Origin of the sequence: Phragmitibacter flavus, from assembly GCF_005780165.1 — a bacterium.
Classification (GTDB): domain Bacteria; phylum Verrucomicrobiota; class Verrucomicrobiia; order Verrucomicrobiales; family Verrucomicrobiaceae; genus Phragmitibacter; species Phragmitibacter flavus.
This window is the reverse complement of the sequence record NZ_VAUV01000022.1, coordinates 1-56,905: the sequence shown is the minus strand read 5'-3', so window position 1 is coordinate 56,905 and position 56,905 is coordinate 1. Positions and strand designations below refer to the sequence as shown.

50 protein-coding genes are annotated in these 56,905 nt (G+C 58.1%); 21 read left to right on the top strand and 29 right to left on the bottom strand.

Going from position 1 to position 56,905, the window contains the following annotated elements:
- Positions 1-154 precede the first annotated feature (154 nt).
- From FEM03_RS22035 to FEM03_RS22010, 6 genes are all read left to right on the top strand, one after another.
- On the top strand, positions 155-1,135 hold the full coding sequence (locus FEM03_RS22035; protein ID WP_138088479.1) for a D-alanyl-D-alanine carboxypeptidase family protein: 981 nt from the start codon (positions 155-157) through the stop codon (positions 1,133-1,135).
- Between the two features lie 66 nt (positions 1,136-1,201).
- Entirely contained in the window at positions 1,202-2,287 is a 1,086-nt protein-coding gene (locus FEM03_RS22030) for a 6-phosphofructokinase (RefSeq protein WP_138088478.1), read from the top strand.
- Between the two features lie 44 nt (positions 2,288-2,331).
- Positions 2,332-2,811 carry an Lrp/AsnC family transcriptional regulator gene (locus FEM03_RS22025; protein ID WP_138088477.1) on the top strand — a complete coding sequence of 160 codons (480 nt, stop codon included), beginning with the start codon at positions 2,332-2,334 and terminating at the stop codon, positions 2,809-2,811.
- The gene (locus FEM03_RS22020) at positions 2,808-3,998 is read left to right on the top strand and encodes an aminotransferase class I/II-fold pyridoxal phosphate-dependent enzyme (protein WP_206171108.1); all 1,191 of its coding nucleotides are present in this window, start codon (positions 2,808-2,810) and stop codon (positions 3,996-3,998) included. Before FEM03_RS22025 ends, FEM03_RS22020 begins: the two co-directional genes overlap by 4 nt.
- Positions 3,999-4,006: 8 nt before the next feature.
- Complete coding sequence (locus FEM03_RS22015; RefSeq protein ID WP_138088476.1) at positions 4,007-4,759, top strand: CAAX prenyl protease-related protein; 753 nt, start codon at positions 4,007-4,009, stop codon at positions 4,757-4,759.
- Between the two features lie 63 nt (positions 4,760-4,822).
- Positions 4,823-6,001, top strand: a complete 1,179-nt coding sequence (locus FEM03_RS22010; protein ID WP_425501976.1) for an SMP-30/gluconolactonase/LRE family protein — start codon at positions 4,823-4,825, stop codon at positions 5,999-6,001.
- 93 nt (positions 6,002-6,094) lie between these two features.
- On the opposite strand, the gene FEM03_RS22005 is transcribed toward FEM03_RS22010, so the two are convergent.
- Together FEM03_RS22005 and FEM03_RS22000 are read right to left on the bottom strand one after the other, a co-directional pair.
- Positions 6,095-6,619, bottom strand: coding sequence for a peroxiredoxin (locus FEM03_RS22005; RefSeq protein ID WP_138088475.1), 525 nt, complete (start codon positions 6,617-6,619; stop codon positions 6,095-6,097).
- Between the two features lie 63 nt (positions 6,620-6,682).
- A complete protein-coding gene (locus tag FEM03_RS22000) occupies positions 6,683-7,207 on the bottom strand; it encodes a peroxiredoxin (RefSeq protein WP_138088474.1) in 525 nt (174 codons plus the stop codon).
- A gap of 116 nt (positions 7,208-7,323) precedes the next feature.
- On the opposite strand from FEM03_RS22000, the gene panB reads away from it, so the two are divergent.
- The gene (panB, locus tag FEM03_RS21995) at positions 7,324-8,061 is read left to right on the top strand and encodes a 3-methyl-2-oxobutanoate hydroxymethyltransferase (protein WP_240772873.1); all 738 of its coding nucleotides are present in this window, start codon (positions 7,324-7,326) and stop codon (positions 8,059-8,061) included.
- Positions 8,062-8,271: 210 nt separating this feature from the next.
- On the opposite strand, the gene FEM03_RS21990 is transcribed toward panB, so the two are convergent.
- Positions 8,272-8,910, bottom strand: a complete 639-nt coding sequence (locus tag FEM03_RS21990; protein ID WP_338089890.1) for a DUF6580 family putative transport protein — start codon at positions 8,908-8,910, stop codon at positions 8,272-8,274.
- A gap of 139 nt (positions 8,911-9,049) precedes the next feature.
- On the opposite strand from FEM03_RS21990, the gene FEM03_RS21985 reads away from it, so the two are divergent.
- The 3 genes from FEM03_RS21985 (at position 9,050) to FEM03_RS21975 (ending at position 11,592) form a co-directional block, all read left to right on the top strand.
- Entirely contained in the window at positions 9,050-9,781 is a 732-nt protein-coding gene (locus FEM03_RS21985; RefSeq protein WP_138088471.1) for a hypothetical protein, read from the top strand.
- A 12-nt stretch (positions 9,782-9,793) separates the two neighbouring features.
- Positions 9,794-10,582, top strand: a complete 789-nt coding sequence (locus tag FEM03_RS21980; protein WP_138088470.1) for a prepilin-type N-terminal cleavage/methylation domain-containing protein — start codon at positions 9,794-9,796, stop codon at positions 10,580-10,582.
- A gap of 119 nt (positions 10,583-10,701) precedes the next feature.
- Positions 10,702-11,592, top strand: a complete 891-nt coding sequence (locus tag FEM03_RS21975; RefSeq protein WP_138088469.1) for an FAD:protein FMN transferase — start codon at positions 10,702-10,704, stop codon at positions 11,590-11,592.
- A gap of 35 nt (positions 11,593-11,627) precedes the next feature.
- On the opposite strand, the gene FEM03_RS21970 is transcribed toward FEM03_RS21975, so the two are convergent.
- The 9 genes from FEM03_RS21970 to FEM03_RS21930 all read right to left on the bottom strand — a co-directional run bounded on the left by FEM03_RS21970 (position 11,628) and on the right by FEM03_RS21930 (position 19,661).
- A complete protein-coding gene (locus FEM03_RS21970; protein WP_166443061.1) occupies positions 11,628-12,344 on the bottom strand; it encodes a DNRLRE domain-containing protein in 717 nt (238 codons plus the stop codon).
- A 56-nt stretch (positions 12,345-12,400) separates the two neighbouring features.
- Positions 12,401-13,471, bottom strand: a complete 1,071-nt coding sequence (locus tag FEM03_RS21965) for a TFIIB-type zinc ribbon-containing protein (protein WP_138088467.1) — start codon at positions 13,469-13,471, stop codon at positions 12,401-12,403.
- A 103-nt stretch (positions 13,472-13,574) separates the two neighbouring features.
- Entirely contained in the window at positions 13,575-14,666 is a 1,092-nt protein-coding gene (locus FEM03_RS21960) for an SPFH and helix-turn-helix domain-containing protein (protein ID WP_138088466.1), read from the bottom strand.
- Between the two features lie 137 nt (positions 14,667-14,803).
- The gene (locus FEM03_RS21955) at positions 14,804-15,742 is read right to left on the bottom strand and encodes an alpha/beta hydrolase (protein ID WP_138088465.1); all 939 of its coding nucleotides are present in this window, start codon (positions 15,740-15,742) and stop codon (positions 14,804-14,806) included.
- 10 nt (positions 15,743-15,752) lie between these two features.
- Complete coding sequence (locus FEM03_RS21950) at positions 15,753-16,574, bottom strand: SMP-30/gluconolactonase/LRE family protein (RefSeq protein ID WP_138088464.1); 822 nt, start codon at positions 16,572-16,574, stop codon at positions 15,753-15,755.
- 113 nt (positions 16,575-16,687) lie between these two features.
- Positions 16,688-17,389 carry a zinc ribbon domain-containing protein gene (locus FEM03_RS21945; RefSeq protein WP_138088463.1) on the bottom strand — a complete coding sequence of 234 codons (702 nt, stop codon included), beginning with the start codon at positions 17,387-17,389 and terminating at the stop codon, positions 16,688-16,690.
- 52 nt (positions 17,390-17,441) lie between these two features.
- Entirely contained in the window at positions 17,442-17,813 is a 372-nt protein-coding gene (locus FEM03_RS21940) for a four helix bundle protein (RefSeq protein WP_138088462.1), read from the bottom strand.
- A 20-nt stretch (positions 17,814-17,833) separates the two neighbouring features.
- On the bottom strand, positions 17,834-18,946 hold the full coding sequence (gene nagZ, locus FEM03_RS21935; protein ID WP_138088461.1) for a beta-N-acetylhexosaminidase: 1,113 nt from the start codon (positions 18,944-18,946) through the stop codon (positions 17,834-17,836).
- A gap of 139 nt (positions 18,947-19,085) precedes the next feature.
- Positions 19,086-19,661 carry a hypothetical protein gene (locus FEM03_RS21930; protein WP_138088460.1) on the bottom strand — a complete coding sequence of 192 codons (576 nt, stop codon included), beginning with the start codon at positions 19,659-19,661 and terminating at the stop codon, positions 19,086-19,088.
- Positions 19,662-19,935: 274 nt separating this feature from the next.
- Here FEM03_RS21930 and FEM03_RS21925 point away from each other — a divergent pair, with 274 nt between their 5' ends.
- Positions 19,936-20,379, top strand: coding sequence for a hypothetical protein (locus tag FEM03_RS21925; RefSeq protein ID WP_138088459.1), 444 nt, complete (start codon positions 19,936-19,938; stop codon positions 20,377-20,379).
- Positions 20,380-20,489: 110 nt separating this feature from the next.
- Here the strand turns inward: FEM03_RS21925 and FEM03_RS21920 are convergent, their stop codons facing one another.
- The 8 genes from FEM03_RS21920 to FEM03_RS21885 form a co-directional block, all read right to left on the bottom strand.
- Positions 20,490-22,448, bottom strand: coding sequence for a phospho-sugar mutase (locus FEM03_RS21920; protein WP_138088458.1), 1,959 nt, complete (start codon positions 22,446-22,448; stop codon positions 20,490-20,492).
- A gap of 99 nt (positions 22,449-22,547) precedes the next feature.
- Positions 22,548-23,300 (bottom strand): hypothetical protein, encoded by a 753-nt coding sequence (locus FEM03_RS21915; protein ID WP_138088457.1) that lies wholly within the window; start codon positions 23,298-23,300, stop codon positions 22,548-22,550.
- Between the two features lie 19 nt (positions 23,301-23,319).
- Positions 23,320-25,314: a hypothetical protein gene (locus FEM03_RS21910; RefSeq protein ID WP_138088456.1), complete on the bottom strand. Its 1,995-nt coding sequence runs from the start codon at positions 25,312-25,314 to the stop codon at positions 23,320-23,322.
- Between the two features lie 39 nt (positions 25,315-25,353).
- On the bottom strand, positions 25,354-26,544 hold the full coding sequence (locus tag FEM03_RS21905; protein ID WP_138088455.1) for a hypothetical protein: 1,191 nt from the start codon (positions 26,542-26,544) through the stop codon (positions 25,354-25,356).
- Positions 26,545-26,615: 71 nt separating this feature from the next.
- Positions 26,616-27,305 (bottom strand): hypothetical protein, encoded by a 690-nt coding sequence (locus FEM03_RS21900; protein ID WP_138088454.1) that lies wholly within the window; start codon positions 27,303-27,305, stop codon positions 26,616-26,618.
- A 24-nt stretch (positions 27,306-27,329) separates the two neighbouring features.
- Entirely contained in the window at positions 27,330-28,286 is a 957-nt protein-coding gene (locus FEM03_RS21895; protein ID WP_138088453.1) for a hypothetical protein, read from the bottom strand.
- Positions 28,287-28,552: 266 nt separating this feature from the next.
- On the bottom strand, positions 28,553-29,128 hold the full coding sequence (locus FEM03_RS21890; RefSeq protein ID WP_138088452.1) for a hypothetical protein: 576 nt from the start codon (positions 29,126-29,128) through the stop codon (positions 28,553-28,555).
- 74 nt (positions 29,129-29,202) lie between these two features.
- Positions 29,203-30,180, bottom strand: a complete 978-nt coding sequence (locus FEM03_RS21885; protein ID WP_138088451.1) for a hypothetical protein — start codon at positions 30,178-30,180, stop codon at positions 29,203-29,205.
- Between the two features lie 174 nt (positions 30,181-30,354).
- On the opposite strand from FEM03_RS21885, the gene FEM03_RS25735 reads away from it, so the two are divergent.
- From FEM03_RS25735 to FEM03_RS21850, 7 genes are all read left to right on the top strand, one after another.
- Entirely contained in the window at positions 30,355-32,979 is a 2,625-nt protein-coding gene (locus tag FEM03_RS25735; RefSeq protein ID WP_166443060.1) for a hypothetical protein, read from the top strand.
- A gap of 206 nt (positions 32,980-33,185) precedes the next feature.
- A complete protein-coding gene (nusA, locus tag FEM03_RS21875) occupies positions 33,186-34,451 on the top strand; it encodes a transcription termination factor NusA (protein WP_138088450.1) in 1,266 nt (421 codons plus the stop codon).
- A gap of 121 nt (positions 34,452-34,572) precedes the next feature.
- Positions 34,573-36,873 carry a translation initiation factor IF-2 gene (infB, locus tag FEM03_RS21870; RefSeq protein WP_138088449.1) on the top strand — a complete coding sequence of 767 codons (2,301 nt, stop codon included), beginning with the start codon at positions 34,573-34,575 and terminating at the stop codon, positions 36,871-36,873.
- Between the two features lie 85 nt (positions 36,874-36,958).
- Positions 36,959-37,375 (top strand): 30S ribosome-binding factor RbfA, encoded by a 417-nt coding sequence (gene rbfA / locus FEM03_RS21865; protein WP_166443059.1) that lies wholly within the window; start codon positions 36,959-36,961, stop codon positions 37,373-37,375.
- An 11-nt stretch (positions 37,376-37,386) separates the two neighbouring features.
- Complete coding sequence (locus tag FEM03_RS21860) at positions 37,387-38,367, top strand: DHH family phosphoesterase (protein WP_206171106.1); 981 nt, start codon at positions 37,387-37,389, stop codon at positions 38,365-38,367.
- On the top strand, positions 38,345-39,073 hold the full coding sequence (gene truB, locus FEM03_RS21855; protein ID WP_138088446.1) for a tRNA pseudouridine(55) synthase TruB: 729 nt from the start codon (positions 38,345-38,347) through the stop codon (positions 39,071-39,073). The genes FEM03_RS21860 and truB overlap by 23 nt, the downstream gene beginning before the upstream one ends.
- 42 nt (positions 39,074-39,115) lie before the next feature.
- Positions 39,116-40,051, top strand: coding sequence for a bifunctional riboflavin kinase/FAD synthetase (locus FEM03_RS21850; protein WP_138088445.1), 936 nt, complete (start codon positions 39,116-39,118; stop codon positions 40,049-40,051).
- 82 nt (positions 40,052-40,133) lie between these two features.
- Here the strand turns inward: FEM03_RS21850 and FEM03_RS21845 are convergent, their stop codons facing one another.
- From FEM03_RS21845 to FEM03_RS21805, 9 genes are all read right to left on the bottom strand, one after another.
- Positions 40,134-41,135, bottom strand: coding sequence for a Gfo/Idh/MocA family protein (locus FEM03_RS21845; protein WP_138088444.1), 1,002 nt, complete (start codon positions 41,133-41,135; stop codon positions 40,134-40,136).
- A gap of 46 nt (positions 41,136-41,181) precedes the next feature.
- Complete coding sequence (locus FEM03_RS21840) at positions 41,182-42,645, bottom strand: Gfo/Idh/MocA family protein (protein WP_138088443.1); 1,464 nt, start codon at positions 42,643-42,645, stop codon at positions 41,182-41,184.
- A 2-nt stretch (positions 42,646-42,647) separates the two neighbouring features.
- Positions 42,648-43,433: a sugar phosphate isomerase/epimerase family protein gene (locus FEM03_RS21835; protein ID WP_138088442.1), complete on the bottom strand. Its 786-nt coding sequence runs from the start codon at positions 43,431-43,433 to the stop codon at positions 42,648-42,650.
- On the bottom strand, positions 43,343-44,572 hold the full coding sequence (locus FEM03_RS21830; RefSeq protein WP_138088441.1) for an N-acetylglucosamine-6-phosphate deacetylase: 1,230 nt from the start codon (positions 44,570-44,572) through the stop codon (positions 43,343-43,345). Before FEM03_RS21830 ends, FEM03_RS21835 begins: the two co-directional genes overlap by 91 nt.
- Before the next feature lie 34 nt (positions 44,573-44,606).
- Positions 44,607-45,404 carry a glucosamine-6-phosphate deaminase gene (locus tag FEM03_RS21825; protein ID WP_138088440.1) on the bottom strand — a complete coding sequence of 266 codons (798 nt, stop codon included), beginning with the start codon at positions 45,402-45,404 and terminating at the stop codon, positions 44,607-44,609.
- A 160-nt stretch (positions 45,405-45,564) separates the two neighbouring features.
- Positions 45,565-49,695 carry a Verru_Chthon cassette protein A gene (gene vccA / locus FEM03_RS21820; protein ID WP_166443058.1) on the bottom strand — a complete coding sequence of 1,377 codons (4,131 nt, stop codon included), beginning with the start codon at positions 49,693-49,695 and terminating at the stop codon, positions 45,565-45,567.
- A 205-nt stretch (positions 49,696-49,900) separates the two neighbouring features.
- A complete protein-coding gene (gene vccD / locus FEM03_RS21815; RefSeq protein WP_138088438.1) occupies positions 49,901-50,560 on the bottom strand; it encodes a Verru_Chthon cassette protein D in 660 nt (219 codons plus the stop codon).
- Between the two features lie 9 nt (positions 50,561-50,569).
- Entirely contained in the window at positions 50,570-51,676 is a 1,107-nt protein-coding gene (gene vccC / locus FEM03_RS21810) for a Verru_Chthon cassette protein C (protein ID WP_138088437.1), read from the bottom strand.
- A gap of 8 nt (positions 51,677-51,684) precedes the next feature.
- The gene (locus tag FEM03_RS21805; protein ID WP_138088436.1) at positions 51,685-52,278 is read right to left on the bottom strand and encodes a hypothetical protein; all 594 of its coding nucleotides are present in this window, start codon (positions 52,276-52,278) and stop codon (positions 51,685-51,687) included.
- Positions 52,279-52,630: 352 nt separating this feature from the next.
- Between FEM03_RS21805 and FEM03_RS21800 the strand changes: the two genes are divergently transcribed.
- The 3 genes from FEM03_RS21800 to mnmA all read left to right on the top strand — a co-directional run bounded on the left by FEM03_RS21800 (position 52,631) and on the right by mnmA (position 56,635).
- Positions 52,631-53,338 (top strand): succinate dehydrogenase cytochrome b subunit, encoded by a 708-nt coding sequence (locus tag FEM03_RS21800; RefSeq protein WP_138088435.1) that lies wholly within the window; start codon positions 52,631-52,633, stop codon positions 53,336-53,338.
- A 44-nt stretch (positions 53,339-53,382) separates the two neighbouring features.
- On the top strand, positions 53,383-55,392 hold the full coding sequence (locus FEM03_RS21795; protein WP_138088434.1) for a fumarate reductase/succinate dehydrogenase flavoprotein subunit: 2,010 nt from the start codon (positions 53,383-53,385) through the stop codon (positions 55,390-55,392).
- Positions 55,393-55,540: 148 nt separating this feature from the next.
- Entirely contained in the window at positions 55,541-56,635 is a 1,095-nt protein-coding gene (gene mnmA, locus FEM03_RS21790; protein ID WP_138088433.1) for a tRNA 2-thiouridine(34) synthase MnmA, read from the top strand.
- The last annotated feature ends 270 nt before the right edge of the window (positions 56,636-56,905 follow it).

Here is a 56,905-nt window from a genome sequence, read left to right as displayed (position 1 = left end):
GGAAATTGAAAAGGAAAAAGTTGGCCTTCTGATTGCGAGAAAGGGTTGGTGTTGAGGAGATGGTCGGCTGGAAGGGGATTTGTTGATGGATCACAATCGCTGAGTAGCAATTCCGGGGTTGCGCCCTGCCACTTGGGCACTATCCTGCCCGTCCATGTTGGAACCCCGCTTTTTGCTCAATTTAGGTATCCGTCGCTGGCTGGCCATTGCGGCGCTGGTTTTGTCTGTTCTGGCCGTCGTTTCCGGCACGTCGCATGCTCAAAGTGTGATTGCTGTGGATGTCTACAACAAGAAGATTCACATGGAGCGGGGGGCTTCCGTGAAGCGCCCGGTGGGTGGTCTTGCGAAAGTGGCGACGGCGTTGGTGGCATTGGACTGGGCGGATGTGACGAAAGTTCCTTTAAACACGCTGGCGACGGTTTCTCCGGCGGCTTTGCAGATTGCGGGAATGAACACCATGGGTTTGCAGCCGGGCGATCAGGTGACGCTGCGTGATTTGTTGTATGCGACGATGATGACGTCGGACAACGTGGCAGCGACCGCCTTGGCGGCTTTTGTCGGGCAGGATATTCTGGGGCGTCGTGGACGTGGCGGTGATCCCATTGCGGCTTTTGTGACGGAGATGAACAAGCTGGCGGCTCGTGAAGGGATGGCTAACACGCGGTTTACCAATCCGCATGGGTTGGAGAACAGCCGGACCATGCCGCTTTCGACGGGGGCGGACATGGCGAAACTGGCGATGTATGCGGTTTCGCGGGCACCGTTCCGATTTTACACGACACAAAAAACGCGCGCCATCACCATTGTCCGCATGGGGCAGCCGCAGCCGATGACGTTGCAGAACACCAATGCCTTGCTGGGGGTGGGTTCGATTGACGGCATGAAAACCGGCAACACGCCGCAATCGGGCGGGTGCATCATTGCGACGGAGGAGCGGCAGGGCACCTTGATGAAAAATGCGCAGGGTCAGCAGGTGCTTTATCGTCACCGCATGGTGGTGGTGGTGCTGGGTTCGGCTGATCCGTTCGGCGAGGCGCGCGGTTTGCTTCAGCAGAGCTGGAATGCGTATGACAACTGGTTGCGCCAGGGGCGTCCGGTGACGAATCGGCAGGAACTGCTGGCCAGCTTCGAATAGATCTTTTCTCCCAAACGACAACACACACTCAAACACATCTCAACACAGAACTTACTCCCAAAACCTATGCGCATCGGTATTCTTAACAGCGGCGGCGATTGTCCAGGACTTAATGCAGTGATTCACGGGGTGGTGGGAGCGGCTACCGAACTGGGCTGGGAGGTGATTGGATTCCGCAATGGATTTGAGGGGCTTCTTCCCAACGGTCCGGGGCACATGAAACTCGATACGGAGAAGACGCTGGGCATTTTGAGCCTCGGTGGAACGATTCTCGGGACCACCAACAAAGGAAATTTTGCCGCCAAAGTGGGCGCGGACAGCACCATTGCCAAAGTGCCCAAGGACATCATCGAGCAGGCGCGCGTGACCATCAAATATCTCGGCATTGAGGCTTTGATCGTGGTGGGCGGCGACGGTTCTTTGACGACCGGTTTGCAGCTTTGCGAAGAAGGAATCCCTGTGGTGGGCGTGCCGAAAACCATCGACAACGATTTGCAGGCCACGGCGATGACCTTCGGTTTTGACTCGGCGGTGGGCATGGTGGTGGAGGGACTGGATCGCCTGCGCACGACGGCGGAAAGTCATCAACGCGTGATGGTCGTAGAAGTGATGGGACGGCATGCTGGCTGGATCGCGCTGCATGGCGGCATCGGCGGTGGCGCGGATGTGGTGTTGATTCCTGAAATTCCTTTTGAGATCGAAAAAGTGGCGGGGCATGTGAATCATGTGTTTGCCAGCGGTCATCGCAGTGTGTTGATCGTGGTGGCCGAAGGCGCGCATCTTGAAGATGGCAAGCTGATGGGCAAGGAAGAAGGTCGTGCCAACCAGCAGATGTTGCTTGGCGGGATCGGGGTGCATGTGGCGCGTCAGGTTGAAGAGATGACCGGACACGAAACGCGTGACGTGCGCTTGGGTCACCTTCAGCGTGGCGGTTCTCCGACGGCTTTGGATCGTATTTTGGGCACCCGGTTTGGGGTGAAGGCGGTTTCGCTGATCAAGGACAAGCAATTTGGCCGGATGGTGAATTACCAGAGCTATCACGTGGGTGATGTGCCGATTGAAGATGCGGTGAACAAACTGCGTTTGGTGCAGCCGGACAGCGAAGTGGTGATGGCGGCGCGCGCGGTGGGCATCAGTTTTGGTGATCGCTGATTCTGCTGGTTTATTGCACGGCTTGAGTTAGGGTGAGCGTTCTTATGGAACGCTTACTCGAATTGCTGAGGGGGAATGCCCGGCTCAGTGTGGAAGAAATTGCGGTCAGTCTTGGACTGACGGCGCTGGAGGTTGCTAAACGGATGACGGAGCTTGAAGCGGCCGGAGTCATCCTTGGTTATCAGGCGGTGGTGGACGGCGAAAAGCTGGGGCCACGTGGGGTGACGGCATTGATCGAGGTGCGGATCACGCCTGAAGCGGGCGGTGGGTTTGACCGGATTGCCAAGCGCATTGCGCAGTATGATCAGGTGCGCAGTTGTTATTTGATGAGTGGTGGGTATGACCTCGCCTTGATGGTGGAGGGAACCGATCTTTATGATGTGGCGCGTTTTGTGGCAGAAAAGTTGAGCACGCTGGATGTGGTGCTTTCGACGGCGACGCTTTTTCAACTGCGCGTGTATAAGCACGACGGTTTTGTGTTGAACACCGATCTCCGTGAAGACCGGCTCCCTGTATCGCCATGAGCCTGCCGCACAAGATGAATCTGGAAAACAAACTTTCGCGGCAGTTGAGCGGGATTCCGCGCTCTGGCATTCGCGATTTCTTTGAACTGGTGATTGGTCGCTCCGATGTGATCTCGCTGGGCGTGGGGGAACCTGACAAGGCGACTCCGTGGCCGATCCGCGAGGCGGCGATTCGTTCATTGGAAAAAGGACAGACGAGCTACACGAGCAATCTGGGGCTTGAATCCCTGCGCGTTGGGATCAGTGGTTATGTCGAAGAGCATTTCGGCGTGAGCTATGATCCGAAGAAGGAGATCCTGGTGACGGTGGGCGTCAGCGAGGCGTTGGATCTGGCGTTTCGTGCGGTGCTGGACCCGGGTGATGAGGTGATTTTCCATCAGCCTTGTTATGTGTCGTATGGTCCGACCATCACGATGGCCTACGGTGTCGGGGTGCCGATCAACACGCGGTTGGAGGACAACTTTACGCTTCGTGCGGAAGATGTGGAGAAGGCGATCACTCCGCGCACCAAGGTGATTGCGTTGAACTTTCCAACCAATCCGACGGGCGCGGTGGAGCCGCCGGAGGAGTTGGAGAAGATCGCGGCGTTGTGTGTGAAGTATGATCTCCTGTGTTTCACCGACGAGATTTACAGTGAGCTTTTGTATGATCAGGCGAAGCACGTGAGCATCGTGAGTTTTCCGGGGATGCGCGAGCGCACGGTGTTGTTGCATGGTTTTTCCAAGGCCTTTGCCATGACGGGATGGAGGTTGGGTTATGCCTGCGCTCCTCCGGTGTTGCTGGAAGCGATGATGAAGATCCATCAATATTGCATGCTGTGTGCTCCGATCACCAGTCAGATTGCGGCGATCGAAGCCTTAAAACTCGGAGCGACGGCCTATGAGCCAATGCGTCAGAGTTATGAAGAGCGGCGCAATTTTGTGGTGAAGCGGCTCAATGAGATGGGTCTGAACTGTTTCAATCCGGGCGGGGCGTTTTACGTCTTTCCCGATGTGAGCTGCACCGGGCTGACGGGGCGTGAGTTTGCCTTACAGCTGCTGGAGGAACACAGTGTGGCCGTGGTGCCAGGCGAGGCTTTTGGGCCGAGCGGGGCGACTTGTGTGCGCTGTTGTTATGCGACGGCTCCCGACCTCCTGGTGAAAGCCATGGATGCGATGGAGATCTTTGTGAAGAAACATCGCAAGTAGGGCAAACGATGGCGTTCTTGCGTCGGTATCTTCCGAGTCCGGCGGTGGCCCATGTGCTGCCGCTGGTCTTGTTCATGTTGATCAGCTCGGTGCTGCCTTTGGTGAAGGTGGAGAACGAGATGCTGCCGTGGTGGCGGTTTGCGCCGGAGCATTGGTTGTATCCGCTGCAGGTGGTGGTGGTGGGTGGATTGTTGATCTGGTTGTGGCCGCGTTTTGAGTTCAGACCGGTGCGCGGACTATGGCTGGCGACCGTGCTGGGGGTGGTGGGGATTGTGTTTTGGCTATTGCCAGCATTTGCGTATCAGAAGTTGGTGGCGGGCGGTGTGGAGGTGCCGGAGTGGGCGTCCTGGTTTGGCTTGGCAGCGAGGGAAGAGGGGTTCACGCCGGAGGTGTTTGAGGGGCAGCCATGGGCGCAGGCGCACACCTTGGTCTGGCGATTTTTGCGCATGGTGGTGATTGTGTCGTTGGTGGAGGAAATTTTGTGGCGCGGGTTTTTGATGAGGTATGTGCAGGCGGACGGTGGCGATTTTCGCAAGGTGCCGTTTGGTCAGCACAGTTGGGCGGCGTATGGGGTGGTGACGGGGTGTTTCATGCTGGCGCACAATCCAGAGGACTGGTTGGGGGCGGCGTTTTTTGGAACGCTGATGTATGTGGTGGCGATTCGAACCAAGAGTCTGGCGGCTTGTGTGTGGATGCACGCGGTGGCGAATTTGCTGCTGGGGATCTACGTGGTGCTGACCAAACAATGGGGCTTTTGGTAATGGACCACTGACGTTTTTTCTCGACTCGGAGGGATGCGCTTTGCATGTTGTGGGCTAATGACTATGAAATCGCGACGTTCTTTTCTGGCTGGGTTTGCCACGGCTGCGGTTGCGGCGGGTTCATCAAATTTGTTTGGCCGGGACTTTGGGCCTGGGGCAGCACCGGTTGGATATCCTGATCCTGATGTGGTGGCGTTGGACCCGAGTTTTCGGAAATATATCGTGGGAAACACGCCTATTCAGCGATTGCACACGGGCTGCTTGTGGGCAGAGGGTCCGGCCTGGAACGGGACGGGGAATTACCTGGTGTGGAGCGACATCCCCAACAATGTCCAGATGCGCTGGCTAGGGGAGGACGGTCATGTGAGTGTGATGCGCAATCCCTCCAACAACAGCAATGGCAACACCTTTGATGGGCAGGGTAGGCAGATAAGTGCCGAGCATTTGACGCGTCGGGTGGTGCGATACGAAATGGACGGCAAGATGACGGTGCTGGCGGACAAGTTTGAAGGGAAGCGATTTAATGCGCCGAATGATGTGGTGGTGCATCCGGATGGCGGCGTGTGGTTTACGGATCCGGGTTATGGCAGCATGGGCGATTATGAGGGGCAAAAGGGGCCGCTCGATTTGAAGCCGGCGGTGTATCGGATTGATCCTGGGAACAAAGCGGTGACCAAGGTGACCGATGTGGAGGAGCGACCCAATGGGTTGTGTTTTTCGCCGGACTACAAGAAGCTGTATGTCGTGGATACGGGGAAGGAATCGAACATCAACGTGTATGACGTGGTGGACAAGGTGAAGGTGAACTTCAAGTCGAGGTTTGCGTCGATGCAATTGCACACGAGGGACAGCTTGCGCGATACCGTTTATCAAAGTGACCCGGAGCGGTATGACAAGATGTCGGCGGTGGAGCGGATGGAGTTTTTTGACAAGCTGGCAGCACCTGCACAGATGAAGGGCAAGGCCGGGGAACTGCAAAAGGCGTCGAGCGGCCGTGGCGGTTCAGACGGTGTGCGTTGTGATGTGGATGGTAACGTGTGGGCGAGCGCTGGCTGGGTGGGGGATGGATACAACGGCGTTCACGTTCTCAACCCGGAAGGTGATCGGATCGGTTTGATCAAGCTGCCGGAGACGGCGGGCAATTTGTGCTTCGGCGGGCCGAAGCGGAACCGGTTGTTTGTGGTGGCCAGCCAGAGTCTCTACAGCGTGTATGTCAACACGCGCGGGGCGCATTGGTGCTGAGCTGGAAATGTAGCAGACGAGGTGACGAGGCTCGTTTGTTGTTGGGGGGCGGGGCCGCTTGGAGGGGAAATTTGAGCCTCCTTACATCGGCTGCTACTTGGAATTTTTGAGGGCGGCGAGGACGTCGGCGGCTTGTTCGGCGGTGCTGGCCTTGGCATCGTGCCAGATGACTTTGCTGTCTTTAACAAGGAACGCCTGGCGGCTGGCCATGCCAACGAGGGGGATCTTTTTCACACCGAAGGCTTTGACGATCTTGCCATCAGGATCGGCGAGAAGGGTGAAGGGCAGGTTATACTTTTCGGCGAACTTTTTCTGGGAGCCCACATTGTCGGTGCTGACGCCAATGACCTGAACGCCTGCTTTGGTGAGGTCGGTGTAGGCGTCGCGAAGCGAGCAGGCCTGGGCGGTGCAGCCGGGGGTGTCGGCCTTAGGATAAAAATAAACGAGGGTGGTGCCTTTCGCGTAGACGTCGCTCAGTTTGACGGTTTTGCCATCCTGATCCTGGGCTTCGATGACGGGTGCGGCGTAGGGTTCGAAAGCCTTGGAGTCGGCGGCTGAGGCGTTGGAGCTGAAGAGGGACATGGTGAGGAGAAGGGGTAGGAGGGAAAGTGTTTTCATTATGGTAGGTGGTATGACTGATTCGTCTCCCACCCCTTCTCCAGATTCACGCTTGGAAACTATTCACTCAAGGGATTGAACTGCCTTGATGATGTCGATGGCCTGATCTTCGGTGCTGGCTTTGGGGTCGTGCCAGACGACTTTGCCGTTTTTGATGATGAAGGCCTGACGGGTGGCCATGCCACGGTCGTTTTTGGTGACGGCGAAGGCGTCGATGACTTTGCCTTCTGGATCAGCGAGCAGGGGATAGGGGAAGTTGTATTTGTCGGAGAATTTTTTCTGGGCTTCGACGGTATCGGCGCTGACGCCGATGACGCTGATGCCGGCTTTGGCAAGGTCGGCGTGGGAGTCACGCATGGCACAAGCCTGTTTGGTGCAGCCTGGGGTGTCGGCTTTCGGGTAGAAGAAAACGGCGACGTAGGGGGTTGCCTGGTAGGTCTCGGCCAGTTTGACGGTTTTGCCGTTCTGGTCGGTGGCTTCGATGGCCGGCGCGTCGACCGGAGGATCGATTTTGACGCCCTGACCGGCGTGGAGGGAGGTGGCGGCGACGATGGACATGGCGGATATGAAGGTGAGGAATTTTTTCATCGTCGCGATGCTAGCGTGAAGTGTTGAAGGTGTCCATAAGGATGGAAGTGGGACGTGGTATTGCGTGACTACGGGATTCCATGTATGCATGCCGGGTGCACGAATTTGCTTCCTCTTTGATTGATCGAAAAGCGCGTGGCGAGAAGCTCGCCATGCTGACCGCGTATGATTATCCGATGGCCCGCTGGCTTGACGAGGCGGGGGTGGATTTGATTTTGGTGGGGGATTCGTTGGGCATGGTGGTGCTGGGAATGCAGGACACGACCGGGGTGACGATGAGCATGATGTTGCACCATGCGGCTGCGGTGCGACGTGGGGTGGAGAAGGCGTCGGTGGTGGTGGATTTGCCGGCGGGGAGCTATCTGACTCCCGATATGGCGGTTCATAATGCCCGTCGTTTGGTGGCGGCCGGAGCGGATGCGGTCAAGCTCGAGGGAGGGATGAAGGTGATTGGTCAGGTGCGCGCGATCGTGGAGGCGGGGATTGCTTATGTGGGGCACATCGGCATGCTGCCGCAGAGTGTGCTGCACGAGGGGGCATACAAGAAGAAGGGCAAAACGGATGAGGATGCGGAGCGGTTGATGGAGGATGCGCTGGTTTTGCAGGAGGCGGGGGCGGCCTGCATTGTTCTGGAGAGCATGGTGCCTGAAGTGGCGGAGAGGATCAGCAAGGCTTTGAAAATTCCGACCATTGGCATCGGGGCGGGTCCAGACTGTGATGGGCAGGTGCTGGTGACGCCAGATTTGGTGGGGGGATTTCCCTGGTTCAAACCGCCCTTTGCGGAATCGCGGGCGAATGTGGCGATGGAGGTGACGCGCGCGGTGCGGGAGTATGTTCGAAAGGCTAAAGGCTAAAGGCTGAAGGCTAAAGGATGAAGGATGAAGGATGAAGGCTCTTTTGACTTGAGAAACGGGTCGGTAGAGAGCAGAACTGGAGAGGCGAACTTTGAAGACCGACGCAACGTCGGTGGTCCGATGAGGCCCGACGTGATGTCGGAAATTCACTGGGAGTGCCGACGTGTCGTCGGCAAAACGGATGCTCAATCAGCAAGACAAACTCCAATCTCAGGCGGCGCGATGGCGACCGAGGCCAAGTAGGGGAAGGCGCTGGAGATTGCGCACGATGGCTTCGGCGTTGTAGACGGAGACGAGCACAAGGGCACCGGTCATGTCGGCGATGAGTGAATTACGGAAAAAACTGAGGGTGCTTGGGTAACCGGGAAGGCCGGTGGTCAGCGCCTGAACCCAGGTGGCTCCGCTTTTTTGGATGTAACCGGGATCGACCCACCAGCTGAGGGTGTTGGTGACCAGATAAAAAAGCCCGCTGCATGCGAGGGTCCCAAGCAGGGTGTCGATGATGCCGACTTTACCCCGGAGCCGCGAACCGGCCCAGGCGGCGAGCGCATAGCAAACGTAGAGGGCAAGGACTTCGAATCGACCGTTGGCGTGCTGCCACATCACGGAACCGAAAACGATCCAGTCGATGGCCAGCAGCAAAATGGCCCAACTCCACCAGGGGAGGTTGCGTGGGAAAACGATGGCACCGGCGAAGGCGAAGGCGACGAGAGGGGAGAAATTGCCCAGAGTGGGAGGGAGAATGCCGTTGTGCGAGAGCACCCGGAGAAGCAGCGCGGCAAGCATCAGGCATAGTGGCAACCAAATGGAGGAGGCCGTCGAGGATGATGGATGCTGAGCAAATTTCATGAGGTTCAAAGAAGCGCCATTCATGCCGATGTGACAAGTCGAAAAATTTGTCTATGTTTGAAATAGACAAGCGGCTTGGCCGGGGTTATGCGGGTCTGGTGTTCCAGTCGGAACCGTTCAATATTTACCAACACCACGAATGTATCGAAAGTTTTTATCTGGTTTGCTGTCCGTTCTTGTTTTTGCCGGTGCCATGGGGGGGAGCCATGCGGCAACGATGGTTCATTATGTGGTGATTCAGGAGCAGAAGGACGGGGTTCTCGGTAAAACGCAGGCGTTCAAAGTTGAATATGACACCGCCATCGTAGCGACATTGGACAACAATCCTGCGGTCCCAGATGACAGTCAGGACCTGCTAAATTTTATCTTCGGTATTCCCGCAAGCAGTTCTGGTCCGGGCTACAGCCACGTCGCGGGAGATGCCACCAACAACGCGAAGTATTTCAACTTCGGCGGCAACTTGGGATTTTCCGTTCGTGGGTTCGTGATTAACGGGGATCCCATCATTTTGGCTCCGGTGGGATTTGACGGGAATTACTGGGCATCGTCGGTGCATCTGGGGGGATATGACTACATCGATTTCGATGACGGTCCATTGAGCGGGAACTACACCGGCACAGGGTGGGAGTATGGCCGGTCAGGTCAAACGGGGCGGTTGTTGGGCAACAACAGCATCGATGCATATGTGTATGGTGACGGAAGCGCCTTCCCGACTCTTACGGTCAGTCAGATTTATGGGTTAAATTACCAGCTGTTTGCCTCTGGAGCCGGATACACGATTTCGTATCTTGTGCCGGAACCGGGTCGGGCGATGTTGCTATTGGCAGGGCTGGTGATGGTGGTGGGGTATGGTCGTCGTAGGGTGATTTGATTGTTTAAATCCATGAAGACAGTCGTTGGCGTTCAGAACAGACTTGAAAGAAACTGCCGCGAGGGTGCCTTCACGCTTGTTGAGCTGCTGGTATCCATCACGATCTTTTTGATCGTTTGCACGCTCGGATTCTCCGGTGTGAAATTCTACAAAGGGCTGGCGAGCAAGTCGGTATGTTCATCGAATCTGCGGCAGCTGGCTGCGGCGACCAACATGTATTGTGCGGATCACATGGGATTTTTCTTCCCGTATGTGACTTATGGTTCCGATGGCTCGAGGACCTGGTATTTTGGGAAAGAGAACAGTCCGCCGGGGACAGCAGAGGGAGATCGGGATTTGGACAAGGAAGCGGGGCCGCTGTATGAATACATTCAGGCTGTGGGGAGCATTGAGATGTGTCCGGGTTTCGACTACGGGAGCGCGGTTTGGAAGGAAAAGTTCAAGGGGGCCAGCTATGGTTATGGCTACAACTGGTGGCTCGGTGGGCGATCGACGGGCAGGGTGTTGATGAACGTGGCGAACATCAAAAGCGGGGCGCGGACCATGCTTTTCGGGGATTGCGCCCAGGCCAACACCTTTCAACCACCTGCGAGTGCTTCCAACCCGATGTTGGAGGAGTTTTACATCATTGACCAAACGGAGCGGACCGTTCACTTCAGGCATGCCAACAAGGCAAACATCCTGTTTGTGGATGGTCACGTGGAGTCGTTTGACGTTTTTCCCGGAACTGAAGTTCGCAAAGTGGAGGGAGAGCTGCTCGGACGCATCACGGCAAAGGGCAGCATGGAGTATCTTAAATGATGCTGCATAACTCGTTCTAGTAGAGTTATTGATCTACTAATGAGAGTAAATCTCATTTTCATGTTGATCTAGATGGGCGGCTAAGGTAGGAGTAGGGGGTAACCTTTTATTCATCCGTCATGAACGCGATCAAGCGCTGCCGTCCTTTGCTGGGAACCTTTGTTGAAATTGAGATCTGCGATGCTGAATTGCCGGAGCGGGTGCTTGGCGATCTGGCAGAGATCGCGTTTGGACGAATTGCCAGGGTGCAGTCGCTCATGAGCTTCAGCGATCCGGCGAGTGAGCTTTCGCGATTGAACGCGTGCGGTCATTTGCATCCATTGTCGATCAATGCGTGGACGCGGGACGTGATTGCCGAGGCGCAGCGGCTGGGCAAGGCGAGCGAGGGGGTTTTTGATATTGCAGTGGCTCCGACCACGGACAGTTGGGGATTGCTTCCGCATCTGCATGTGAGGCAGAAGCATGAGGAGGAGGAGGCGACGTTTAGGGATGTGATTTTGCATCACGATGGCCGGGTAAGTTTTCGCCGACCACTGCGCCTGGATGTGGGTGGATTGGCCAAGGGTTTCGCGATGGACAAGGCGGCGGAGATCTTGGTGGATGCGAATGTGGGCAGTGCAAAAATTTCCGCCGGCGGGGATCTGCGTTATGTGGGGAAATGGCCGAAGTTGCTGTCGTTGCGTGATCCAACGGCCACGGCGAAGTTGGACCGGAGGTTGTCGGCCAAGGTGACGGGACCTGCGGTGGCGACTCGCGCGGCGTATTTTGCCAATCGGTGCCATCACTGGCGCAAGAGCAGCCATATCTTGCATCCGCTGACGCAGAAGCCCATGCGCTCGAACGTGAGTGTCAGTGTGTTTGCCCAGAGCTGTGTGCAGGCAGAGGCGCTGACGAAGGTGGTGCTTCTTGATGAACCGGATTCGTGGAAGGCGCTGCTGAAAAAGGAGCGTGCGACGGCGGTGTTTGTGACGGCGAAGGGCGAAGTGGTGCCGTTCTTGTCAGCGGCGTGAGGGAAGTCGGAATTGCGATCGGCCAGGAGGGTTGGTTACAAGCGCGCGGAAGGGCGGCGGCGGAGGCAGATGATGACCGACAGGCTCAGCAGACCGAGGAGTGAACGGGAAGGTTCGGGAACGGCGGAGAGATTGAGGGTGGGCCGAATGGCCGCGTTGCCGTTTTCTGACGAGGCGAAGCTGATGGACGGACCGGCATCACTTTGGGCGGTGCCGACAATGATCAGCGTGAGCGTGTTGTCGGCCTGCCTATAGTTGTCCCAGTCAGCAAACGAAACGGAGATGGGACTGCCTGAGGCATAGCCGGCAGGCAGGGTGTTGAAGTTGCCGAGAAACGTGGTGGCGGTATTGGAGAGGTCGAAGGTGCCGGTGCCGAGTCCGGGGCTGTTTGCCCAGTTGATGGTGCTTTCCGTCCATGCGGCTCCCCCGGTGTTTAGGGCATAGAGGGCAAAGGAAAAGCTGGTGGGGGGATTGGAGGCGGTAGTGACGGAGGTGAGGGTGAGATCGGCAAAGTTGCCTTCGGCGATGGTGTGGCCGGTGAGGTCAAACTTGAGATAGATGGTGCGGGCGTTTCCCTGGGAGGGTGCGGGGCCTTTGATGGTAAGTGAAGCGTTGCTGTCCTGGATGGCGGTGGGGGTGCCTTTCCAGATGAAGTTGTCTTCGATAAGCGTGACGGCGGCCTCGGTGCGATGCGGCAGCAGCAGCACTGCCAATGCTGCGGCAAGCAGGAGGGGAGATGAGTGCCTGGCCATATCTAAGGGGAACATCTCGGCTGCGCTGCGTCAAGCCTGATGTGAAGTGAGCGGGACTAGTTGTTGGCCAATACGATCAGCGTGAGCAGGATGAGTGCGCCGATGACGACGAGCATGACCTTGATCCAACTGATGGGGTATTCGCCGCCGATTTTGCCGGTGCTACCGTTGACGGTGACCTGATAGCTCTTGGTGCCGTAGTTGTAGGTGAGCAACCAGACGGGAAGCAGGACGTGCTTGAAGGTTTGGGCGCTGTATTCGGCTTTGACCTGGAGGTTGCGCTGGGTGTCGCCGGGAACGGCCTGGGAACACATGGAACGCACGGCGTCGTTCATGCGGGCGCGGGATGCGTTGGCGGAGGCGACGAGATCGATCTGATATTGTTCCACCACCCAGCCGGAGATGTAACCGGGATCATAAGGTGTGAGTTTTTCCGTGGTGGGGAAGGGCTCGATCTGACGCAGGAGTTTTTCGTGAACGCCACGGGAGGCAGGGATGAGAAGGTCGTCAAAAAAATGCTCAAGGCTGCCGCTGGCGCGGGTCCAGCGAACCTGGCGCTGGGATTCGCCTTTGGAGTTACGGGTGTAATAATACGTGCCGGAGTCAGCAGTCCAATCAGCGGCGGCATGGGCGTCGAAGGTCCAGTAGGGGAGATAGATGCCGCGCAGGGTGTCGGTGAGGGCTTTATTTTTGAGGTTGTTGGGGGCGAACCAGTGGCTGCCATACCATTGACGGATCTGTTCGCGCACGGTGGTGTCGGGAACGGTGAAAGGCAGCAGTCCGGTGGGTCGGATGGGGGCCTTGATGTCATCGACACTGATCATCGATGAGGAGCCGCAGAAGTCGCAGCGCTGGGCGACGCGGACATTGTCAAAAACGGAGATGGCCTGACAGCTCTGACATTTGACGGAGGTTTTGGCGGCCTCCCAGCCACGCTGGTCGTCGGGAATGGAGCGCAGAGCGAGCGTGAGGTCGTTTTCCTCGATGAGGCTGCCGTCTTTGCTGAGTTCGGCGGCGGATTCGGTGCCGCAATAAGGGCAGACGAGTTTGTGTTTGGAGGAATTCCAAACCGCCTCGCCTCCGCAGGCGGGGCAGGGGAACTTGTTGAGGGCGGTGACTTCGGACATGGCCCAAAGGGAAGTTTCAAGTGTTCAGTTGGAAGTTTAGGGCCTCCCGTATCGGCCTTGAAGGCTGATCGGGAGACGATAAACTGAAACCTTGAAGCTTTAATCAATGACTGAGGAACTCGTCCAAGGCGGCGCGGGTGATGCGGTATTGACTGCCGATCTTCCGGGCCTTGAGATCACCGGCTTCAACGCTGGCGATGACATCGGCTTCGGTGACGCCAAGGGATTGGGCCACCTGACCGGGAGTGAGGATGTCAATCGCCGGAACACCGCCCGACGCTGCTGCTGCTGGAGCAGGGGCTCCGGGAGCGGCACCTGGAAGTGGAGGAGGAGAACCTCCGCCAGGGGAGAGGTTGGTATTTTTCATCATCTCCTGGGCCATGGCGAATCCAATCGCCATTTCGGCAGGAGCACCGGCTCCGCCCTGACCGCTGGCCATGCCTTCAGCCATCTGGTATTTGACGTAGTCGTTGAGGTTGCCGATGGCGCTCATGCTCGAGCGTTTGTCGATGGCGGCCTCGACTTCAGGCGGCACGCTGGCGTTTTCGAGGATGAAGCTGGGGAACTCAATGCCGTATTTGACCTTCAATACAGGATTGATGATCGGCAGCAGGGCGTCGCCGAGTTCAGTGTAGCGGGTGGCGAGGTCGAGGACGGGGATTTTGGATTGCGCGATGGCTTCGCTGAACACGGAGACAATGCGGGAGCGCATGGTGTCGGCGAATTCGTCGAGGCGGAACTGGTGGTCGGAACCGGCGACTTCCTTGAGGAAAAGCGGGACGTCGACGACGCGGAAATCGAAGGTGCCGAAGGCGCGCACGCGGACGATGCCGAAGTCGGCATCGCGCATCATGATGGGATTGGAGGTGCCCCATTTGTTGCCGGTGAAGAGGCGGGTGTTGACGAAATAGATGTCGGCTTTGAAGGGCGATTCAAATCCGTATTTCCAGCCTTTGAGCGTGGAAAGAATGGGAATGTTGTCGGTGACAAGGCTGTGTTTGCCGGGGCCGAAGGTGTCGCCAAACTGGCCGAGGTAGAGGAACTGGACAGTTTGCGATTCGCGCACGATGAGCTGGGCGCCGCGTTTGATCTCCTTGTCTTCGTCGGGATAGCGGAAGGTGATGGTGTCGCGGGAGTCGTCCTCCCACTGGATGATTTCGAGGAACTGGCCTTTAAGGTAATCGATGATGCCCATGGTGTGCGATGAAGTTGGGGAGTTGATTGAGTGGATCAGGGGTGATTGTCTAAATTGGCTGCCGTTGTGACTGCGGTGGAGGAACTTGGTTCAAATTTTTCCTGACGCAGGTAAATTTTTTGGGTTGAACATTGATGTCAGGCGCCGGGCAGTTTGAGATGAGTGCGGAGGAACTGAAAGATGCGAAGCAGGTGTTGGTCCTGATCCTTGCCAAAGGTGCCATGAGTGGCGTCAGAGATGCGGAGGTAATCGACCATGGCTCCTGCTTCGCGGAGTTTTTTGGCCATGACGTCGGCTTGTTCTACTAACACGAGGGTGTCGGCTTCGCCGTGAAGAAGTTGCAATGGGGGGAGAGGTTTGTCCTTGCGGACGTAATTGATGGGGCTGGCATCGCGGTATTGGTCAGGGACTTGATCAGGGTTTCCGCTGAGAAAGGATTCGAGCATGCTGCGGACGGCGGGTCCTTCTTGTGCGCTTTGTTTGACGCTGCTGGCATAACCGAGGGTGAGATCGTAAGGACCTGCGATGCCAACGGCGGTGCAGATTTGGGAGGAATGAGTAGGATGACCTCCGGTGCCTTCAAATGATTTTTGGTCGGGAGTGACGGCCAGCAAGATGGCGAGATGAGCACCGGCGGACATGCCGATGGCCCCAATGCGGTTCGGGTCGATCTGGTATTGGTCGGCGTTGGCCCGCAGCCATCGAACCGCGCATTTGACGTCTTCAATTTGAGCGGGAAATTTTGCTTGGGGTGCGAGCCGATATTGGATGCTGATGCAAACGACGCCCGCATTGGCAAAGCCAAATAACAAGGGGTGTAGACTGGAGCGGTCACCGCTTATCCAACCGCCGCCGTGGATCACGACAAGCGCAGGAGCTTTGCCGTCGATCTTTTTGGGGCGGGCCAGATCAAGTTTTAGATCATCATCGCCGCCTTTACCGAACACGATGTTCGGCTCAAACAGGATGGTATCCGGTGGCTTGGGTTTGTCAGCGTGGGTTTTTGATAAGACGAACAATCCCGCCAACGCAGAGAGCGCGATGCAGACAAGGAGAAAGCGGCGGCGCTTTGGCATGATTTTCTAACTATCCACCGAACGTATAGGCAGGGACGCCGGTGGCACCGGGGCGGGTGACGTAGAGGTGTTCGCCGGAGGTGATGTAGAGGTCGCCGAGGTCTTCGCCGCCGAAGGCACAGGCGGTGACGTTATCGTCGTTGGGGACGACGATCTCCTGGAGGACGCTGCCGGTTCGGGGATTGATGCAACGGATGGTGCCTGCGCGGCAGAAGGCGATCCAGAGGTTGTCGTCGCTGTCGATGGTCATGCCATCGGGATTGCCGCTGAGAGAGGAGGTGTCGAAGGCGATGCGCTCGTTGGTGATGGTGCCGGTGTCGAGGTCGTAGTCGAAGGCGAGGACGTTTTTCCTTGGGGTGTCGATGTAATAAAACGTTTTGGTATCGCTGGTCCAGGCGAGGCCGTTGGAGTTGGTGACGCCTTTGAGTTTGGTGCTGAAGGTGAGTTCAGGATCGAGGCAGTAGAGGGAGGCGACGGGTTGGCGCGGGCTGTTGAGGTCGATAGTGCCGGCCCAGAAGCGACCGGCGGGATCGCATTTGCCGTCGTTGAAGCGGGTGTGGTCGATGTCGGCTTCCGGATCGCCGATGGGGCGGATTTCGCCGGTGACTTCGTCAAGGAAGGCAAAGCCGCTGGCTCCGGCGATGACGAGGCCGGTGGAGCCGCGGGGAACGACGGTGCCGACGCGTTCGCCGGTGGGCCAGGTTTTGACGTGATTGGTGGAGGGGGTGTAGCGCAGGACCTGGTGGCCTTCGATGTCGACGTAGTAGAGGGATTCTTTGTGCCAGATGGGGCCTTCGCCCCATTGGGTTTTGGGTGTGGGAAGAGGGGACATCTTGAAAGGATAAAGGATAAGGGCTAAAGGCTAAAGGATTTTTGGCGGCTGTGCCGCTGGGTTTTTGGGCAACAGGCAGAATGCCTGTTGGACTCACAGGCTGGAAGCCTATGTTACTGCTGATAGAGGATGCGTCCGCATTGTTCGCAATGGGTGATGCACTGATTGGCCCGGAGGCTTTGGATGGTGCCGGAGACGACGCGGACGTGGCAGCCGCCGCAAATGCCTTCGCTCATCGGGACGACGGCATCACCGCCTTTGCTTTTGATGAGTCGGTCGTAGAGGCTGAGGGTGGTGGGGTCGACGGGTTTGATGAGGTCGAGACGCTGGGTGTTGAGTTCAGTGAGACGGACTTTGATGGCCTCCGCGCGTTCGTGCAGGGCGGTGAGTTCTTCGTCGATGCTTTTTTGGGTGACGGCGAGGGCGGCCTGGGCGGCGTGGAGGTCGGGTTTGATGGTGTCGAGTTGTTCCATCAGCTCAAGTTCCTGGTCCTCGAGATTGCTGACGTCTTTTTCATAACGTTCCACTTCGTGGGCGAGGGCACGGAACTCTTCGTTTTTGCGGGTGGCGAACTGCTGGTCCTTGATGCGGGTGATGCTGGTGCGGCGGGTTTGCACGTCGAGTTCAACGGACTTGATTTTGAGTTCGACGACGCGCATGCGATCGTGGGCGGCGTTGACGGCGGCGGTTTCGTTCTCGAGGCGGCTTTTGGCATAGAGTTCGAGACGGGGAATGTCTTTGAGGTCTTTGCTGAGGGAGCGGATGCGCTGGTCGCAATCTTGAAGAACGAGGAGGTCACGGACGAGAGGAAACATAGAGAAAGGATAAAGGATAAAGGCTAAAGAATAAGCCTGAAACGGGTAGGAACTAGCGGCTGTTTTTGCGGTTGCGGACGATGGTGGTGAAAATGGCGATGAGTTCGGTGCTCTCGGAATGGAGAGGCGTGATGATGGTGGGTTTGGCCTGGCTGGATTCCAGGAGCAGCTCCAACCAATAGCGCGTTTCTTCGAGTTCTTGTAGGGCTACTTCGAGTTTGCTGACGAATTCGGCATCAGAACGGGAGCGGGAAGCTTCGCGATAATGCGATCCGACGGAGGTGCCGGAACGAAGGATTTGGCGGCCAAGGACTCTGGCAACTTCGGTGGGAGGAAGAGAGGTGTAACCGTCGATGATGTCGAGCGCGAAGCGTTTGGTGCGGGCACCAAGGTTGTCTGCGGGTAGGTCTTCTTTGTCCTTCATCTTTTCGCTTTCGGCTCTATTCAGTATAGCTCGACGGGGGAGCGTTTGCCGTCTTCGACGCTGAGTTGGCTGGCGAGAGTTTCGCCGAGGGTGTCGACGCGGAGTTGCCAGATGGCTTCGTTGATGGCTTTGAATTTCTCGAGGGTGAAGTGGTCGGGTTTGGGGAGTTTCTTTTTGAACTTCTCCATGCGGATGAGGGCGTCGTGGACGGTGGGGTTGGGGAGGGCTTCGAGATGGATTTTGGCTTGCTCAACCATTTCGAGGCGGTGACAGATCATGACCATGTCGTTGCCGGCTTTGATGGCACCTTGGATGGCCTGTTCAAACGTGACTTCGTTGAGGATGGCTCCCATGTCGAGGTCGTCGGTGATGGCGAGGCCATCGAATCCGAGTTGATCGCGCAAAAGTTTTTGCACGATGTTGTGCGAGAGGGAGGCGGGGAGGCGCTCGTTTTCGGGATCGTAAGCCTGATAATTGGCATGGCAGGTCATGACGGAGTCGAGCTCGGGCATGAGGGCGGTGTAGGGGACGAGCTCGGTTTCGAGGAGCTGTTCTTTGGACTTGGTGATGATGGGGAGGAACTCATGAGGGTCGCATTCGGCGGGTCCATAGCCGGGGAAGTGTTTGGCGCAGCTGAGGGTGCCTGCTTTGCGCATGGCGCGGTTGAAGATGCCGGCGTTGGTGATGACTTGCTGGGCGTCGGTGCCGTAGGTGCGGCCTTTGAGGGAGTTGTCGGCCTGATCGTCGTAGCTGATGTCGAGGACGGGGCAGAGGTCGAGGTTGATGCCGAAGAGGCGCAGGATCTGACCGGTGAGTTTGCCGTGCCGGTCGATGAGGGCGGGATCGTTTTTGTCGCGCAGTTGCTGGGCATTGGGGGGTTCGTGACCAATGTAACGAAGGCGGGAGACGCGTCCGCCTTCCTGGTCGATGGTGATGATGGGTTCGACGAGAGAGAGATCGCGCAAGTCGTCGCAGAGTTTGCGGAGCTGCTGGGGGCTTTCGAGGTTGCGACTAAAGAGGATGAAACCGCCGGGTTGAAGTTTTTTGAGGCGGGCGGCGGTGGCGCTGTCGAGTTCGGTCGAAGGAATGCCGGTGAGAAGGAGTTGGCCGATTCGTGAGTCGTGGATGGACATTGGGGGGAGAGTAGAAGGGAAAAGGCGAAAGTGAAAAGGGAAAAGTGCGGGCGGCTGTGATGAGGGCACAAAAAACGGCGGGTGAATGAACACTCGCCGTTTTGCAGGGATTTGGGGTTTGGTTTTGGTTTTGGGGTGGCTAGTTGCCAAAGATGCGGCCGAGGACACCGGGAAGACGTGGACGGTCGTCTTTTTTGCGGTCGTCGTGGCGATGATCATGATCATGATCGTGACGATCGTGTCCGCGGCGGGGGCTGGCAGCGGCGTAAATGCGATCGCGTTCTTGATCGACTTGTTTAACAAGGGAGCGAACGGTGTAGAAGTCGTTGCGGACGCGTTCGCTCAAGCGGACGTTGGATAAGGCGTCGCTCAATGAGGAGTAGGAGCGGCGAAGCATGGCGACGTCTTCCTGGGCACGGCGGGAGCCACGTTCGGCATCGACATTGACGCGCAAGGAGTGGGCGCTGGACTCGAGGTTCTTGGCGGCCTGGAGGAAGCGCATCTCGGAACGAGAGGAGGTGTGCTTGTGGCGATGGCTCGAGAGGCTGCGCTCATAGGACTCAACGAGCTGATGGGCGGCGGCGTCGAGACGGACCACGGAGGACGGGGTGCGATCTCCGGGACGGGCCTCTGCGCTGACAAGGCTGACGGCTTGAACAAGAAGGGCACCGATGGCGCCGCGGAAGAAGAGACTGGATACTGACATGGATTTCATGATGGGATGCATTGTTATATGCGGTTGATGAGATGACCGTGGTCGGGGTTTTATTCAAACGACGGAAGTTTTTCTTGCAGGTGCGATAGTAAGGTTAGGTGCAGAGGGGGATGAAGTCGAGGTGTTTGGACTCCGGCCTAAGTGGTGTCTCGCCTCAGGGCTTGCGATCGCAGTCAGAAAGGGGGGGCTGGAATGCGGTTTCCTCTCGGGGAAGAGACTTTTTATCTGGGAGGAGGAAGTTCGGAGTGGTAGATTAGCGGTTGGAGAAAATCTTATGAAGAACAACTGCAATCGATGGGTCGTTTTTGGTTTGCTCGCGATAGGAATGTTGGTCGGGATGGGGGCGGGATATTTTGTGGGAAAGGGGGACCGGGTGGTTGAGGGAACGGTGAGTTTGGTTTCGCAACGCGAGCAGCAGATACGGGAAGAATTGGAGCTGGCGAAGTTGGAGTTGGTTAATGCCAATACTTGGATCAAAGCGCAGAATCAGGAACGGGAAAAGCGGGAGTTGCAGTGGGAGAGGATGAGGAACAGCGGGGGGATTTCAGTAGCCAAGCTTTCGGCCATCAAGTTGCACTTTAATGATTTGCAACGGGAGGTGGCTGAGGGGCGGTTTAAGGGGCTGGCGCTGACCCCGGCCTATCAAGAATTGCGGGTAATTTTTGATCACCCGGATTTTGACAATCTGGTGCGGCTGAATGATTTGACGATGGAGTAGTGGGAATCTATGAGGCCGAGTTATCGGTTCCCGGCGCGACGTGAGAATGTTGCGAGGGGCGTTTGGGCGTCCCTCGAATTGAATTGGAGCCTCCTTACGTCGGCTGCTACTTATGACAATCTTGCGGTGATGTCTTGTTCGATGGCGGACCAGAGGGCTTTGAGGCTGGCGGGGACTTTCTGTTTGGCGGCGGCGAGTTCCTCGGTGGTGAAGGGATCGCCGGATTGGGGGATCTGTTTGCCGTAGAGGTAATATTTGATTTTGGGTTCGGTGCCACTAGGACGAACGGCGAAGGCGCGACCGTCTTCGAGATAAACCCAGAGCATTTTTTCGGCAGGGATCGGGTCGCCTTCTTCGTCGAGATGTCCGCCTTTGCTGTAGTCTTTGACTTCGATGACCGGGCTGCCGTCGAATGTCGAAGGTGGGCTGTTGACGTAGGAGTCGGCGAGTTTTTGGATTTGAGCGGCACCCTGGGCACCTTCGAAGGTTTTGCTATGGCCGGTTTCGAGGAAATAACCGTAGGTGGCGTAGATTTCGTCGAGGAGTTCGATAAGTGATTTGCCCTCGGAGGCGGCGTAGGCGGCGACTTCGGCGAACATAACCACGGCGCCGTTGCCATCCTTGTCGCGGGTGAAGTCGGTGCCGAGGTAACCGTAGCTTTCTTCACCGCCGAAGACGAAGAACTGGCTGTGTTTCAGGCGGGCATCGCGAGTCTCGGCGTCGCTGAGGGTGCGGTATTTGGCGCGGATGTCGGCGGGAAGGGCCTGCTCGTATTTTTCGAGTTTGGCGCTGATGTATTTGAAGCCTGTGAGGGTGTTGACGACGTTGATGTCGTAGGCTTCGGCGATGGTGGACTGAAGTTCGGTGGTGACGAGGGTCTTGATGAAGACGGCGTGTTTTTTATTGGCGGCGTTGAGGATGCCGAGGTCGAAGAAGGTTTTGATGCGATACCAGCCGATCAAGGCACCGATCTGGTTGCCAGTGAGGAGTTGAATTTCGCCTTTGGGATTGCGGACACCGACGCCCATGCGGTCGCAATCCGGATCGGTGCCGATGATGATGTCCGCGCCTTCCTTGTCGGCAAGGGCGACGGCCATGGCGAGGGTGGGGGCGTTTTCAGGATTGGGCGAAGCGACGGTGGGGAAGCGTCCGTCCTGGATGTCCTGCTCAGGGACGGTGAGGAAGTTGAAGCCGAGTTTTTTCAGGATGCGTGGAACGAGAACGCCGCCGGTGCCGTGGAGCGCGGTGAAGACGATCTTGAGGTTTTTGGCTTTTTCGAGGAGCTGAGGTTGCAGCATGAGGGTCTCGACGCGCTTGAGGTAGATTTCGTCGGCTTCGGCACCGAGGATGGTGAGCTGGCCTTGTTCATCGGCGGGAAGCGGGGTGTAGGTCTCGCTGGTGATGGCGTTGACTTCAGTGATGATGCCGGTGGCGTGCGGTTCGATGATGCCGGCGCCGTCGGCGAAGTTGACTTTGTAGCCGTTGTCGTGGGCAGGATTGTGCGAGGCGGTGAGCATCACACCGGCGGTGGCGTGGAGGTCGCGCACGGCAAAGGACATTTGCGGGGTGGCGCGGGGTCCGTCGAAAAGGAAGACGTCGCAGCCGAGTTCGGTGGCGATTTTGGCGAAGCGGTTGGTGAACTCGGTGGCGAAGTGGCGGGTGTCGTGGGCGAGGACGAGTTTGGGTTTGCCGGGGAGGCTGGATTTTTTCTGGTAGTTGTGGCAGTAGGCGACGAGGCCCTGGGTGGCGCGCGAAATGTTGTATTCGTTCATCGCGTTGGTGCCGACGCAGGCGAATTCAGGGCGCTGGGAGGGGTCGCCGCTGCCGAGCTCGGCTTTGGTGGCGATTTTGCCGATGGTGCGTCCGCGCAGGCCGCCGGTGCCAAATTTGAGGCTGGTGAAGAAGCGGTCGTTCAGTTCGGTCCATTCACCGGCTTCGGCGAGTTCGGTGATGCTGGCGAGGTAGACGGGATTGCTGCTGCCGGCGAGCAGGGCCTGGATATTTTTGAGGGAGGCTTCGAGCAGCTTGCCTTCGGTGACGGCTTGGGAAAGTTGGGTATCCAGGGACATGGTATATAGGTTGCGGTGGAGCGCGATTGTAGGAAGGGCGGTGGAGGATTGCAACCGCTATGCTTGGGGATGTTGGTTGTGCGAGCCTGGGAGAAGATTTCAGGTGGTAGGCTGGCGATCGCGGGAGGAGATCAGAGTTTGGCGCTGCGGGTGGCGAGAGAGGCGAGGAGGGGGGGCAAGAGTGCTGATTTGGTGGATGGCGTGATCAGTGGCGCGGCAATTCTGGGTGTAGATGAGGACGGTTTGGTTGATCTTGATTGTGCCGAAGGTTTTGGCGGCGATGGCGTGTGGAATGCTGCTGTCCTGGGTGCTGGTGAGTTCGCGCAGGGTGGCGATGAGGGTTTGGCGAGTCGTGGTGTCGAGAAGTTGCTGGGCTCGGGCGGGCTGTTTGCAGAAGACTTCGGAGGATTGGTCGAATGCGTCGTCACCGGTTTGGACCTGAGGTTCCGCAGGTCGGCGAGCTTGCGTCCAAAGAGGGATTTTGGGATGAATGCGGAGGATGTGGGGGGCTGGCGTGGGGAGGGTGAAGGTGAAGTGAACTCGGTGTGGGTTTGAAATGTTGTGGCGCTTGCGGGTGCTGAAGTGGCTGAGAAGGTGGGACGGCAGGCCGTGGAGTTCTCCTTCAGCGACGACCACGCCAGATTCAACGATGGAGGTGATGTTGCGCCATTGGGGGGCGCGGGCCGGGCTAAAGGTGGGGTGGAGGCCGAGTTTTTCGGCGGCGGTGGCGTCTTGCTGGAGGGCGAGTTTGCGTCTTTTGTTGCTGGCGAGGATATGGAAGGCGATGCCAATGATGACGGCGCTGATGATGAGAAGGGCCTGGGGAGTGAGGTAGTAGTTAAAGATGTGCATGATGGGGAATGCGCGGGAGCTATGGGGCGATGAGTTTTGCCCAGTTTTCGACTAGGGATTCGATGATTGGTATGCCGGACTCGGGATTGTCGAAGGTGACAGAGGGGAGGTTGGTGAAGGCGTGGAAGAAGTTGAATTGTGGTTCGTCGCGGAGTTTAACCTCGGGCCAGATTCTGCGGTCGTCGGATAGGGTGCCTTGATTGTGGCGGGTGAGGAGGAAGTCTTTGGTGTTGCGGAAGATGATCCAGGAGGTGGATTCGCCGGTTTTTGGGCTGCCGTCTTTGTCGAGCATTTCTACGAGGAAGGTGTTGGGGGATTTTGAGGCCCAAGTGCGGGAGGTGAAGCGCCAGCCGCTGTAGTCTTTTTCGAGGTAGGTGAATTCGATCCCGGAGACGAGGTGACCTTCGCGAAACAGGGCAAGTGTGGCGGCGGGTCTGTCTTTGAGAGGGATGAGAAAGGATTCCATTTCGGCGATTTGATCCATGGGGCGGCTGAACAGGTAGTGGCCGAGGGTTTCCTCCTGGGCTTCGTTTGGTGCAATGGTCGCAATTTCTGGAGTGGGTTCGAAACGGACTTCTGTGATGACGGGTTTGGTATTGAAGCTGCCGAGGTTGGGGTCGTTGACGACGAGAGGTTTTCCGCGTTCGTCGAGCAGCAGGGTCTCTCCATGGAGCTGGAGTTCGAAGATGGTGGGTTCGCCTGGTTGGGGTTGTTTTTTTCGCCAGAGGGTGATGAAGGGGGGCACGGCGCTGTTGCCGATGGGGGTATCGCCATATTCGCCGCAGCGGCGGACGACTCGGCCTTCCTGGTGGAGGTGACCGAGGGGTTCGAATTCGCTCTTGAGCCGGCCGGCGAGGGCGGGGTCGTTCATTTTGACAAAGTGGAGGAGCAGGTCGGCGCGCTCCGATTTGTCTGCGCTGAAGTCGGGGCTGGCGGGTTGGGTGGAGGCCTGGTCGTCGGCGTAGGCGGCGTTTTCGAGCACTTGATAGAGGTCGTATTTGCGGCCTTCGTGGCCTTTTTCGGCGCGGATGGCGGTGAGTTTCCAGGGGCGTTCGCCGCCGACGTCTTCGACGCCGAGCCAGATTTCGCGGGGTTCACCGAGGTTTTTGAAGGTGACGACGACGAGTCCGGGGCGGCGTCCGCTGGGGGTTTCACTGACTTCGGCGGGGTGGATTTTGAAGTCGGTGATGTCGTAGTCCTGGCCGTCGATGAGGGGGTCGAAGCCGATGGCGAGTTCGGGTTTTTCGTCGATTGCCTCAAAGTAGGATTGGACGGCGTTGGCGAGTGGGCCATCGAGGTGGAGGTAACCGGTGGGGGCGTCGGGGAGGGCAGCTGAACTGACGGGCGGGGGGATGACGGGGTTGCCGTCGCCGGTGTAGGGGGTGAAGATGGCGGCGGCGAGTTTTTCGGGGGTTTGGAAGTGGTCGGCATAGGCGCCGTCGACATCGGTGTCGGGGGCAGGGGTATCCTGGTCAGCTGGGGCGTCCTTTTGCATGGGGGGGCTGTCCTTTTGCATGGTGTCGGTGTCGGTTTTTGGGCCGCTGATCCAGTTCATGATTTGGTCTGGTGGGGAGTCGATTTCGGCGTAGGGGTCGGCCCAGTAGTGGTCTCTGTTGACGGCGTTGACGATGGGGTCGGGGGTGAGGCTGGTTCGGGTGGCGCGCCAGTTGACGGTGCCTTCGGCCGGAAATTTTTCGTAGGCCCAGGCTCCGCTGAAGCTGTCTTTGGTTTCTGAGAGGATGAATTGGATGAAGCCCCATTTGCCGTCGTTGCGTTGGAAGGTGCCGCGCAGGACGCCGGGGAGGTCTTCGCGGGTGCGGGCTTCGAAGTGTCCGCGATTGCTGTAGTCGCCGTAGACGCGGTCGCCTTCCTGGGTGAGGCGGAGCTGGCCGTAGGTGGAGTTCCAGTTGCCGGTCCAGGGGGTGGATGGGTCATGGTCCTGGTCCTGGGCGCTGAGGAAGGGGGTGAGGAGGCAGAGCAGGGCGGGGATGAAGAGGAGTCGGGATGGTTTCATGGGATGGAGGGGAGATGGGTGGGTGGGTGAATTTATGAGTTAATGGCCAGGGTAGGAGAATGAGGCGGCGGCGTGGACGAACCATTCGACGCCAGAGTCGCCGCGGCTGGGTTTCCAGACCATGGTTTTGAAGTCGCCGGAGCTTTTCATGGGATCTTTTTGGAACAGCCAGACGACTTCGGCGCGGCCACGGGCTTCTTCTTTTTTGCGGGCATTGACTTCGAAAAGAAATCCGGAGAGCTGGACGCGAAGCTGGTTGTCCGGGTGGTTGAGCTCATCGAGCGGGACGTTGAAGCGAACCTCCAGGGCGGGGTCGAACAGGTTGTTCCAGAAATAGTCGAGGACGGCGTCGTTTTTGCGTTCCCATTCAGCCATGCTGCGGACGATGGCAGGGGGCGGGTTGGTTTTTTGAGGGTCGGCCCCACCAACGTATTTTTTGCGTGTATCTCTGGCGAAGGCTTTGTGGGGATTGTGGGCATCGCGTTTCCAGATCATTTCTGGAACTCCATTCATTTCCAGGAGCCGGGTGCGGTTGCCGTTTTTGTCGACAAGTGAGGCGTTGGTGTAGAAGCTACCGCTGAGGTCGTGTGAGACCCATACGCCGAGGTTTCCCAAGCCGCGGGAAAATTTGCCCTGGATGCCGTAGAGGCGGACGCGGACGACGGCATTTTCGAGGGGTTTGGGTTTGGGGCGGGGGTTGCGGTCGTCGACGAGGGGGTTGGGCATGGGGGTGGGTTTGGGGGGATCGGGACGGGGTGGGGTGTCGCTGGAACTGACCCATTTGGCGATGTCTTCGGGGAAGCGGTTTTCGTAGGGTTTGGCCCAGTAGAGTTTTTTGCCGACGGCGTTGACGATGGGGCCGGGTATGTCGGTGGTTTTTTCGCCGGTCCACTTCTCGGCATTGGCGTCCGGCACGGTATTGTAGTTCCATGCGCCAGAAAAGTGCCGTTGGTTCCTGGCAAGATTGAACTGGAAGAGGCCCCATTGGCCGTCTTTGCGTTGGAAGGTGCCGCGCAGGATGTTGGGGTTGGTGGCGGCGGTGCGGGCTTCGATGTAACCGGCGTCATGGTAGTCACCGTAGACGCGGCGTCCGTCCTGGATGAGGCGGAGCTGGCCATATTTGGTTGTCCAGGTGCCGTTCCAGGGGGTGGGATTGTCGGTTGTTTGGCCGGGGAGCAGGGAGGGGAGGAGGCAGATGCCGGCGAGGAGGATGACCGCGAGTGATTTCATGGTGATGGTGGTTTTGATGTCAATGGCTGCGGTTGAACAGCTTAGGCCAAGGTGGTTCATGAGGCCGGTCGTTAGAGTTTTTTGATGAGCTGGGCCATGAGCATTGAGGCGGCCTGGAGGTGGTTGGCGATTTTGGCGTTGGGGGTGCCGCGCAAGGTGTAGCGGAGGCGGTCGGGTTCGAGCGTGAGGCGGCCCATGAGGAGGCTGGCGGTGGCGTGACCGACGGCGTTGTTGGGGGCGCTGGGGAGGAGTGAGCGGCGGAGGTCGATGAGTTGCTGGCGGAAGGGGGCGTCAATGAGGTTGAGGGCAGTCTCAGGGTTGTTGCTGCTGAGGAGGAATGCCTGGTCAAAGGTGGTGTCGTTGGTGGGAACAACGGGGTCGGTGGGGGCGGGCTCGCGATAGAGGGTGGCGTTGAGAATGGGGGAAATGGTGAGGGTGAGGGGGGAGGGATGGGGTAGGGCGAGGGCAAGGTGGGTTTTGGCCTGGCCGATGGTGTTGCGTTCGCGGCCGACGTTGACGCCGACGCGGCGGTTTGTTACGGAGACGAACACGGTGGCGGGGAGGCCGTGGAGATGGCCGGTCATGAGCGGGACCTCGTCGGGCCTGTTGGGGTCGGGGGGGGCGGTGATTTTTTCGTCGAGCTGCAAGCCGAGGATGTCGGCGGCCTGCTGACGGCCTTTGCCAAAAGCTTTGATGAGCATGGGGGTGGCAATGGAGGCGAGGGCGATGAGGCCGATGATGAGGATCTGGTCGATGGGCATGGGTATTTTTTGGTGTTTTTCGAATCAGTTCAGGGGGATGATGCGTTTGTCGGTGTGGGGGGCGGGGAGCGGGTTTGGGGGGGTGAGGGGTTGGCCGTTGATGGTGATGGCCAGCTGGTAGGTGCCGGGGGTGTGTTTGTTTTTGTTGGTTATGAGGAGGATGAGGGCGTCTTCGGCTTCGGCGGTGTAGGTGATCTGGGCGGGTTCGCCGGGGATTTGGGGGCTGTGGCGTGGACCTTTGCTGCCGGTCCATTGGTTCTTTCTGGTCATGATCTCCGGGATTGCGTCGACGCTGCTGAGGGTGGCTTGCAGGGTGTCGCCAGCCTTGAGTTTGACGAGGTAGTTGTCGCAATAATACTCGGCAGCGTAGAGGTAATCGCCTTGGGCGAAAGTGCCGCTGAGGGTGGTGGAGCCGGTGGTGTTGTTGTGGTTTGGTGATGGACCGGCGGGGGGCTGGTGGGGCATGTTGGGTTCGGTATTGGTTGAGGACTGATCTTGGTCGGGGGTGCGGCCGGGGGGTTTGGGGTCGTGGCGGGAGGGTTGGCGTGGTTTTCCGGCAGGGGTGTTGGGGGGAGTGGTGTTGTCGTTGATTTCAATGCGGGTGAGCCGTTCCCGGATGTGCAGGGGGCGGTTGTCGGACGGGGGTTCGGGGGGGTCGCCTATGAAGGTGTTGCCGTCGTTGTCTTCGAGATGCCAGTTGGTGTGGAGGATGACGTTGAAGACGGTGGGTCCGCTGGCCTGATTGGCGCGGGCTTTGAAGGTGTAGGGGCCGACGCGTGCGCCGCCAACGGTGCCGTAGTGGCGGCCGAGGCGGTTGCTGGTGCCGTTTTGTTCGAATCCGAGGGTGTCGAGGATGGCAATGAAGCGGGGGTTGGATTTTAGCACGCCTTCGATGTCGGGTAGGGTGACGGATCCGGCGTGGGCGGCGGTGGCGAAAGTGAAGAGCAGGGCGCTGAGTGTGGCCAGGGCGGTGTTTTTCATGGCTGGGGAAGGATAAGAGTGGGATTTGTCTCGCTCTCCGTGGTTTTGGGGGGCGCTGAGTTGCATTCAGGTGTTATTTCGGAGGGGTGGATTTTGAAGTCGATGAGATTGACAGGGGGTGCGGGCGGTGGCGGGGATGATGGTGGCGGCGAGGAGAGAGAGGCTGGTGAGTCATCGCATGGCTGCGCGGGCAGAGGTTGTTTCGGCGGGCGGGCGTAGGGCAGAGTGAGTCACTCCACGATCGGTGTGTTCATCAGTGAACGGTTTCAGTTTTTTGAAGGAAAGGTTTTGCGGAGATGATCGGCCAGCGGGATGGCGATTTTGGCGGCGTCGGAGCGCCATTTGCCGCCGATTTCGGGATTGGTGATGGCGGCGGCCAGTTGGTGGAAGGGTAATGAGGTGTGATTGGCAAGGACGAAGGCGAGGTCGTTGCGTGAGATGACGGTGAGGGTGGGTTCTCCGTTGTGACCCCAGAAGGCGCCTTGTTCGAGGTCACGTTCAAAACCCGGGGTGGCGCGATTTTTTCCCACCATTTGAGTGTAGGTGCCGACCTGCCCGGGGTGGGTGATGATGCTGAGGACCCAGGTGCGTTTTTCGCCGTCTGGCATGGTGCAGGTGAGGTGGGTGACTTCGGGTTGATGGATGGTGGTCTTGAAGTCGGTGGCACCCAGGTGCCGGGTGAGCAGTTTTTCCAGGTGGCTTTGGTTGGAGGAGGTTTTGGAGGGGCTGCTGCTGTCAGGGCCACTGGAGGCGCTGGCGGTTGTGGCGGTGCGGTCGGGTTTCTCGCCACATGAGGGGAGAAGGAGGGTGGCGGCAGCCATGAGGAGAGGAAGATGCTTCATGGGATGGATGAATTGGGGGGCGGATGCTGTGGGTGCTTGGATGAGGAATGTTGGTGGGGAAAGGGGGCTATGGCTCACAAGGAAGGAGGGTTTTTTTTGGTGTAGGGCATGATAAAAATGCCACGGACGGGTTTGATGGTGCCGCTGGTGTTGGAGGTTGGGTCGGTCCATTTTTGGAGGACTTTTGCGAGGGTGACGTTGGCGTTTCTGCCCGTCACTTTGCGGGTCTGGATGAGGGTGCGGACTCCGAGGGGCAGATCTTTGAAGACGACGCTGCGGGTTTTGATTTCGAAATAGATGTTGTCGTGATTGGGATAGTTCGGATCGTATAGCCAGACGTGGGAGGTGGTGGCGTTGATGCGGGTCACCTTGTGGGCGACGACCTGGTGGTTGTCCCAGGGTTTGCCCTCTCTGTCGACGTTGACCATGCCGATCACGACGGGGTTTTGTGGCGTGGTTTTGCTGAGGATGTTGGGGAGTTCCTCGGTGCCTGTCATGTATTCGACGGCCTCGTCCTGATATTCCATGCGGAACCTGAACTTGGAGGTTTCGGCATAGCCGGTGCCAAAGGAGTCGAGCTGGCGGGCGAAGATGTATTTAAACAAGGGGGTTTCGGGGGCGGGGACCGCTGTGTCTGTGGGTATGGGACGTTTGGCGTGAAAGAAGTCGAGGGCAACGAAGGACATCCCGCCACAGAGGCCATAGCCTCTTGCGAAGGCGATCTCGTCCGGCACGAGTTTCAGCAGTTTATCGTCGAATTTTTCGCGCCAGCGGTCCATGTTCAATTTGTCGGCGAAGTGGCTGGTGTTGAATGAGTTGATAAAATTCAAGCCGTGGATGCTTGGGATAAAGGTGTTGTATTGGGTTGGCTGGGTGTTGGGGGAGCCGGTGGGGGCGGATGATCCGGAGCTTGACCCGGTGGAGGGGATGGTATCGTTTTTGCCGGCATTTTTTGAGTGACTCAAGGACGGGCTGGAAAGCCAGGTGATTGCGGCGATGAGGAATGAAACCCGGCGGAGGGTGGAGTCTTGAGGATGAGTTTTGGTGGACATGTGGTGATGGTTGACTGGTTGATGGTATTGTTGGCGAAATGAGCCGGGAGGTTTGTGAGGTGTCGGCAGACTTGGGAAGGCTAGTTTTTTTCCCCATGGTGTCTTCCGTGATTGTTTTCCGGGGCAGTTCACTTGTGCTTGATCGAGGGTCTTGTTTGTTCATAGTGAGCGCTAATGGAGGGGGCGCAGCTCGAGTTGGAGTTTTTGCAGGACGCGAGGGGATGGACCCTTGAGCGTGTGAGGTTCCGACCTCGATCAGGGGCGGGGGTGCAGGAATGTTTCCGCGGGGATCGTTTTGCCCGGGCGGGGAGGTCGTTTGCGTGGACGAAGTCGTTGAAAGCGTTGTGTTTGTTGCTGGCGCGCTATGTATTGAATGCGGAGGAAGGGAGTTGGATTGAGGGGGACGAGTCGAGTCCGGCGCAGACCTTGTTTTATTTATGGGAGCATCCGGAGCGAAGTTCGGCGGCGGCCCCGTTTACGGAGGAGGATGGGTTGTGCCATTTGAAGAGTCTGTTGGAGGTGGTGAATGCGGGTCGGAGTGAGCGGGGCAAGGTGAAGCGGCGGGTGTGTGTGGCGGGGGAGCGTTTGCCGGCGGGGGCGGTGAGGTTGCGTTTTTTGGATGGGGATGTGTTGGGGGTTGACGCGTTGCGTGGGATGGTGGCGGAGTGGTCGGGGTTGTGGCCGAAGTGGCAGGCGGGGGATGCTGGGGGGATGGCGGCTCCGGAGTTGGAGTTGGGGCATTTTCCGATGACGGGTGGTTTGTTTGTGGGGAGGGAGGAGGAGTTGAAATTGTTGGATGCGGAGCTGGATCGGGGGCCGGTGTTGCAGGTGGTGGGGGTTGGGGGTGGGGGGAAGACGGTGTTGTTGGGGCATTGGCTGGAGCGGCGGCTGCGGGAGGGCAGGCTGAGGTATGAGCGGGTTTTTGGGTGGTCGTTTGCAGAGCAGAGTCATGCGCAGGACCAGACGATGTCGGCGGACGCGTGTTTTGAGGCGTTGATGAATTTTTGTGGGGTGGAGATGCCGGATGGGAGTGCGTTTCAGCGTGGGGTGATGGCGGCGCGGGCGGCGGCGATGCGGTCGACTTTGGTGTTGTTGGATGGGTTGGAGGGCTTGCAGCAGGCGCGTGGGGCGGGGATGGGGGAGCCGCATGATCCGGCGGTGCGGGGTTTTTTGCATGAGGCGGTGCGGTGTTCGACATTGAATTGTGTGTTGGTCTCGCGGTTGGCTTTGCCGGATTTGGGTGGGGTGAGGACGTTGAAGTTGGGGCCGCTGGATGCTGAGGCGGGGGGGGTGTTGTTGAACCGGATGGGGGGGAGCGGGGGGGGGCGGGAGATGGCGGGGGTGGTGCGGGGGGGGGGCGGACACCCGCTGACGTTGCGGTTGCTGGGGGGGTATTTGCATCGGGCTTATGGGGGGAGGGCCGGGGCGGCGGTGGAGAATGATGCGTTGCTGGCCATTGCGGATGTGCCGGGGGTGGATCATGCGAGGAGGGTGATGGAGGGGTATGAGGAGCAGATGCAGGGGATGATGGGCGGGGTGATGTTGTGGTTGTTGAGTGTTTTTGATCATGGGGTGAGTTTTGATGGGTTTTGTGATTTCATTTTTGACGGGCCGAAGCTGCCGGGGATCACGGATGGGATTGGGTCGTCGGCGATGGTTCGTGGGGCGTTGGGGGAGTTGAACGAGGCGGGGTTGATCAGTTGGGGGGAGTTGATTCAGTGTCATGCGTTGGTGGCAGAGCATTTTGGCGAGAGTTTTCGAAGACGGCAGCCGGAGGCTTACCGGCAGGCGCATTTGTGGATGTATGAGAAGATCCGTGGGGATCAGTCGATTCCGGAGCATCCGGTGAGGCGTGAAGAGTATGAGGCGTTGTTGAGGGCGTTTCGTCATGCGCGGGAGGCGGGACGGCTGGCGGAGTGCTGGCAGGAGTTGGCGTGGCGGCGGATCATGCGTGGGGGGAGGGAGTATCACATGACGGGGCATTTGGGGGAGTTTCACCTTTGTCTGCGGGCCTGGGCGTCGTTTTGGGAGGTGCCGTGGGAGAGGTTGCATCCGGATTTACCGACGGAGGCGCATCCGATTGCGCAGGCTTCGGCGGGTTTTGGGTTGTCGATGATCAACCGGGTTGAGGAAGGGGAACGAGTGTTGCGACGGGCGTTGAGCCGGTCGTTACGACGTGCGCGACCGCAGCATGCGATGCAGGCGGCGGCGGTTTTGGGTTACGTTTGCATGGCGCAGGGTCGGTATGCCGAGGCGCGGCGAATTTTGACGCCGGTGGCGAATGTGGCGCGTTGGGTGGGGAGTTTCACGGATGCACCGCCGCATGTGTTGCTGGCACCGGTGTGTCATCTGGCTTATTGCGTGTTTGCGGAGGGGAGACGGGAGCGGGCCAGGCGTTTGTTTGACTACGCGATCCGCAATTATGGTGGGCTGGATGGGTGGGTGTTGCCGCCGTTGTTGCTGGTGACCTACTGGCGTTTTTTGGTGGAGAGCGGGGAGTTGGAGGAATATCGACTGGGACGGGAGGCGGTGGTGGAGCGGTTGGAGCGGATTCCGTTGGTGCAGCAGTTGGGGTTGTTGGAGGCGTTGGAGGCGCGAGAGGCGCTGGAAGAATGGCGTCGGGGCGGAGGGAGGGAGGTGCTTAAGAGGGCCTCGGCGGCGAGTTTGAGGGCGTGTGAAGTAGTGAAGGCAAATGGTTTCATGTTGCAGGCGGACCTGCACGAGGCGTTACGGCTGGAGGTGATGCGGGCGCATGAACGGGAGGGGCGCCGGGTGGCGGCGGGGCAAAAGATTTATTAGCAAATATTACCTCCCGGTCAGGCAAGTGTTCAGCGACTGGAATCGTCGCTAGTTTCTTCTGAAAGGAGAAATTGCTTGCGGCTGGCGCTGGCTGTCTTAGGTTAAGCGTTCCTTTACTGGGCGAATGACTTGAGACCGAATCTCCTGGCTTGAGAGTGGGACTTGTCCCGCTCTTTTTCGTTCCAGTGAGGCAGCCCTACAAGGTTATGATTAGCGAACTAAAAGCCCTTTTTGAATATTACGAGAAGGAGAAAGGCATCGACCGTGAGAAAATGGTCGACGCCCTCCAGAGTGCATTGCTGGCGGCATCGAAGCGCAGCATCGGCCCGGCGCGTGAATTGCGTATCGAAATTGATCCTGAAAAAGGGGCGATCAAGGCCTATGCAAAACTTCTTGCAGTCGAAGGCAAACCGCAAAATCCGTTTGAGGAGCTTTCCATCAAAAATGCCCGCAAGCTGAAGCCAGATGCGCAAATTGGCGACGAGATTGACATCGAAGTCACGCCCAAAGATTTTGGTCGTATTGCGGCCCAGACGGCCAAGCAAACCTGGATGCAGCGTCTGCGTGAGGCTGAAAAAGCCAATCTTTACGAAGAATTTAAGGATCGCACCGGCGATGTGGTGAACGGCACGATTCGCCGTTTCGACAAGTCGGATGTGGTGGTGGACCTCGGCAAATTTGAAGGCGTGATGACCTCGCGTGAGCGGGTGCCGACCGAAGACTACACCTCGGGCGACCGCATGCGTTTTTACGTCAAAGCGGTGGAGAAAAGCACTTCGCGTGGTCCGGAGATCATCCTGTCCCGGAGTCATCCGAACTTTGTTCGCCGTCTGTTTGAGTTTGAAGTAAGCGAAATCTCCGACCGCACGGTGGAGATTGTCAGCATCGCCCGTGAAGCGGGTTACCGGACCAAGGTCGCGGTGAACAGCGCCGACGACAAAGTCGATCCGGTGGGTGCCTGCGTGGGCCTGCGTGGAGCGCGGGTGAAGAACATTGTCCGTGAGCTCAACAACGAGAAGGTCGACATCATCCGCTGGAGCAAAGACGTTTCGGAGTTCACCAAGGAAGCGCTAAAGCCCATCAAAATTCTCTCCATTCATGTGGATGAAGAGCACAAGCGCGTGCATTTGACGGTGAGCGAAGAGGAATTGTCCAAGGCCATCGGTCGTAAAGGCCAAAATGCCCGGCTGACCTCGCGGTTGATTGGTTATGATTTGGTGATCGAGAAAGATGAGCATGCGGTCAAAGTGTTCGAAGGACACGTGGACGTCGCAGTGCATCAGCTTGCAAAATCCCTGGATGTGAGCGAAGATGTCGCCCGCAAATTGGTGGACAACGGTATTCCCGACCTGTCGGTGCTGGCCACTGCTGATGCGGAAGACCTGGCTGAGATGCTTGATGGTGATCTGGAGCTTGCTCGTGCGATCGTCGACAAGGTGGCTGCCAAAACGTCGGGGTCGGCGGCGGTTTAATAGACCGTCGGCGGTTTCCAGTCGTCGCTATTCACCTGATTTATTCTTCTCTTTCACACGTTTTATCCACCCCTAGTCCCTCTCATTAATTATTTCTGCTCTGAACCCGTCGTCCTATTACATGGCTACCAAAACCTCGACTCCCAAAACTACCAAACGCAGCCCCTCAGCCTCCCCAGAGGACGGTCAGGCGGCCTCGCGTCAACAGAAGGGAGCCAAGGCCGGTGAAACACTTTCGTTGATTGATGACGACAAGACTGCCAAGCCGAAACGCCGCAATGGCGATTTGAAGCCAGCCTCCAATTTTGCGCCACTTGGAGCATCGAAACCCAAGGTGGATCCTTCGAAACCAGTGGCCCCTATTGAGCCTCCCAAAAAGACGCTCGATGAGGAAAAAGCCAGTGCACTTTCCCTTTTTGAGGAGACGGAGCGTCGCCAGGAAGGTCGTAAAAAGCCGCGTGCGGTGGGACAGATTACTGCTCCGATCGGCAGCGTGCTGACTCCGATTTCGTTGCTGCGTCAGGAAGAAGAGCCAACACCTCCGCCAGCACCTGTGCCTGCTCCGGTGGTGGCCGATGCGACTGAAGTGGCATCCGCTGATGGCACCGTTCAGGCCGAAGAGGAAGTCGACAGCAAGATCATCCATCTCAAGCCACCGATCATCGTCAAGGAACTGTCTGAGAAGATGGGCTTGAAGGTGTTTTTGGTGATCAAAGATCTGATTGAGTTCAAGGTGTTCGCGAAGACCGACACGGCCATCGAGCCCGAGATCGCCGCAAAAATTTGCGAGAAACACGGTTTCATCTTTGAGAAAGAGAAGCGCGAAAAAGGCGCGGGCGTTCACAAGGTTGAAGAGAAGTATGAAGAGCCGCCACCGCCGCCGAAGCCTGAAACGGTTGAAGAGCAGGACACCTTTGAGCTGCGTGCGCCGATCATCACTTTCATGGGTCACGTTGACCATGGCAAAACTTCGCTTCTGGATGCAGTTCGCAAGACTTCGGTCGTGAAGGGCGAAGCGGGTGGCATCACCCAGCACATTGGTGCTTACAGCATTACTTTCCAAGGCCGTCCGGTAACTTTCATTGATACTCCAGGTCACGCCGCGTTCTCTGAGATGCGTGCCCGTGGTGCGAGTGTGACGGACATCGTGGTGTTGGTGGTTGCGGCCGATGACGGTTTCAAACCGCAGACGGTGGAAGCTTTGAACCACGCGAAAGCGGCGGGAGTGACGATCATGTGCGCCATCAACAAGAGCGATCTGCCAGGTGCGAATCCGATGCGAATCAAGCAGCAGCTGCAGGACGCAGGTTTGATGCCGGTCGAGTGGGGTGGCGAGACGGAAGTGCTTGAGGTCTCTGCGACCAAGGGCATCGGGATGGAAAACTTTTTGGAGACGATGTCTCTGCAAGCGGAAGTGCTTGATCTGCGTGCGGATCCGAAGGCACCGATGCGTGCGACGGTGATTGAATCACGCATGGATCCGGGTCGTGGACCAACCGCCACAGTGATCGTGCAAAACGGCACGCTCAAAGTGGGCGAGCCTTTCATCTGCGGTCCTTACTGGGGCAAGGTAAAAAATCTGATCAATGACTTCGGTCAGTCGATCAAAGAAGTGAAACCTGGCATGCCTGCAGAGGTGGTCGGTTTCAGTGGTCTGCCTCGTGTTGGCGATGAAGTCGTCGAGATGGAAAACGAGCGTGCCGCCAAGCGTTTGAGCGAGGAGAGGCAGGAGGAGATTCGTCAGACGAAGCTTCTTGCTCCAAGTCGCAGTCGTTTGGAAGCATTGTTTGCTGGCATTTCCGATGGTGAGAAAAAGGCGCTTAAAATTGTCCTTAAAACGGATGTGCAGGGTTCGCTGGAAGCGATCACCAAAGAGTTGCTCAACATCAAGAGCGAGAAGGCGAAGGTGCAAATTCTGCACAGCGCGGCAGGTCCGATTTCTGAAGGCGACATTCTTTTGGCAAGTGCTTCGGATGCGATCGTCATTGGTTTCAACGTGAAGGTCGAAAACAACGCGGTGGCCACGGCCAAGCGTGAAGGCGTTCAGGTGAAACTTTACAGCATCATCTACGAATTGTTCGACCAGGTGAAAGAGGCCATGCTTGGTCTGCTTGATCCGTTGACGCGCGAGAAGGTGCTGGGTCATGCACGGGTGAAGGTGGTGTTCAAGCTTACCCGCGGTCGTGTGGCTGGTTGTGCGGTGACGGATGGTCGTATTGATCGCAAGGCGAGAGCCCGTGTGATCCGCGATGGTCAGCCGGTGTTCGATGGTCACATGGATACCCTGCGTCGTTTCCACGAGGAAGTGCCTGAGGTCCGCAATGGCCTGGAGTGCGGTATCCGCGTTGCCAATTATCACGAGTATCAGGAAGAAGACATCATCGAGTGTTACGAGCTCGAGAAGATGGCGCAGACGCTGTAAGTAGTGGATGGAGCGGCAAGGTTTGGGGTTCACATTTTATGGACCCGGGCTGAGCCGACTCTGTGAACTTGAATTTAAAACATCCATGAATCACCGCCTTCTTCGGGTCAAAGAACTTATCCGCCGTGAGTTGGGAACCATCATGGAAAGGCATGTGACTTTTCCAGGTGCCTTGGTGACGATTCACGATGTGGACATCACGCCCGATTTGAAGCAGTGCTTCATTTTTGTGGGGGTGCTGGGTGGCGAGGGTGATCCGCGCGAAGCGGTTTACAAATTGAACGACATGCGCGTGACCTTGCAGCGCGAGTTGTTCAAGCGGGTGATTCTCAAAAACTCACCGACCTTGCATTTCAAGTATGACAACTCGATTGAGCGTGGGGTGAAGATTTTGCATGCGATTGAGAACCTTCCTGAGCCGTTGCCCGAGGGTGAGTATGACGACAGCCGGGTGATGGACGACGACGATGATGTCGAGAAAGGTGATGACAAAAAAAGCTGATGTCGATGGCGATGAACGACAGCTTTGATCATATCGGCGAAGTTTTGCGCAATGCCGAAACCATCGCGATTGCGGGTCATGTGCGGCCCGATGGAGACGCGATTGGGTCCATCGTGGCCTTGGGGCATAGTCTGATGCTGGCGGGCAAGAAGGTGAGGATTTTGAGCGAAGACAAGGTGCCGCTCAATCTGGCGTTTTTGCCGGAGGTCGGATTGGTGGAGCAGCCGCCGGAATCCATTGAGAATCTTGATGTGGCGGTGGCTTTGGACACGGCGGTGAAGGATCGGTTGGGCGACAACGTGAACCGGGTTTTCGCAGGCGCGAAGGTGTTGGTGAACATGGATCATCACGGCACCAATCCGCGATACGGGCATTTGAATTACATCGAGATGACGTCGCCGGCGACGGGGCAGATCATCTTTGATTTTTTGAAGTCACAGGGGTTGCCGATGGATGCGGTGGTGCGGGATCATTTGTATACGGCGATCAGCACGGATACGGGATCGTTTCAGTTCAGCAGCACGACGGCGCACACGCACCGGATCATTGCCGAAATGATGGAGGCGGGGAGCCAGTTTTGGGAGCTTTGCCAAAAGCTTTACAACACGTTTCCGCTGCGGCGTTTGTTGTTGCAGAAGGCGTTGTTGAACGAGATGAAATTGAGCGCTGGTAATCGCATCGCGAGTTGGGCGATGTCGCATGAGTTGCAGTCGGAGATCGGAACGCAGCCAGGCGATACCGAAGGTTTGATCGACATGTTGCGGGGAATTGATGGGGTGATCAGTCCGGTGATTTTTGAGGAGATGGCGGATGGTCGGGTGCGCGTCAGTGTGCGCAGCAAGGATGAACGACTGGATGTGTCGAAGGTTTGTTTGGTGTTTGGTGGCGGGGGACATCGCATGGCGTCAGGAGCGCGAATGGCGGGTCCATTGGCGGTGGCGGAACAGAGATTTTTAGAAGCACTTGAAGATGAAATTAAACGAATCGGTTGATGGTGTGTTGTTGGTGGACAAGTCCCCCGGAATGACTTCGCATGATGTGGTGGCGGTGGCACGACGCTGCCTGAACACGAAAAAAATTGGTCATTGTGGGACACTGGATCCGATGGCGACCGGCATGTTGATTTTGGTGATCGGCAAAGCGACGCGCATGTCGGATTTGTTGATGAGCGAAGACAAGGAATACATCGGCACGGCGACTTTGGGCACGGCGACTTCGACTCAGGACAAAGAAGGTGAAGTGATTGAGGAGCATCCGGTGCCGGCGTTTACGGATGAGCAGATCAAGGAGGTCTTTGATGGTTTCCGTGGGGATTTTTATCAACTGCCGCCGATGGTTTCGGCGATCAAGAAAGACGGGGTGCCGCTGTATAAGCTGGCGCGTCAGGGCAAGGTGGTGGAGCGTGAGCCGAGGTTGGTGCATGTGTTTGATCACGAGATCACCAGGATTGAGCTGCCGGAGATTGATTTCAGGGTAGTTTGCACCAAAGGATTTTATGTGCGCACCTATGCGCATGACATTGGTCAGAAGCTTGGCTGTGCGGCGCATTTGAGTTCTTTGCGCCGGACGCGTTCGGGCAGTTTCAAGCTGGAGCCAGGAAAGTTCGCGACTTTTGAGATGTTGAAGGAGGGACGTCGTGAGGAAGTGGAGGCGGCGATGCTGTCGTTGTATGATGTTTCGAAGTTGCGTGGAGCTTGAAGGGGCTTGATGAAGTGCGGGTGATGGTTTTTGATTCCTGCCATGCAAGTGCTTTCGTCCATTGAAGAGTTGTCACGGATTCATGGTCCGGTGGCCTTGGCGATTGGGGTATTTGACGGGGTGCATCGGGGGCATCGGGAGGTGATTGGTGCGGCGCTGGAACATGCGGAGCAGCATCATGGCACGGGGGTGGTGATGACTTTTGATCCGCATCCGATGCGGGTGTTGCGTCCGAATGATGCGCCGGGATTGTTATGCAGCACGCGGCACAAGCTGATGTTGCTGGAGCGGATCGGCGTCGGCTGTGTGGTGGTGTGTCCGTTCGACGAAGCAATGTCGCGCACCGATGCGGGGCAGTTTGTTGAGCGATTGGTGAAGGCGTGCCAGCCTTTGGGTTTTGTGTCGGTGGGTTATTCGTGGAGTTTTGGCAAAGGCGGGGCGGGGAATATTCATCGACTGATGGAACTGGGCAGCGAGCACGATTTTGGGGTTTATGGGGTGCCTGAAGTGAAGGTGGATGGTGCGGTGGTGAGCAGCACGAGGATTCGGGAAGCGGTGAAGGCGGGTGATTTTGCGGGGGCGAAGCGATTGCTGGGACGGGATTACTCGGTGTTGGGGGAGGTGGTGCATGGTCGGCAGTTGGGACGGCAATTGGGATTTCCAACGGCCAATGTGGCGGTGGAGAATGAGCAGTTACCACCGACCGGCGTTTATGCGGTTCGTGCGTGGATGGACGGGATCGAGTATGCGGGGGTGGCGAACTTGGGGAATCGTCCGACAGTGGGTGGCGTGGATCGTAGTCTGGAGGTCCATCTGCTGGATGTCAGCGGGGATTATTACGGGAAGCTGATGGAGGTGGCGTTTGTGGAGAAGCTGCGGGATGAGCAGAAGTTTAGTGGAGTGGAGGAGTTGAAGGAGCAGATTGGTCGTGATGTGCTGCGCGGTCGGGAGATTGCTGCGAGTGACGATGATAAATAACAAAGCACCGACGGATGCCGGTGCTTTGTTACCCTTGAATAGACAACACTGAACTGAACTGATGATGCACTGAAAGTCGGAGCTATTTGGCCAATGATACTGTGGCTTTTTCGATGACGCTTTGGAGGGTGACTTCGGCGCCATTCTGACGTTTGCTTTCGTCGGCGGCTTCCATGAAGGCGTAGATTTCGATGGTTTCTTCGTCGGAGACGGGGGACTTGCGGGTTTTGAAGAATTTGACGATTTCGACGAGAAGGGGATCATAGGTGTCAAAGCCGCCGACAGGGGCTTCGCCATTGACGCTGGTGGCTTTTCCGCCGTAACCTTTGCGGTCGCTGGTGTTGGATTCCATGAAAGTCCCGGTGCGGTGGTCGGGCCAGGTGCCGGTGACCTGGATGAGTCCGTCGGGGGTGGTGCCGCGTTTGACGGACAGACAGCCGGGACCCATGGTGGTGACGAGGGATTCGACCCCATGGATGCCATACCAGAAGAGGTCGGGATGGGTGGGTTCGATTTTTGCGGGGCTGTGGGTGAAGGCGGTTTTCGGAAGGCCGATGGAACCGTTTCGGACGAGTTGGGTGTTTTTGCCGTAGCGCAGGGATGAGGAGGAGAAGATGGGAACGCCAGCTTGTTTGGCTTCGGCGTAGATGGTGAGGACATCGGCGAGGGAACCGCCGACGGGTTTGTCGATGAAGACGGGCTTGCCTGCTTTGAGGACGGGGCGGATTTGTTCAAGATGGACGCGGCCGTCGTTGCTTTCTAGGAAGATGACATCGACAAGCGGGAGAAGGGCTTCGATGGAGTCGACGATGGTCACGCCCATGGCTTTGAGTTTCTCGGTGTATTCGGGAACGCGTTCGATGCTGGAGGGAATGTCTTTGCTGCCTTGGGGATAGGCGGCGATGACTTTGACGCCGGCGAATTTCGGGGCGTCTTCGGGTTTCTTGGGGCCTTGGTTGAGGGTGGTGGTGAAGGCCACGGCGTGGGAGGTGTCGAGGCCGATGATGCCGGCGCGGATGGGATCGGCGGCGGATAGGGGTAACGAAGTGAAGAAGAGGAGGAGGATGGCGAGGAAGCGTGGCATGATAAGTTGGGTCGGAGTTAGAGGAGGTTTTTTTATTGGGGTTGAGTTAGACCTGAGTAAGTTCGAAGCCTTTGCGGTAGGTGTCGGATTCGGCGATGGAGTTGGCTTCGGGGGCGAACTCGCCTTCGAATTTTAGGGTGTCGGGATTGAACGTGAGCCAGGGGCCGAGGATGGGCGGGGTGGTGGCGAGGTTGATTTGGTTGGCTTCAAGGTTGGCGGTGAAGTCGTTGAAGGTTTCGAGGATGAGGGTGTCGTTGGTGATGCGTTCGCGGATTTGGTCGACGGGAATTTGTTTGCCGACGCGATAGCTGATGTTGGCCATGTGGGCGAGGGCGGCGGCCTGGAAGCCGTGGTTGATGTGGAGATTTTCGTGAACGCGTTTGCCGGTCTGAATCGAGGAGATGAAGTGGTTCATGTGATCGGCTCCGTCGTTGATGGGGAATTTGACGCCGTTCCATTTGCCCTGGTTGTCGTAGGCTTTGGATTCGGCGATGTAACCGCCTTCACAATGATAGATGTTGCCGATGCGAACGCCTTTGTAGGCGGGTTCCCAGCCTTTTTGCCAGTTCATGTCTGCGCGCGGAAGGCCGCGATTGTCAAAGAGGATGGGCGGTGTGTCGTTGCCGTAATCGTAGAGGGCGAACTGGTTGTTGGGGGTCTCGCCGTTGTCGGTGTATCCCCAGCGGTGGCCGAAGCTCATGACGCGGAGGGGAAGGGTGGCGGGGTTGCCGATGGCGCGGCGGGCGACGTCGAGTTGATGGGGGCCGTTGTTGCCGATGTCGCCGTTGCCATAAGCCCATTGCCAGTGCCAGTCGTAGTGGAATTGCTCGCGCATGATGGGGACGATTTCGCGTGGTCCGGACCAGAGATCGTAGTCGACGGTGGTGGGTGGCTTTTGGGCGGAGGTGACCTGGCCGATGCTTTGACGGGCGCGGAAGTTCATGGCGCGGGAGAGGACGGTTTTGCCGAGGGCACCGGTTTTGAGATATTCTTCGGCGGCGTCCCAACCGGGATCAGACCGACGTTGCATGCCGTGTTGAAGGATGAGTTTGCCTTCGACTTTTTTGCCTGCGGCGACGAGCAGGGCTCCTTCGTGGATGTTGTGGCAGACGGGTTTTTCCACGTAGACATGCTTGCCTGCGGCGAGGGCGGCGAGAGCGATCACGGTGTGGGTGTGGTTCGGAGTGGCAATGACGACAGCATCGATGTCGGGATCTTCAACGAGCTTGCGGTAATCGGCGTAGGTCTTGACGGTGAGGTTGAGTTTTTTGAGCTGCTCAACGTGTTTGTCGATGACGTCGGTATCGACATCGCAGAGGGCCGCGAGGCGAACGCCTTTGATTTTGAGAAGGGATTTGATGTGGCCAGCGCCTTTGGAATTGAAACCGATCACGGCGATGCGGATGTCGCTGTTGGCTCCGGCGGCGCGGGACCAGGTGGGAAGGGCGAGGGCGGTGCCGGCGAAGAGGGAGTTGCGCAGGAGGTGGCGGCGGGAGAGTGATGATGGCATGATTAGTGTTGGGCGATGGATTGGAGTTGGCGTGGCTGGGCGGCTGTGGATTTTTCTTTGGTGGAGCTGTGGCTGATCCAGTGGGGATAGTGGATTTCGTGAAGGGCGGAAATGATGGCGTCGTCTTGGGGTGGGTGAGGTGACGAGGAGCCGAGGTGGAGGTGGGCGAGCCAGCCGCGGCTGTCGCGAATGATGTCGGTGAGGGGTTTGCCTTCGTCGTGCATGCTGGGGAGGTCGAGATGGAGTCGGCAGGCGGGGTGGTCGACTTGCTCGCAGAAGGCGATGGTTTCGGCGGCGGTGTTGAGGAAGTGGGTTTGAGAACGGGGCATCGGTTGGATGGCGATAGTGATGCCGTGTTGGTGGGCGATGTCGGCGGATTGATGGACGAGTTCGGCGGCGCGTTGGATGGAGTCGTTGCGGTTCCAGCGGGGGCTGATGTGACGAGCGTTGGGGCTATCGAGAATGAGGATCTGGCCGTCGAGGGCACCGCAGATTCGGATGAGGTGTTGGAGGAATTTGTCGGTGTCGCGGCGTAGAAGGGGATCGGGGGTGAGGAGGTTGAACCAGGCGGGTTGGGAGAGGATTTGATGGAAGGCGATGATTTCGAGTCCGAACGTTCGGGCGGTGCGGATGAGGCTGGCGGCCTGCACGAGGGTGAGTTCGCGAGGGTCGGGAAGGATATCAGAAGGGGCGATTTCTACTCCATGAGCGCCGCTGGCTGCGGCTTTTTCACAGAGCGTTTGGAAGGACGCGCCATTCCAAGATGGGAGGCGATGGGCGATACGCATGGGACGGGTGTGTATTCGTTGACGGAGGCGTGTCGGAGGAGTTGAAAGCCGGAGGGAAAACCAGGTTGGAGGTCGGAGGTGAGCCCCATGATTTTGGCGGGGTTGGTGGAGAGGAAGTCCCAGCATTCGCGCCAGGGTCGGTCGAGCATCTGGCTGCCGCGGCGAATGGCTTCAATGGGGGTGAGGGAGGAGCCGGCGAAGCCTCCGGTGGTGGGATGGCGGACGATGCCATCGGTGCCGACAGTGACGGAAGTTTTGCCGATGGTGTAGGTGCCGGGTTCGGCGCTGGCGGCGGCCATGGCATCGGTGGTCCACCAGACGAGCGGGTCGGGGAGAAGTCGGTGCATGATACGGAAGAGCTGGGGGGAGACGTGGATGCCGTCGGCGATGATGCCGGTGTGGAGCCTGGGTTTGTCGAGGACGCGCCAGAGGAGATTGTCGTGTCGATCAAGGAGTTGGGGACAACCGTTGCCGAGGTGGGTGAAGGCGCTGGCTCCGGCCTGGTGGGCGGCTTCGAGCTGGTCGCGGGTGGCGTTGGTGTGGCCGAAGCTGACGATGAATCCGTTGCGAACGGCTTCGCGAATGGTGTCGAGGGAGCCGCTGCGTTCAGGGGCGAGGGTGAGGAGGAGGGGATCGTTGCCGACGAGGTTTTTGAGGTCGCGGATGTCTTGCGGATTGGCATCGCGGGCGCATTCGGGACAGTGGGCACCGATGTAGCCGGGTTCGGCGGAGATGAAGGGGCCTTCGATGTGCCAGCCGGGGATGGCAGCGTGGAGTTCGGGGTCGGCGTGGATGATTTCGCGAAAGCGGCGCAGGCGGTGGAGGAGGCTGGGCCACTCGGTGGTGATAAGCGTGAGGAGGAAGCGATGACAGCCGTCGCTGCGCAGGGTGCGCACGACGTGAAGGAGGGCTTCGCGGGAGAGGGCGTGGTCGTTTTGAAAGTCGATACCCGCGTAGCCGTTGACCTGGAGGTCGAAGAGGCCGGGGGCGATCCATTGGTCGTCACAGGCCTCTTCGTAGCCGGGGGTGACCAGGGTGAGTTGATGGTTTTCCCAACGCACGTGGAGGGGTTCGCCGGTTCGGTAGTGCCGGGCGGTGGTGAATCCGCTGGCGGCGATGGGCTGAAGGTTGAGTCGCATGGAAGGCGGGAGGCGAAAGGATGGGGGAAAAAGATCACATGGCGGTGGGGAGCAGGCTGGCGGATTCTTCGTCGAGGAAGAGGATGCAGTGGGGTTGGGTGCGGAGATAGGAACCGGGGCAGGCGGTGGAGATGGGGCCGGTGAGGGTGTCGAGAACGGCCTGGGCTTTGCGCTTTTCGGGGACGATGGCGAGCATGTGTTTGGCCGCACAGAGGGCGGGGATGGTAAGGGTGAGGGCGTAGGGGGGGACGGCGTCGAGATGGGGGAAGTGGCCCTCGCCGACTTGTTGCATGCGGCAGGGTTCGTCGAGTTTGACGATTTTGATGGGATGCGGGTCGTTGAAGTCGGCGACGGGAGGGTCGTTGAAGGCGAGGTGGCCATTTTCGCCGATGCCGAGGCAGCAGAGGTCGGGGGCGTGTTCGGCGAGAAGTTCGGCGTAGGTTTGCATGGCGTCGAGGGGTTCGAGGGCGTCGCCTTCGAGGTAGTGGAAGGCACGCGGCTTAAGGCGCGGTTCGACGTTTTTCATCATGTAATGGCGGAAACTGGCGGGATGGGTGTGGGGGAGTCCGAGGTATTCGTCCATGTGGAACATGGTGACTTTTGACCAATCGATGTTCCAGCGGGTGCCTTGACCGCTGATCAGGGCGTCGAGAAAGGCGACCTGGGAGTTGGCGGTGGCGAAGATGACGGAGGCCTTGCCGTTTTCGTCGATGGCGGACTGGAGGATGTCGGCGGCGGCCTGGGCGGCGGTGGAGGCGAGGTCCTCGACGGTGGGGTGGATTTGAACGGTGAGGTCGTCGACTTGAAATTGGGTGGCTGCGATGGTGGTCATGGTGGGAAGAGTGTTGGTCAAGGGTAGCAAGAAGGGCGTTGGGATGCGTCTGTTTATGAGTCAGATGTAGCTCTTTTTAGGACTTGAATTTGGGGTGTGGGCATAGGGGATCCGGGCACGCCGAGGGCATGAGTTTCTTGCAATGAAATGTCCGGTTTTTTTACCGACCGAAGTTTCGCAGGTGGCGGATTCGCCAGGTGTAGAGGGTGTCGAGGGACCTGGCGGTGTTGAGGGTGCCGGTGTTGGCTTTGCCAAGGTAGTCGTAGTCGGGGGTGCTGAGGGCGGGATCGTTGGGATCGATGGCGCGTTCGATGAGGGCGTCCCCCTGGGATTCGCCGGTGATGTTGTCTTTTTCGGGATCGTAGGTGAGCGGGTCGCTGGTGCGGGCTTTGCGGACGGTTTGGACGAGGTAGTGGACGCGGAAGGTGTTGGAGCGGGTGGTGAGGCGGGGGTAGAGGTTGGCGTAGGGGCGTTCGAGGGTGTTGTCGCCGCTGAGTTTGTGGTCGTCCCAGAAGTCGGTCATGTCGGAACGGATGCCGCTGAGGTCTTCGGAGGAAATGTTCTGGCCTTCGGGCACGAGGAATTGTTCGCAGATTTCGCCGGGGGTTTTGAAGAATTGTCCGGCATCGAAGCGATCTTCCCACTGGATGAGGGTTTTTTCGATGTCGAGGTAGTGACGCCAACCGTTGTTGGAAGTGGCGGAGGCGTAGTCTTTGTAGGTGCTGCCGGCACTGGTGGGGATGGCGAGGAGACGTTCGCTTTTCATCACGGCGTGGAGGCCGGTGGCGCGTTTGATGTGGGTGAAGGGGACGATGCGGTAGTTCATGTTGATCTTGCCGGCGGTGGAGAAGGGTTCGCTGACGGCATAGGGTTGCAACACGGGCATCCAAAACCAGTCGAGAATGGCGTGGTCGGGCGGTGCGCCGGACAGGGTGCCGGTGATGGCGTTGCCTTTTTCGCCAAGGTGACCGACGGGCGAGAGGTTGGGGCGGAAGAGGTAGGTGGTCCAAGGTAGGCCGGTGTGGACTCCGGAGGAGATGCTGCCGAACATGACGGCGGAGGGGATGAGCTGGTTGGGGGCGACGGTTTGATTGAGTTGTTCAGGGCGGACGCCGTCCCAGGGTTTGGCGGTAAAGTAGGGGGGGATGGTGCCTTCCCATTGTTGGGCAACGTCATCGGGTTTGTTCCAGTAAGCGCCATCGGGGGCGATGCCGGTGCCGTTGTCCCAGTCGCGGGTTTCGGAGGGGTCGACGCTGTAGGGGTAGGAGGAGGGTTTGCCGGGGAAGTATTGAGCGGAGGCGGGATCGCGGACGAAGTCAGGCTGATTTTTCGCGGCGTAGGTGACGCCGTTTGCCAGTCCGCGAGACGGACGCGCGGAGGGGGTTTCCCATTCGCCACCGGATTTGGTGAAGGAATGAATTTGAAGGGTGTCTTGTGCGGTGATCAGTTCGGAGGCGGGCAGTTCGGCGGGATTCCAACTGGGATGAGGTGCGAAAAGCCGATGTTTTTCGGGAAGGCTGCTGGGTTGACCGATGACGGGTCTCTCATTCTCGCGGAGGGAGGAGAGGCGGTAGTCGCCGTGGCGAACAGTCCAGGTTCTGACCACGTCGTTGGGGTCGATGATTTCGGGGAGACGTGCACGGGCGGCACTGGCATCGATTAAGCGTTGCCGCCAGGTGGGCTTGCGGGCGACGGGAGCTTTGGGCACGGGCACGACCATGTTGGGGGGAATGGTGATGACGTGAAGAATGCGGGAGTGATTGGGACCGTGGTTGACGTAGCCGCTGTAGAGTTCGAGCGGGCTGGTGGATTTTAGGGTGACGTGGGTGTCGCTGCTGGGGACGAGGTAGAATCCGCGGCTGTATTGGGAGGCGTGGGTGGAGGTGGAGCTGGTCTCGCCGAATTGGGTCATGTAGAAATTGTTGACGCCCACGTTTTTGACATTGGTTTCGTAGCCGCCGCTGATGATGGCGTCGGTGGGCGGGTCGATGTAGTGGTAGCGTCCGCTGGAGCCGCCCCATCCGACCCACCATTTGGCTCCCTGGGATTGTTTGCTGGCGATGGTGCTTGGCATGTTGATGCCGGTGAGGTAGGCCAGGCTGGGGACGGAATGCTGCCAGCGACCCCAGCGTTGCCATTCGTTGAGGGAGGTGAGGCCTTTCGTCTGTTCAATGGCCGGAGTGGTTTTGGTGATGTCTCCTCCTGGAAGACGGCCATTGGGGCTTTGGCTGGTGATGATGGTGAGGCCGGATTTTGCGTTGGTGGTCGGCGAGGTGCGATACTGGAGGCCGTCAATCCACGTGCCGACGGCGGGGGCGATCATGGAGTAACCCTGGCTGGGGCAGAAGCCTTCGAAAACGGTGCCGACCTGGATGGCTTTGTAGCCGGGTGGAAGTTTGAGGCTGGTGACTAGGGCATCATTAAATTTGGTGCCGTCGGTGCGGTTTTCGGCGGCGAGGCTGAGGACGAGTCCGAATTCGGAGATGGTGTAGATGCGGTTGAGGGCGTTGAGGCGGATGTCGGGGTCGGCGCGAAGTTGATCGCCGATGGAAGGAGGGACCATGGTGTCGGCGACGTTGATGATTTGTCCGTGGGCTTCGGAGGGGCCGTAGGTGTCTTTGCCCCAGATGCCCATGTCGTAGGGGGAGACTTTGGTGCCGGCGGTGGAGAGGGTGGTGTCGTGGATGTTGGTCTGGCGGACGTATTCCAACATGGAGATGATTCCGGCGGCGGTATTGGATGAACCGAATTTATCGGTCATGGACGCAGGGTATCCCTGAAGATTGTTGGCGCTGAGGGCGACGAGGTAGTCGCCGAGGTCGGCGTTGCCTTTGAGGTTTTTGTTCCAGTCTTGGGCGACGGCGGAGTTGAGGCCGTATTCGCTGAGGGCGCTGGTGGGGCTGGAGTAGCGGCGGTAGCTGTAGGTTTTGCCGCCGAGGGTGGTGGAGAACATGGCGACCCGGTCGAAGGAGGTGTAGTAGCTCGAGGTTTTGTTGGGATCGCCACTGATGGGCCAAAGGGACATGCGCGGGGTGCCGAGGGAGGTGGTTTCGGGGGCGCGGCTTTCGGCGGTGAGAAAGAAGCGCAGTCGGGCAATTTGTTTCGGGTTGCTGGCGAAGAGGGGTTGGGTGGGGCGCACGTCAGGGGTGGCGGAACTGGCGCTTGGGGCCTGGAAGAGGAATTCGTCGACGCTGGCGTAAAGGCGGTCGCTGTCGTAGGCGATGGGGGTGGCGTTGGCACCGAGAATTCCGGCGGCGGGGGCTTTTGGATCGTTGATGGAGCGGAAATTGACGCGGGGAACCATGTCGTAGATCTGCTTGAGCTTGATGGCATGCTCCGGCGTGCCAGGGAGGAGACGTTGGCCGGGGAAGAAGACGCTGCTAAGGCTGGTGGAGGCGGGGTGGCCGCCGAAGCGCTGGACTTCATTGCGGGCGGGAGGTTGTTTGGCGTATTCGACGTCTTCGGGAGTGGCGGCGCGAGGGGTGTCCCAGTGGATGCCTTCGCTGGCGGTGTTGATGTTGACTTTGCTGGTTTCGTCGTCGGTCCAGAAGGCGATGCGGCCGGCGATGGGGTTGTCGGGGGATGGGGTGGAGCCGACTCCCTGCCCTTGGAAGGGGATGAAGTTTTTGGTGGTGGGATCGAGCACGCCGTAGGTGCCGTTGGCGAGGATGTAGATCCAGCGGACGGGCATGGGGAGGCGTTGATCTTCGGGAGTGGTGCCGGGCGGACGGACGCCGCTGATGGTAGCGTCGCTGACGGCGAGTTTGTCGGAGTAGCGAAAACCTTCGGGGGTTTGGCTGACCGGATAGACCGGATTGATGGAGTCCATGGCGCGGGGGTCGATAATGGGAAAGGAGAGGTCGCCGTTTTCGCGAATGGTGGGTTCGTTGAGGTTGGCGTAGACTTGGGGCATGGCGTTCCAGGTGCCGGGAACGTCGGATTCGAGATTTTGCGCGGCGGCGGTAAGTCCATCGGCGGCGGTGGTCATTTCTCCGGCGCTGTAGAGTTTGTATATGTTGGAGGCGGTGCCGCTGTTGGCGGCGTAGGTGCGAATGGCTCCAGGTTGGGAGATCCAGAGGGCGTTGGCTTCGGTGGTGCCTTGACGAAGCTGGCCAATGGCGATGTTGAGGGCGGTGTCGCGCAGGCTGCCGACGTCCTGGGCGGCGGCTTGGGCGGTGGAGGATTTGTATTGGAGCGTCGAGAGGCTGAAGAACATGACCACGATGATGGTGATCAGCGAGATGATGAATAGAACGGGGAGCAGGGCCATTCCGGAAGGGTGATGTTTCATGGGCATGGGTAGTGAGAGATGGGGTGTGATCGTCCTCGTCCTCCTACTCGAACTCGTCCTCGGATGGGCATGCTGAGCGGGGAGGAGGAGTAAGAGTAAAAGTAGGAGATTGAAGAATCGGGCGCTGTCGGGGCTTGGGAATTTTGGGTGCTTGAGAGTCGCTGTTGTCGAGGACGAGTTCGAGTAGGAGGACGAGGACGATTTTTTATCGGCGGTAGACGCGGGTGCGGGCGGTGCGGGGGTCGAGCTGGATGGTGGCGTAATCGGCGGGGAGGGTGGCGGCTTTGATGTCCTGCTCGCGAACTAGGGTGAGGGTCCAGTCGGTGTCGCTGGGCAGCGAGCAACGTCCGTCGGGAAGGAAACTGAAGGCGGTGTATTTTCTGCTACTGCCAGCGGAATCGGTCATGGTGCCGGTGTTGAGACTGGCGTGATTGGAAAGCAGAGTGGAGTAGGTGCTGGCAGGGTGGAAAACGAAGCCGGTGGGGAGGGTCTCGATGGAGTCGATGGCTTTGAACTGGGGTTCGAAGCTGCCGGACACAGGGGTGGCGTAATTGGCGGCAGCGGGATCGACGATGGATTCGGCGGAGCCGATTTGAAGGCCGTTCCAGATGGGGTTGCCAAACTCGTCTTCGCCTTCGATGAGGCGCACCATGACGCTGCGATTGGTGGTCATGGCGGATTGGCGGGCGGCTTCGAGCTGGGTTTTGACGTTTTGAATGGCCTGCCGGAAGTTCATGGAGTTGACCACGCCTTGGGAAACGCTGGCAGTGACAGATAGGAGCAGGGCCATGATGGTCACGACAATGAGGACCTCAATGAGGGTGAAGGCGCGGCTCCGGTGACGTGAACTGGTAGAGTGGTTCATGAGATCGGGTCAGGGGTTGGAGGTCCATTTGGCGTTGCGCAGCCGGATGGTGGTGGTGAAGACGCGGTAGCGAAGTTTGCGCTCGGTGAGGGTGGCTTCGAGGGTCGTGAGGTCTTCGTTGAGGCGGGTGGCGTCGGTGAAGAGGTTGCCAGGGTAGAGGTTGGGCATGCTGCTGCCGTGTTCGTCGGCGAGACGTTGGGCGGAGGCTTCGTCGATGGCGACCAGGGTAATTTGCAGCAGTGGCGGGAGTTTGTGGCGGGTGCGTTGCATCAAATTGGTGCTGGCGGCGTTGTGTTGATAGGCGCGGGTGTCGTAGAAGTAGTCGGGGGCGAGGTCGGTTTCTTTTTCGTAAACGCTGGCATCGGGTGAGGCGAGAAGGGGGCTGATGACGAGGGCAACGACGTTTTCGGCAAGGGTATGGGAGTGGTTGGCGGTGACGGCGGTGCGGAACCAGGCGTAGAGGTCGGTGGCGGAGTTTTTGGTGTTAAGTTTGGCAGCGTAGGTGCGGAGCTCTTCTGCGGGGACTTGCAATTCTTTGAGTCGGTAGCGGTAGCGTTTTGGGGAGGTGCTGGCGTCGTTGAGGAAAGTGGCGCGATGGTTGTCGTCGTCGCCAAACTCGAGGAAGTAACCCCAACTGTTGAGCAAGGTGCCGAGTTCCTGCCAGGCGGGGGTGTCGGTGAGGCCGTAGGTTCCATGGAAGAAGGCGGCGTGGGTGGGGTGGTCTCCTGAGGAGAGGAGGGCGCGGCTGCCGCTGCTGGAGGGACCGGTGACGAAGTGGAGGTCGGACTCCAGATCATACTTCGTCGGAACGGCGCTGGTATCGGGGGGAGACCCTGGGTATTGGTAGTCGTAGTAAGGGTTGATTTCGCAGGTGGAGAGTCGGCGCGTCATGCTGTCGAAAGCGGCCTGGGATTCTTGGAACTGGCTGAAGCGGGCTTCGGCGATGCGAAGCTGGTTGAGGACGGCGTTGACCATCTCGCCCATGGCGACAAGGACGATGGAGAAGATGCCGACGCTGACGAGCAGCTCCACCAGGGTGAAGGCCTGGCGGGATTTTTTGGCATCCAGAGATGGGCCAGATCCCGCGAATGAAGATGATGGGAGGGGAAACTTCATTTTTGGTATTAGATGTCTTTGCCGGTTTTGGTGACGAGACCATGGCCGACTCTGACGGTGGTGGGAGTGGCCTTGCCTGCTTCGAGAGCGCTCAGGGTGTCGGCCAGCAACTTGATGCTGCGTTCGCCGTTGGCGGGGGAGACGACGGTGGTGACTTTGCGCTGGGTTGCGTTGTTGGCGTTGGCGTTGTGTGTGGCAAGGTTAACGCCGGGGGTGGAGATGTAGACCTGGGCCATGAAGGCGGCGGCGCGGTCGAGGGTGGAATCGGGCATGGCCAATCCCTGATCATCGAAATACATGGTGCGACCGTTCCAGCCGTCCAGATCCTGCCAGTCGGCTTGCTGGAGTTCGCCCATGAGCTGGTTGGTAATGCGGGAGCCGATGGTGTTGACACCGGCCTTCAGGCTGGTTTCCATGCCCATGGTGAGAAGGCCGACGAGCGGCACGAGAACGGAAACGAGAAGGCCGACGGTGATGACCATTTCGACCAGGGTGGAGCCAGAGCGCCAGTGATTGGCACGGCGGATGGGTGCGACAGGGTTGGAGGCTGGGGTTGCCAATGGTTTGGCCCAAAGGCTGGCGGAGGATGTCGGGTATTTCATGATGGTTAGCAGATAAGTTCATCTGCCAACTAAGCTTGAGCCGTGCCGAATGAGGCTTGGCATTGAGCTGCAAAGTGGCCGTATCTTGATCTTTTTCAGCACTTGGGAGATGCGTGAACAGTAGTTTTCTCATTTCCTTATGAGCGTCTTCGATGCTGAGCAATCGCATGCGATGCTCGTCGGAGGGGGCGGGCGTCTGCCCTCCCCTGGCGATAAACGAGACGTTTATGCCCGAGTTTTTGTTGCGAACGTATCTCGATAAACAGTTTGTGTCGGCTTTTCTTGCACCGTTGTGTCGTATCGACATTGTAGCGGGGTTTCCTGCCAAGATCTTTGAGATATTTCACCACCCATGAGCGCCCTTTATTCGTCAATCTTCGCCTTTTTACGCTCCTCTCTCGGAAGAAAAATGATCATTGCCGTGACCGGTCTTGGCCTGGCGTTTTTTGTGCTGGGGCACATGGCTGGGAATTTGTTGATCTTCCTGGGGCCTGAGGCATTGAACGCTTACGGACACAAGCTGAAGAGCATGGGGCCGTTGTTGTGGGTGGCGCGGATAGGATTGTTGGTGATGGTGGGTTTGCACATTTATTTCACGATCAAGTTGACGCAGGAGAATCGGGTGGCACGTGGGGATTCGGGATATGCGGTGAAGAAGCCGCGCCGGTCGACTTTGGCTTCACGGACGATGATTGTGAGCGGTCTGATCTTGCTGGCGTTCATCGTGTTTCACGTTCTACAGTTCACGGTGCATGCGGGGAATGAATATGGCACGGCGGCGTATGCCAATTACGATCTGGCGGGAACGAAGGTGCATGACGTGTATGCGATGGTGGTGCACGGGTTTTCCAGCTGGCTGGTTTCGGGGTTTTACATCTTGTCGATGGCGCTTTTGTGCCTGCACTTGAGCCACGGGGTTTCAAGTGTGTTCCAGTCGCTTGGTCTGACGACGCAACGCACCTGGCCGCTGTTCAAGGCGGTGGGTATTGGTTATGCGATGCTGATTTTTGTTGGCAATATTTCAATCCCTCTGTCGGTGCTGTTTGGCATCGTGAAGTAAAGTGACGCAACGGTTTTTCTGATCAAATTTTTCTTTTTATCGCGATGTCCGATCCTACCCTAAATGCCCGCATTCCATCTGGTCCGCTTGCGCAAAAATGGTCCAAGCACAAGCAGGACTCAAAGTTGATCAACCCGGCCAACAAGCGCAAATTTACGGTGCTGGTGGTGGGCAGTGGACTGGCGGGTGCGTCAGCGGCGGCGACATTGTCGGAACTGGGTTACAAGGTGAAGTGTTTCTGTTTCCATGACAGTCCGCGTCGGGCACACAGCATTGCCGCACAGGGTGGGATCAATGCAGCCAAAAATTATCAGAACGACGGCGATAGCGTTTACCGTTTGTTTTATGACACCATCAAGGGCGGTGACTTCCGGGCTCGTGAGGCGAATGTTTATCGACTCGCGGAGGTGAGTGCGAACATCATTGACCAGTGTGTAGCGCAAGGCGTGCCGCTGGCGCGTGAGTATGGGGGGTTGCTGGCAAACCGTTCATTTGGTGGCGCCCAGGTGAGCCGGACCTTTTATGCCCGTGGACAAACCGGACAGCAGTTGTTGTTGGGAGCGTATTCGGCGTTGAGCAAGGAGATCGCGAGGGGCAATGTGCAGATGTATAATCGCACGGAGATGCTGGAGTTGGTGCTGGTCGATGGACATGCCAAGGGCATTGTGGTTCGCAATTTGGTGACGGGTGAAGTGACCAGTCATTCCGGGGATGCGGTCATTTTGGCGACGGGCGGATACGGCAATGCGTTTTTCCTTTCGACGAACGCGATGACCTGCAACGTGACGGCGGCGTGGCGTGCGCACAAGAAGGGGGCCTATTTTGCCAATCCTTGTTATACGCAGATTCATCCGACGTGCATTCCGGTCAGTGGCGATTACCAGAGCAAGCTGACGTTGATGTCGGAGTCGTTGCGAAATGATGGTCGCGTTTGGGTGCCGATGAATGCGGCGGATTGTGACAAGCGGGCCAGCGATATTCCGGAGGAGGCGAGGGACTACTTTTTGGAACGCAAATACCCGAGCTTCGGCAACCTGGCACCGCGTGATATTTCAAGTCGTTCGGCCAAGGAGGCCTGTGATGAGGGGCGTGGGGTGGGTCCGGGCAAGCTGGGGGTTTACCTCGATTTTGCGGATGCCATTTTGCGTTACGGCAAGGACAAGGCGGGTGGCAGGGAGCTTTCCAATGAGGAGCTTTACAAGTTGGGTCAGCCGGTGGTGGCGGAGAAGTATGGCAACTTGTTTGAGATGTATGAGCGCATCACGGGCGAGAACGCCTATGAGCAGCCGATGCGGATTTATCCGGCGGTGCATTACACGATGGGCGGTCTATGGGTTGACTACAACTTGATGAGCAATGTGCCGGGCCTGCATGTGTTGGGAGAGGCGAATTTTTCAGATCATGGCGCCAACCGTCTGGGCGCAAGTGCGCTGATGCAGGGGCTCGCGGATGGGTATTTTGTGATCCCGTATACGATTGCGAATTATTTAGCGTCGCAGAAGCCGGGTTCGGTCACCACCAGTCATCCGGCGTTCGCGCAGGCAGTGGAAGAGGTGAGTGCGCGCACCCATCGTTTCCTGAACATCAAAGGCAAACGTAGTGTGGACAGTTTGCATCGGGAGCTTGGTCTGTTGCTCTGGGAGAAATGCGGGATGGCCCGGAGCAGGGAAGGGCTGATGGAGGCGCTCAAACGCATTCCTGAACTGCGTGAGGAGTTTTGGAACAACTTGCATATTCCGGGAAGCAACGCGCAGTTTAACCAGGAGTTGGAAAAAGCCGGACGGGTGGCGGACTTCATGGAGTTCGGCGAATTGATGTGTCGCGATGCTCTGGAGCGTGAGGAGAGCTGCGGCGGGCATTTCCGGGTGGAGCATCAATACACCAGAGAAGATGAGGATGCCAAACGGGGTCAGGCGGGCGAAGCGTTGCGGAACGACGAGAAGTTCGCTTATGTGGCGGCCTGGGGCTACAGCGGTGATGTTTCCAAGCCGGAATTGCACAAAGAGCCTCTTGAGTATGAAGAGGTGCACCTGGCAGTGAGGAGCTATGTTTGATGAGGTGCGGCGAATGGCCGCAGCTGGATATGGGAATTTCTTTGCCCTCGGGTTAGCGATGAGCTTCTCGAGGGCGTATGTTATCCACTCAGGGCTGCGTGATCTTGGTTTGAAAGGCGAAGACAGCCACTGAAGTTTCTTTGATGCCATGTCTCGAATTTTAGCAGCGATGTCCGGTGGGGTTGATAGCAGCCTCGCTACAGCACTTTTGGTGCGTGAAGGCCACGAGGTGGTGGGGGCCTACATGAAGAACTGGATCAACGAGGAGAACGTGATCGGCCACTGCCCATGGCAGGAGGACATTGAAGATGCGCGGGCGGTGGCGGACCAGTTGGGCGTGGAGTTTCGGGTGGTCAATTTGATGCGCGACTATCGTGAGAAGGTGGTGAAGTATCTGTTGGAGGGGTATCAGCAAGGGATCACGCCCAATCCAGATGTGATGTGCAATCGCGAGATGAAGTTCGGGGTGTTGTGGGAGTGGGCGAAGGAGAAGGGATTCGATGGGATCGCCACGGGGCACTACGCGCGGAGTGAAATGGTGAATGGCGAGCCCTCAGTGTTTAGGGGCGTCGATGGCAACAAGGACCAGAGCTATTTTCTGGCGATGCTGCGGCCTGAGCAGGTGAAGATTGCGAGCTTTCCAATTGGTCATCTGCCGAAGCCTGAGGTGCGTGAGCAGGCTGCCATGCTGGGATTGAAGACCGCGGCGAAAAAGGACAGTCAGGGGATATGCTTCATTGGCGAGGTTCGCATGGAGGACTTTTTAAGGACGTTTGTAGAGGACAACCCGGGGGACATTGTCGATTTGAACGGCAAAGTATTGGGAGAGCATCGCGGATTGCATCTCTACACTTTGGGGCAGCGCAAAGGGTTGCGTGTGGCGTCAAATCTCTACAAGCAAGCCTACGTGGCGGTGGCCAAGCGACCTGAACGCAATGAACTGGTTGTGGCGATCGAGCGGGACGACACGCCTCTTTTGTGGGCCAAACGTTGTATCATCGGGAGTCTGTCGAATGCAGCACCTGCATCGTTTGATCTGGCCAAACCCAGAAGTCTGATGGCCCAACCTCGCTATCGATGTCCCGCCGCCTTGGCGAGCTACACGCCTTCGAATGACGGCAAAACGGCAGAGCTGCTATTTGACGAACCGCAACGCGCGCTCACCCCGGGACAAATTTGCGCTTTGTATGATGGCGATCAGTTGCTGGGTGGCTCGGTCTTTGAGGAGATTGTGTATGCCTGAGGGGGAAGAATCATAATCTCACCCAGAGCCAAACACATGCAGCCGACCAAATTCGAATTTCAGTGGAAAAACATCCCGCCGGTCATTTTCCCGAATCGCTGATGTATCTAGGCGAGGCGCTTGGCGAGCGGTTTGAGATTTCCAAAACTTTTAAAAAAGGTGACTAAAAGACTTGCACGGAACGGGGAATAGGTTAGTATCTCCTCCCGACCGAAAACGAGGGCATCACGAGGTGCAGCGAGTTCTTCAACTGAAGAGAGCGTTGTATTG

Coding starts and splice junctions, on each gene's coding strand:
- FEM03_RS21860 (WP_206171106.1), top strand. CDS start 37,387: ATGAACGACAGCTTTGATCATATCGGCGAAGTTTTGCGCAATGCCGAA.
- FEM03_RS21830 (WP_138088441.1), bottom strand. CDS start 44,572: ATGCGACTCAACCTTCAGCCCATCGCCGCCAGCGGATTCACCACCGCC.
- FEM03_RS21825 (WP_138088440.1), bottom strand. CDS start 45,404: ATGACCACCATCGCAGCCACCCAATTTCAAGTCGACGACCTCACCGTT.
- FEM03_RS21965 (WP_138088467.1), bottom strand. CDS start 13,471: ATGTCCGAAGTCACCGCCCTCAACAAGTTCCCCTGCCCCGCCTGCGGA.
- nusA (WP_138088450.1), top strand. CDS start 33,186: ATGATTAGCGAACTAAAAGCCCTTTTTGAATATTACGAGAAGGAGAAA.
- FEM03_RS21835 (WP_138088442.1), bottom strand. CDS start 43,433: ATGCGTATCGCCCATCGCCTCCCATCTTGGAATGGCGCGTCCTTCCAA.
- FEM03_RS21910 (WP_138088456.1), bottom strand. CDS start 25,314: ATGAAACCATCCCGACTCCTCTTCATCCCCGCCCTGCTCTGCCTCCTC.
- mnmA (WP_138088433.1), top strand. CDS start 55,541: ATGTCTCGAATTTTAGCAGCGATGTCCGGTGGGGTTGATAGCAGCCTC.
- FEM03_RS21795 (WP_138088434.1), top strand. CDS start 53,383: ATGTCCGATCCTACCCTAAATGCCCGCATTCCATCTGGTCCGCTTGCG.
- FEM03_RS21840 (WP_138088443.1), bottom strand. CDS start 42,645: ATGCCATCATCACTCTCCCGCCGCCACCTCCTGCGCAACTCCCTCTTC.
- FEM03_RS21960 (WP_138088466.1), bottom strand. CDS start 14,666: ATGGGCATCATCGATTACCTTAAAGGCCAGTTCCTCGAAATCATCCAG.
- FEM03_RS22035 (WP_138088479.1), top strand. CDS start 155: ATGTTGGAACCCCGCTTTTTGCTCAATTTAGGTATCCGTCGCTGGCTG.
- FEM03_RS21915 (WP_138088457.1), bottom strand. CDS start 23,300: ATGCACATCTTTAACTACTACCTCACTCCCCAGGCCCTTCTCATCATC.
- vccD (WP_138088438.1), bottom strand. CDS start 50,560: ATGAACCACTCTACCAGTTCACGTCACCGGAGCCGCGCCTTCACCCTC.
- FEM03_RS21895 (WP_138088453.1), bottom strand. CDS start 28,286: ATGAAAAACACCGCCCTGGCCACACTCAGCGCCCTGCTCTTCACTTTC.
- FEM03_RS22000 (WP_138088474.1), bottom strand. CDS start 7,207: ATGAAAAAATTCCTCACCTTCATATCCGCCATGTCCATCGTCGCCGCC.
- FEM03_RS21905 (WP_138088455.1), bottom strand. CDS start 26,544: ATGAAATCACTCGCGGTCATCCTCCTCGCCGGCATCTGCCTCCTCCCC.
- FEM03_RS21850 (WP_138088445.1), top strand. CDS start 39,116: ATGCAAGTGCTTTCGTCCATTGAAGAGTTGTCACGGATTCATGGTCCG.
- FEM03_RS21925 (WP_138088459.1), top strand. CDS start 19,936: ATGAAGAACAACTGCAATCGATGGGTCGTTTTTGGTTTGCTCGCGATA.
- FEM03_RS22015 (WP_138088476.1), top strand. CDS start 4,007: ATGGCGTTCTTGCGTCGGTATCTTCCGAGTCCGGCGGTGGCCCATGTG.
- FEM03_RS21955 (WP_138088465.1), bottom strand. CDS start 15,742: ATGCCAAAGCGCCGCCGCTTTCTCCTTGTCTGCATCGCGCTCTCTGCG.
- FEM03_RS21980 (WP_138088470.1), top strand. CDS start 9,794: ATGAAGACAGTCGTTGGCGTTCAGAACAGACTTGAAAGAAACTGCCGC.
- truB (WP_138088446.1), top strand. CDS start 38,345: ATGAAATTAAACGAATCGGTTGATGGTGTGTTGTTGGTGGACAAGTCC.
- vccC (WP_138088437.1), bottom strand. CDS start 51,676: ATGAAGTTTCCCCTCCCATCATCTTCATTCGCGGGATCTGGCCCATCT.
- FEM03_RS21975 (WP_138088469.1), top strand. CDS start 10,702: ATGAACGCGATCAAGCGCTGCCGTCCTTTGCTGGGAACCTTTGTTGAA.
- FEM03_RS22025 (WP_138088477.1), top strand. CDS start 2,332: ATGGAACGCTTACTCGAATTGCTGAGGGGGAATGCCCGGCTCAGTGTG.
- FEM03_RS21900 (WP_138088454.1), bottom strand. CDS start 27,305: ATGCCCATCGACCAGATCCTCATCATCGGCCTCATCGCCCTCGCCTCC.
- FEM03_RS21845 (WP_138088444.1), bottom strand. CDS start 41,135: ATGCCACGCTTCCTCGCCATCCTCCTCCTCTTCTTCACTTCGTTACCC.
- FEM03_RS21805 (WP_138088436.1), bottom strand. CDS start 52,278: ATGAAATACCCGACATCCTCCGCCAGCCTTTGGGCCAAACCATTGGCA.
- FEM03_RS21945 (WP_138088463.1), bottom strand. CDS start 17,389: ATGTTTCCTCTCGTCCGTGACCTCCTCGTTCTTCAAGATTGCGACCAG.
- FEM03_RS25735 (WP_166443060.1), top strand. CDS start 30,355: ATGGAGGGGGCGCAGCTCGAGTTGGAGTTTTTGCAGGACGCGAGGGGA.
- FEM03_RS22030 (WP_138088478.1), top strand. CDS start 1,202: ATGCGCATCGGTATTCTTAACAGCGGCGGCGATTGTCCAGGACTTAAT.
- vccA (WP_166443058.1), bottom strand. CDS start 49,695: ATGAAACATCACCCTTCCGGAATGGCCCTGCTCCCCGTTCTATTCATC.
- FEM03_RS21990 (WP_338089890.1), bottom strand. CDS start 8,910: ATGAAATTTGCTCAGCATCCATCATCCTCGACGGCCTCCTCCATTTGG.
- FEM03_RS21885 (WP_138088451.1), bottom strand. CDS start 30,180: ATGTCCACCAAAACTCATCCTCAAGACTCCACCCTCCGCCGGGTTTCA.
- FEM03_RS21985 (WP_138088471.1), top strand. CDS start 9,050: ATGTATCGAAAGTTTTTATCTGGTTTGCTGTCCGTTCTTGTTTTTGCC.
- FEM03_RS21970 (WP_166443061.1), bottom strand. CDS start 12,344: ATGGCCAGGCACTCATCTCCCCTCCTGCTTGCCGCAGCATTGGCAGTG.
- FEM03_RS22020 (WP_206171108.1), top strand. CDS start 2,808: ATGAGCCTGCCGCACAAGATGAATCTGGAAAACAAACTTTCGCGGCAG.
- FEM03_RS21950 (WP_138088464.1), bottom strand. CDS start 16,574: ATGTCCCCTCTTCCCACACCCAAAACCCAATGGGGCGAAGGCCCCATC.
- infB (WP_138088449.1), top strand. CDS start 34,573: ATGGCTACCAAAACCTCGACTCCCAAAACTACCAAACGCAGCCCCTCA.
- FEM03_RS21930 (WP_138088460.1), bottom strand. CDS start 19,661: ATGAAATCCATGTCAGTATCCAGTCTCTTCTTCCGCGGCGCCATCGGT.
- FEM03_RS21800 (WP_138088435.1), top strand. CDS start 52,631: ATGAGCGCCCTTTATTCGTCAATCTTCGCCTTTTTACGCTCCTCTCTC.
- FEM03_RS21890 (WP_138088452.1), bottom strand. CDS start 29,128: ATGAAGCATCTTCCTCTCCTCATGGCTGCCGCCACCCTCCTTCTCCCC.
- rbfA (WP_166443059.1), top strand. CDS start 36,959: ATGAATCACCGCCTTCTTCGGGTCAAAGAACTTATCCGCCGTGAGTTG.
- FEM03_RS21940 (WP_138088462.1), bottom strand. CDS start 17,813: ATGAAGGACAAAGAAGACCTACCCGCAGACAACCTTGGTGCCCGCACC.
- FEM03_RS22010 (WP_425501976.1), top strand. CDS start 4,823: ATGAAATCGCGACGTTCTTTTCTGGCTGGGTTTGCCACGGCTGCGGTT.
- FEM03_RS21920 (WP_138088458.1), bottom strand. CDS start 22,448: ATGTCCCTGGATACCCAACTTTCCCAAGCCGTCACCGAAGGCAAGCTG.
- FEM03_RS22005 (WP_138088475.1), bottom strand. CDS start 6,619: ATGAAAACACTTTCCCTCCTACCCCTTCTCCTCACCATGTCCCTCTTC.
- nagZ (WP_138088461.1), bottom strand. CDS start 18,946: ATGTCCATCCACGACTCACGAATCGGCCAACTCCTTCTCACCGGCATT.